Annotated in this window: 47 protein-coding genes (1 of these 47 running past the window's edge); 11 read left to right on the top strand and 36 right to left on the bottom strand. The window is 64.3% G+C overall.

The genetic code is table 11. From position 1 onward, the window contains the following. The 9 genes from XH80_RS08770 to motA form a co-directional block, all read right to left on the bottom strand. Window positions 1-186 carry the 5' portion of a flagellar hook-basal body complex protein FliE gene (locus XH80_RS08770; RefSeq protein WP_271598252.1) on the bottom strand. It extends 144 nt beyond the left edge of the window, so 186 of the gene's 330 nt are visible here — the first part of the coding sequence; its start codon is at window positions 184-186; its stop codon lies beyond the left edge, outside the window. Window positions 187-188: 2 nt separating this feature from the next. Beyond that, a complete protein-coding gene (gene flgC, locus XH80_RS08765; RefSeq protein WP_220004862.1) occupies window positions 189-605 on the bottom strand; it encodes a flagellar basal body rod protein FlgC in 417 nt (138 codons plus the stop codon). 11 nt (window positions 606-616) lie between these two features. Further along, window positions 617-1,018 (bottom strand): flagellar basal body rod protein FlgB, encoded by a 402-nt coding sequence (gene flgB / locus XH80_RS08760; protein ID WP_057742839.1) that lies wholly within the window; start codon window positions 1,016-1,018, stop codon window positions 617-619. A gap of 62 nt (window positions 1,019-1,080) precedes the next feature. Beyond that, complete coding sequence (flhB, locus tag XH80_RS08755) at window positions 1,081-2,163, bottom strand: flagellar biosynthesis protein FlhB (RefSeq protein WP_271598251.1); 1,083 nt, start codon at window positions 2,161-2,163, stop codon at window positions 1,081-1,083. A 13-nt stretch (window positions 2,164-2,176) separates the two neighbouring features. Continuing rightward, a complete protein-coding gene (locus XH80_RS08750; RefSeq protein ID WP_220004864.1) occupies window positions 2,177-3,211 on the bottom strand; it encodes a flagellar motor switch protein FliG in 1,035 nt (344 codons plus the stop codon). A gap of 2 nt (window positions 3,212-3,213) precedes the next feature. Continuing rightward, entirely contained in the window at window positions 3,214-3,588 is a 375-nt protein-coding gene (gene fliN, locus XH80_RS08745) for a flagellar motor switch protein FliN (RefSeq protein ID WP_220004865.1), read from the bottom strand. A gap of 173 nt (window positions 3,589-3,761) precedes the next feature. Beyond that, entirely contained in the window at window positions 3,762-4,055 is a 294-nt protein-coding gene (locus XH80_RS08740) for a hypothetical protein (protein WP_271598250.1), read from the bottom strand. Continuing rightward, window positions 4,036-4,977, bottom strand: coding sequence for a flagellar motor switch protein FliM (locus tag XH80_RS08735; RefSeq protein ID WP_057742825.1), 942 nt, complete (start codon window positions 4,975-4,977; stop codon window positions 4,036-4,038). The genes XH80_RS08740 and XH80_RS08735 overlap by 20 nt, the downstream gene beginning before the upstream one ends. Next, window positions 4,974-5,870 carry a flagellar motor stator protein MotA gene (motA, locus tag XH80_RS08730; RefSeq protein WP_220004868.1) on the bottom strand — a complete coding sequence of 299 codons (897 nt, stop codon included), beginning with the start codon at window positions 5,868-5,870 and terminating at the stop codon, window positions 4,974-4,976. The genes XH80_RS08735 and motA overlap by 4 nt, the downstream gene beginning before the upstream one ends. A 153-nt stretch (window positions 5,871-6,023) precedes the next feature. Here motA and XH80_RS08725 point away from each other — a divergent pair, with 153 nt between their 5' ends. The 4 genes from XH80_RS08725 to XH80_RS08710 all read left to right on the top strand — a co-directional run bounded on the left by XH80_RS08725 (window position 6,024) and on the right by XH80_RS08710 (window position 10,498). Further along, the gene (locus tag XH80_RS08725; RefSeq protein WP_057743178.1) at window positions 6,024-6,815 is read left to right on the top strand and encodes a DUF1217 domain-containing protein; all 792 of its coding nucleotides are present in this window, start codon (window positions 6,024-6,026) and stop codon (window positions 6,813-6,815) included. A 3-nt stretch (window positions 6,816-6,818) separates the two neighbouring features. Further along, complete coding sequence (gene flgF, locus XH80_RS08720) at window positions 6,819-7,547, top strand: flagellar basal-body rod protein FlgF (RefSeq protein ID WP_271598249.1); 729 nt, start codon at window positions 6,819-6,821, stop codon at window positions 7,545-7,547. A 48-nt stretch (window positions 7,548-7,595) separates the two neighbouring features. Continuing rightward, window positions 7,596-8,921, top strand: a complete 1,326-nt coding sequence (gene fliI / locus XH80_RS08715; RefSeq protein ID WP_271598248.1) for a flagellar protein export ATPase FliI — start codon at window positions 7,596-7,598, stop codon at window positions 8,919-8,921. Between the two features lie 941 nt (window positions 8,922-9,862). Continuing rightward, the gene (locus XH80_RS08710; RefSeq protein WP_271598247.1) at window positions 9,863-10,498 is read left to right on the top strand and encodes a MarR family winged helix-turn-helix transcriptional regulator; all 636 of its coding nucleotides are present in this window, start codon (window positions 9,863-9,865) and stop codon (window positions 10,496-10,498) included. Window positions 10,499-11,688: 1,190 nt separating this feature from the next. Here XH80_RS08710 and XH80_RS08705 read toward each other — a convergent pair. Next, window positions 11,689-12,753 carry a ketopantoate reductase family protein gene (locus XH80_RS08705; protein WP_271598246.1) on the bottom strand — a complete coding sequence of 355 codons (1,065 nt, stop codon included), beginning with the start codon at window positions 12,751-12,753 and terminating at the stop codon, window positions 11,689-11,691. A 358-nt stretch (window positions 12,754-13,111) separates the two neighbouring features. Between XH80_RS08705 and XH80_RS08700 the strand changes: the two genes are divergently transcribed. After that, a complete protein-coding gene (locus XH80_RS08700; RefSeq protein ID WP_271598245.1) occupies window positions 13,112-14,623 on the top strand; it encodes an ATP-binding protein in 1,512 nt (503 codons plus the stop codon). Window positions 14,624-14,628: 5 nt separating this feature from the next. Here the strand turns inward: XH80_RS08700 and XH80_RS08695 are convergent, their stop codons facing one another. From XH80_RS08695 to XH80_RS08650, 10 genes are all read right to left on the bottom strand, one after another. Further along, window positions 14,629-15,654: a HoxN/HupN/NixA family nickel/cobalt transporter gene (locus XH80_RS08695; protein ID WP_442869131.1), complete on the bottom strand. Its 1,026-nt coding sequence runs from the start codon at window positions 15,652-15,654 to the stop codon at window positions 14,629-14,631. Between the two features lie 123 nt (window positions 15,655-15,777). After that, on the bottom strand, window positions 15,778-16,518 hold the full coding sequence (locus XH80_RS08690) for an ABC transporter ATP-binding protein (RefSeq protein ID WP_271598244.1): 741 nt from the start codon (window positions 16,516-16,518) through the stop codon (window positions 15,778-15,780). Further along, window positions 16,515-17,363 (bottom strand): ABC transporter ATP-binding protein, encoded by an 849-nt coding sequence (locus XH80_RS08685; RefSeq protein WP_271598243.1) that lies wholly within the window; start codon window positions 17,361-17,363, stop codon window positions 16,515-16,517. The genes XH80_RS08690 and XH80_RS08685 overlap by 4 nt, the downstream gene beginning before the upstream one ends. Then, a complete protein-coding gene (locus XH80_RS08680) occupies window positions 17,363-19,186 on the bottom strand; it encodes an ABC transporter permease (protein ID WP_220004877.1) in 1,824 nt (607 codons plus the stop codon). Before XH80_RS08680 ends, XH80_RS08685 begins: the two co-directional genes overlap by 1 nt. A gap of 54 nt (window positions 19,187-19,240) precedes the next feature. Next, window positions 19,241-20,392: an ABC transporter substrate-binding protein gene (locus XH80_RS08675; RefSeq protein WP_271598242.1), complete on the bottom strand. Its 1,152-nt coding sequence runs from the start codon at window positions 20,390-20,392 to the stop codon at window positions 19,241-19,243. Window positions 20,393-20,462: 70 nt separating this feature from the next. After that, complete coding sequence (locus XH80_RS08670) at window positions 20,463-21,041, bottom strand: alkylhydroperoxidase domain protein (protein ID WP_271598241.1); 579 nt, start codon at window positions 21,039-21,041, stop codon at window positions 20,463-20,465. 15 nt (window positions 21,042-21,056) lie between these two features. Beyond that, complete coding sequence (locus XH80_RS08665; RefSeq protein ID WP_271598240.1) at window positions 21,057-21,656, bottom strand: CMD domain protein; 600 nt, start codon at window positions 21,654-21,656, stop codon at window positions 21,057-21,059. Between the two features lie 32 nt (window positions 21,657-21,688). After that, entirely contained in the window at window positions 21,689-22,723 is a 1,035-nt protein-coding gene (locus tag XH80_RS08660; RefSeq protein WP_271598239.1) for a putative FMN-dependent luciferase-like monooxygenase, read from the bottom strand. 127 nt (window positions 22,724-22,850) lie between these two features. Next, window positions 22,851-23,645 carry a MetQ/NlpA family ABC transporter substrate-binding protein gene (locus tag XH80_RS08655; protein ID WP_271598238.1) on the bottom strand — a complete coding sequence of 265 codons (795 nt, stop codon included), beginning with the start codon at window positions 23,643-23,645 and terminating at the stop codon, window positions 22,851-22,853. Between the two features lie 145 nt (window positions 23,646-23,790). Then, window positions 23,791-25,233: an MATE family efflux transporter gene (locus XH80_RS08650; RefSeq protein WP_271598237.1), complete on the bottom strand. Its 1,443-nt coding sequence runs from the start codon at window positions 25,231-25,233 to the stop codon at window positions 23,791-23,793. A gap of 146 nt (window positions 25,234-25,379) precedes the next feature. Between XH80_RS08650 and XH80_RS08645 the strand changes: the two genes are divergently transcribed. Beyond that, entirely contained in the window at window positions 25,380-25,955 is a 576-nt protein-coding gene (locus XH80_RS08645) for a TetR/AcrR family transcriptional regulator (protein ID WP_271598236.1), read from the top strand. 29 nt (window positions 25,956-25,984) lie between these two features. Here the strand turns inward: XH80_RS08645 and XH80_RS08640 are convergent, their stop codons facing one another. After that, entirely contained in the window at window positions 25,985-28,306 is a 2,322-nt protein-coding gene (locus XH80_RS08640) for a molybdopterin guanine dinucleotide-containing S/N-oxide reductase (RefSeq protein ID WP_271598235.1), read from the bottom strand. A gap of 454 nt (window positions 28,307-28,760) precedes the next feature. Here XH80_RS08640 and XH80_RS08635 point away from each other — a divergent pair, with 454 nt between their 5' ends. Then, complete coding sequence (locus XH80_RS08635) at window positions 28,761-30,560, top strand: peptide ABC transporter substrate-binding protein (RefSeq protein ID WP_271598234.1); 1,800 nt, start codon at window positions 28,761-28,763, stop codon at window positions 30,558-30,560. A gap of 518 nt (window positions 30,561-31,078) precedes the next feature. Further along, the gene (locus tag XH80_RS08630) at window positions 31,079-37,315 is read left to right on the top strand and encodes an AAA family ATPase (RefSeq protein WP_271598233.1); all 6,237 of its coding nucleotides are present in this window, start codon (window positions 31,079-31,081) and stop codon (window positions 37,313-37,315) included. 20 nt (window positions 37,316-37,335) lie between these two features. Here the strand turns inward: XH80_RS08630 and arfA are convergent, their stop codons facing one another. The 11 genes from arfA to XH80_RS08575 form a co-directional block, all read right to left on the bottom strand. Beyond that, a complete protein-coding gene (gene arfA / locus XH80_RS08625; RefSeq protein WP_271598232.1) occupies window positions 37,336-38,880 on the bottom strand; it encodes an arabinosylfuranosidase ArfA in 1,545 nt (514 codons plus the stop codon). A gap of 23 nt (window positions 38,881-38,903) precedes the next feature. Then, window positions 38,904-39,746, bottom strand: coding sequence for an ABC transporter ATP-binding protein (locus XH80_RS08620; protein ID WP_271598231.1), 843 nt, complete (start codon window positions 39,744-39,746; stop codon window positions 38,904-38,906). Further along, window positions 39,743-40,774, bottom strand: coding sequence for an ABC transporter ATP-binding protein (locus tag XH80_RS08615; RefSeq protein ID WP_271598278.1), 1,032 nt, complete (start codon window positions 40,772-40,774; stop codon window positions 39,743-39,745). Before XH80_RS08615 ends, XH80_RS08620 begins: the two co-directional genes overlap by 4 nt. Continuing rightward, window positions 40,774-41,637, bottom strand: coding sequence for an ABC transporter permease (locus tag XH80_RS08610; RefSeq protein WP_271598230.1), 864 nt, complete (start codon window positions 41,635-41,637; stop codon window positions 40,774-40,776). Before XH80_RS08610 ends, XH80_RS08615 begins: the two co-directional genes overlap by 1 nt. Further along, window positions 41,637-42,641: an ABC transporter permease gene (locus tag XH80_RS08605; RefSeq protein ID WP_271598229.1), complete on the bottom strand. Its 1,005-nt coding sequence runs from the start codon at window positions 42,639-42,641 to the stop codon at window positions 41,637-41,639. The genes XH80_RS08610 and XH80_RS08605 overlap by 1 nt, the downstream gene beginning before the upstream one ends. Window positions 42,642-42,706: 65 nt before the next feature. After that, a complete protein-coding gene (locus tag XH80_RS08600) occupies window positions 42,707-44,608 on the bottom strand; it encodes an ABC transporter substrate-binding protein (protein ID WP_271598228.1) in 1,902 nt (633 codons plus the stop codon). A 775-nt stretch (window positions 44,609-45,383) separates the two neighbouring features. Further along, window positions 45,384-46,451, bottom strand: a complete 1,068-nt coding sequence (locus tag XH80_RS08595; RefSeq protein WP_271598227.1) for a branched-chain amino acid ABC transporter permease — start codon at window positions 46,449-46,451, stop codon at window positions 45,384-45,386. A 5-nt stretch (window positions 46,452-46,456) separates the two neighbouring features. Then, entirely contained in the window at window positions 46,457-47,326 is an 870-nt protein-coding gene (locus tag XH80_RS08590) for a branched-chain amino acid ABC transporter permease (protein ID WP_271598226.1), read from the bottom strand. Window position 47,327: 1 nt separating this feature from the next. Further along, window positions 47,328-48,029, bottom strand: coding sequence for an ABC transporter ATP-binding protein (locus tag XH80_RS08585; protein ID WP_271598225.1), 702 nt, complete (start codon window positions 48,027-48,029; stop codon window positions 47,328-47,330). Between the two features lie 3 nt (window positions 48,030-48,032). Further along, on the bottom strand, window positions 48,033-48,749 hold the full coding sequence (locus XH80_RS08580) for an ABC transporter ATP-binding protein (protein ID WP_271598224.1): 717 nt from the start codon (window positions 48,747-48,749) through the stop codon (window positions 48,033-48,035). 22 nt (window positions 48,750-48,771) lie between these two features. Next, the gene (locus XH80_RS08575) at window positions 48,772-50,100 is read right to left on the bottom strand and encodes an ABC transporter substrate-binding protein (RefSeq protein ID WP_271598223.1); all 1,329 of its coding nucleotides are present in this window, start codon (window positions 50,098-50,100) and stop codon (window positions 48,772-48,774) included. Window positions 50,101-50,238: 138 nt separating this feature from the next. Here XH80_RS08575 and XH80_RS08570 point away from each other — a divergent pair, with 138 nt between their 5' ends. The 3 genes from XH80_RS08570 to XH80_RS08560 all read left to right on the top strand — a co-directional run bounded on the left by XH80_RS08570 (window position 50,239) and on the right by XH80_RS08560 (window position 53,282). After that, window positions 50,239-51,048 carry an IclR family transcriptional regulator domain-containing protein gene (locus tag XH80_RS08570; protein ID WP_271598222.1) on the top strand — a complete coding sequence of 270 codons (810 nt, stop codon included), beginning with the start codon at window positions 50,239-50,241 and terminating at the stop codon, window positions 51,046-51,048. Between the two features lie 104 nt (window positions 51,049-51,152). Next, complete coding sequence (locus XH80_RS08565; protein ID WP_271598221.1) at window positions 51,153-52,739, top strand: 4-hydroxyphenylacetate 3-hydroxylase N-terminal domain-containing protein; 1,587 nt, start codon at window positions 51,153-51,155, stop codon at window positions 52,737-52,739. A gap of 57 nt (window positions 52,740-52,796) precedes the next feature. Further along, complete coding sequence (locus XH80_RS08560) at window positions 52,797-53,282, top strand: flavin reductase family protein (protein WP_271598220.1); 486 nt, start codon at window positions 52,797-52,799, stop codon at window positions 53,280-53,282. Window positions 53,283-53,307: 25 nt separating this feature from the next. On the opposite strand, the gene XH80_RS08555 is transcribed toward XH80_RS08560, so the two are convergent. The 4 genes from XH80_RS08555 to XH80_RS08540 all read right to left on the bottom strand — a co-directional run bounded on the left by XH80_RS08555 (window position 53,308) and on the right by XH80_RS08540 (window position 57,421). Beyond that, window positions 53,308-53,463, bottom strand: a complete 156-nt coding sequence (locus tag XH80_RS08555; RefSeq protein WP_271598219.1) for a hypothetical protein — start codon at window positions 53,461-53,463, stop codon at window positions 53,308-53,310. A gap of 82 nt (window positions 53,464-53,545) precedes the next feature. Continuing rightward, the gene (locus tag XH80_RS08550; RefSeq protein ID WP_271598218.1) at window positions 53,546-55,333 is read right to left on the bottom strand and encodes an FAD-dependent oxidoreductase; all 1,788 of its coding nucleotides are present in this window, start codon (window positions 55,331-55,333) and stop codon (window positions 53,546-53,548) included. Between the two features lie 35 nt (window positions 55,334-55,368). After that, entirely contained in the window at window positions 55,369-56,271 is a 903-nt protein-coding gene (locus XH80_RS08545; protein WP_271598217.1) for an intradiol ring-cleavage dioxygenase, read from the bottom strand. 25 nt (window positions 56,272-56,296) lie between these two features. Further along, on the bottom strand, window positions 56,297-57,421 hold the full coding sequence (locus XH80_RS08540) for a maleylacetate reductase (RefSeq protein ID WP_271598216.1): 1,125 nt from the start codon (window positions 57,419-57,421) through the stop codon (window positions 56,297-56,299). Window positions 57,422-57,671: the final 250 nt, after the last annotated feature.

The following is a 57,671-nucleotide window of genomic DNA, read 5'->3' as shown; positions in this document are numbered from 1 at the left end:
CGCCGCTTCGCCCGTCTTCAACGTTCCGATCGCGTCCGTGGTCACCTGCTTCATCACGGAATCGAAGCCGACATCGTCGGCGGACTGGACCGGGGACGCCCCCGTAGGCGCAATGGCTTGTGTCTCGGTCGCGCGAGAGGCCGCCTGCCCTGCGGTGATCGCGGTCGATGAAATCGCTTCCAGCATTGTCAGCTCCTCAGCAGGTCGATGGTCATGCCGAGCATCGACCTCACCTGCTTCACGACCTGGAGATTGGCCTCATAGGAGCGGTTGACCTCCCGCATGTCCGCCATCTCGATCATCATGTTGACGTTGGGCATCTTGACGTAGCCGGCCTTGTCGGCGGCGGGATGTCCCGGGTCGTACTCGACGCGATAAGGCGTGGTGTCGACCCCGATTTCCTTGACCTTCGCCAGCTGCGTGCCGGAGGCCCGATCGAGCGCGGCATCGAAGGTGATGGTCTTGCGCTGATAGGGATCCGCCCCCGCGGTGTGCCCGGTCGACGTGGCGTTGGCGAGGTTTTCCGAGACGACGCGCATGCGCGTCGATTGCGCCTCGAGCCCGGAGCTCGCAACCGTCAATGAAGCCGATAGAGCGTCAAGCATATCAGTTCACCTCAAGTCTTCGCGCTGGTCATGACCATGCGGTTGAACGAGCGCACAATCGCCGAATTCATCGAATAGTCGCGATTGACGTCGCTGCCCTTGATCATCTCCTGCTCCAGGCTCACGGAGTTGCCGGAGTGGACGACGTCCCAGCTGTCCTTCTTGGCGGTAGCCCGCGTGTCGGTTTCCGCCGGCGACAATTGCATGTGGCCGGGCGAAGTGGTGGCCAGTCTCACCGGCACCGCGTCGAGCACCTTATTGAACGGCTCGACATCGCGCGCCTTGAATCCCGGCGTATTGGCATTGGCGACATTGGTGGCAATGGTCGACTGACGAAGCTCGAGCCAGCGTGCCTGCGACGATGCGAGTTCGAAGAGATAAAGCGGTCCCACGACGGCCCCATTATGGTTCATTGGAGAGAACCCTAGGGCGTTAAGCTTTCGTCAAGCTGTTGAGGAGCACCATCCCAGAGATTCTATTGAACCTTCGCGGGCCGCGCGGCCCGCTTTGACTGCAGGAAATAGATGATCTCGGCGACGGGACGGAAGAATTCGGCCGGGATCACCTGATCGACCTGCACCGCTTCGTAAAGCGCACGCGCGAGCGCCTTGTTCTCGATCACCGGAATCTTGCTCTGCTCGGCGACCTCGCGAATCTTCAGCGCGATCACGTCCATGCCCTTGGCCACCACGAGCGGTGCCGGGTTTTCGTCGCGATTGTAGCGCAACGCGATCGCGAAATGCGTCGGGTTCGCGATCACCAGCGTCGCGCGCGGCACGGAAGCGATCATGCGCTGGCGCGAGCGGTCGCGCGCGAGCGAACGCAGGCGCGCCTTGATCAGCGGATCGCCCTCCGCCTGCTTGTGCTCGTCCTTGATCTCCTGCCTGGTCATGCGCAGCTCGCGGCGCCAGTGGAAGCGCGCCCAGGCAAGATCGATCGCGACCAGCACGATCGTCGCGATGCAGATCGCCGACACGATCCGCATCGCGATGGTGAGGATCATCTCGGGCAGCGCGACCGGATCGGTGTACATCGCTTCGAACGCCCTCGCCTCCGACGAGCGCAATACGAAGCAGACGACTGCCGTCACCGAGACGAGCTTGAACATCGACTTGGCGAACTCGACGAGCCCTTGAGTTCCGAAGATGCGGTTCCAGCCGCTCGCGGGCGAGATACGCGAGAAGTCTGGCTGAATGCGCTCCAGCACCAGGCGCGGCGCGTTCTGCAGCAGCGACGCTGCGAGCCCGAACACCGCCAGGATCAAGACCAGCGGCACCAGGAACCGCAGGGCCTCGAGGCCGACCACGGTGAGCAGGTTCTGCGCGTCTGCACCGGTATGAAGCGGGAAGCCGTCGGGATCGTCGAGAAAGCCCTTCAAGGTCGGCGTCAGCTGCTGCACGCCCTGGCCGATCAGGAACGCCTGAATCACCATCAGCGCCGTCATGGACGCGAACATGGACGCCTCCCGAGAGACCGGAATCTTGCCCTGTTCGAGCGCATCGCGGACTTTCTTCTCGGTCGGCTCTTCTGTTTTGCTCTCCTGATCGGATTCTGCCATGCCCGTTCAGCGGTCAGCGGAAGACCAGCTCATCCTCCTGATCGGGGTTGAGCTCGATTTCACCCTTTTCAGCGAGGTCGAGTGCAAGATCAGTGATCACGCGGCGCGCCTCCAGCACGTCGCGCTGGTTCGACGGCTCGCCGATGGCGAGCTCGGCTTCGACGACGCGGCGAACGCGCGAGGCGACCGCGGACAGGATCAACTCGCGGAAATGCTTGTCGGTGCCCTTCAGCGCCACGACGATGCGGTCGGTCGGCACCTGATCGAAGATCATGGTGCGCGCCTTCGGCGCCAGGTTGATGACGTCGTCGAAGGTGAACAGCAGCTCCTTCAGCACTTCGGCCGATTTCGGCCGCTTTTCCGACAGGCTCTTCAGCATGTCCTCGATATGACCGCGCTCCATCTTGTTGATGATGTCGGCGACACGGGCGTAAGTGTCCGCACCGAGATTGCGAGCGAAATTGAGCGTCAGGTCTTCGTGCAGCGTCTTCTCGAGCACCTTCATCGCATCGTCGACGATCGGCTTGAGGCTGAGCACTCGCCGCATCAATTCGTTGCGCAGGCTCGACGGCAGCTGGCTCATCACCTTGGCGGCGCAAGACGGCTTGACCTTGGACAGGATCAGCGCCGCGGTCTGCGGATGTTCCTTGGAGAGGTAGGTGGCCAGCGAATTTTCCGACACCGACGAGACGCGATCCCACACCGACCGGCTGGAATTTCCGAGCAGGTCCGACATGATCGCCGTGACCTGGTCGGCGGGAAGCACGTCGCCCAGCACGGCTTCGAGGCCGCCGAGCGTGCCGAGGATGTTGGCGCCCATCGAGAATTGCTGGGCAAATTCCTCGACGATTGCCTCGAGTTCCTGCGCCGTGATCGGCCTCAGCTCGGCCGCGGCCTTGGTGACGACGCGAATGTCCTGCGGTTCGAACTGCGCGAGCACGCTGGCCGCGGCCTGGCGGCCCATGGCCAGCAGCAGCGCCGCGACCTTTTCCGTTCCGCCCAGCGTGGCAACGCCGCGCTGCTTGATGGGAGCGACCGGTGCCGCCATGGTCAGGAATCACCCTGCCCCAGCGGTCCGACAATCTCGGTCAGCGAGACACCGAAGCGGGAATTGTCCTCCTCGACGACGACAACTTCGCCGCGGGCAACGACGCGGCCGTTGACCACGACATCAACGGGCTCGCCGACGCGGTGATCCAGCGGAACGACGGCACCGCGGCCGAGCTTCATCAAATTCGCCACCGGGATGGTCGCCGATCCCAGCACCACCTGCATGGTGACGGGAATGCGCATAATGGCATCCACATTGGCGAACTTGCCGGTCTCCTCGGCGGTGCGGGCGGCGATCTCCGCCAGCCGGTCGAGCGGAGAGGTCTCGGCATCGTCGGATGCGGTTGCAGATTCGTAGTCGAAGGATTGCGCCATCTGGTATCGCCTCTTGGTAGTTCCGCTCCCGGAGCGTCGCGTTCCGATCTATCTCTTCGGCCGTTTCCGGCCCTAAAGCGCGATGAGATTGGGTTGAATCGTCATCGCGCTTTCGCTCTTTGTTTGAGCATGATCTTTTCGGAAAACCGCTTCACACTTTTCCGGATCATGCCCTAGTGCTTGTTGGCCTCGCCCTGCAGCCCGTTGCGTGCATCGAGTGCGGCGATCGCCTCATGGGCCTGATCGATCTTTGCGCTCAGCACATTGGCAAGCCGGCCCAGATTTGCCGTGGAATCATGCGCCGCGGTAATCACGGTGTCGAAGGCGCCGGCGGTCTCGTGGACAATGGTCGAGAACTCGCCCTGGTAGCTGCGCAGCTTCGCGAGCTCGCGGTGCATCCGGGTCACCCGCATGCTCGTGAAGGCCAGCGCGATCAGCAGCACCGCATCAACGAGATAGGATATCATCGACGAACTCCCGCTTCTGATCGACGGGATCCGCCACCTGCATGGCGTAGTAGCCATCGAGCTGGCCGATCTGACACCAGAACAGTACCTGGTTGTTGCTCTCGAGCCGCGCCAGCGTACGCGGCGTGGCCTCAAGCTCCAGGACCTGCCCCACCTTGAATTTGACGACGTCCTCGAGGGTGATCATCTTCTCGTCGAGCACCGCGCTCAGGGTCACCTCGGTGCGGTGAACCTCGCTCTCCATCTGTTCGCGCCAGCGCGGATCGGCCGCGCCGCCTTCGCTGACGACGACATGGGCAAGCTTCTGCCTGAGCGGGTTGAGCGCGGAGTGCGGAATGATCAGGAACATCTGACCGCCGCGATAAAGCGCCTGCACCATCATGTTCGCACAGATCGACATGTTGCTGGCGCGCCCGATCGCCAGCGACGCCATCGCCGTCTCGACCCGCTCGACGCGGAAGGTGACGTTGGAGGTGCCGGCGAAAGCCGCCTGCAGCGCCTTGGCGAACCGGTCGAACAGCGCCTGGACCAGGCGGATCTCGATGTTCGAGAAAGTGCGTTCGACATCGAGCGGCGGCTCGGCACCGTCGGAGCCGAACATCGCTTCGACCATCGTGAACACGAAGTCACGGTCGAGCATGATAATGACGCGGGAGTCCCACTGCTCGGCGTAGAGCACGGCGGCGACCGCATTGCCCTCGTAGTCCTTGATGATGTCGCCGACACGGTCATTGGTGATGCCGTTGACCGAGAAATAGCAGGGCGTGCCGGCCATCGGCTGCAGGCTGTCCGTGCACGATGCCGCCATGCGATCGAAGATCACATTGAGCATCGGCATGCGCTCGATCGAGATGCCGGCGGCGTCCAGCAGATAGTTCGGCAGCTGCTTGCGCTGATCGACCTCGACGTCTTCCATCGTCATGCGCGTGCGGCCTTGGGTTCAGCGTCGGTCACGACGGCCTTGGGACCTGCGATCGTCTCGTTCTCGACGACGTCGATCGACGGCCGTTCGGAGCTCGCGATCATCTTGCGGCCGTGCTCGACGGCGATTTGCGGCATGGCGCCGTTCATGAACGCCAGCAGGGTCTGCTTGACGATGATGTAGGGCCGGCACTTCTTCTCGCGCGTCATCTTGATCTTCAGTGCGAAGGGCGAAATGATGCCGTAGGACAGGAAGATGCCGGCGAAGGTACCGACCAGCGCCGCGCCGATGAAGCCGCCGAGCAGCTTCGGCGACTGGTCCAGCGCGCCCATGGCCTTGATGACGCCGAGCACCGCCGCGACGATGCCGAGCGCGGGCAGCGCCTCGGACACCACCACCAGCGCATGATAGGGCGTCAGCTTGCTCTTCACGATGGTGTGGATCTCCTCGTCCATCAGCGCCTCGATCTCATGGGTACGGGCATTGCCCATGATGATGAGGCGCACATAGTCGCAGATGAACTGGAGCAAAGACGGGTCGCCGAGCACGCTCGGGAACGCCTTGAAGATCTCGGAGGACGAGGGATCGTCGATATGCGCCTCGACCTCATTGCGGCCCTTGCCGCGCAACTCGCGCATCAAGGCATGAAGCGCGCCGAGCAGGTCAAGGTAATAGCGCTGGCCAGGCACCGCGCCGGTGACGGCCTGCATGCAGGCGACCCCGGTGTCGACGACCGTCTTCCAGGGATTGGCCACGATGAAGGTGCCGACCGCGGTGCCCATGATGATCACGAACTCCCACGGCTGCATCAGCACGGCCAGGTGCCCGCCCATGGCGGCAAATCCGCCAAGCAGTGCTGCCACCGTGATGACAATCCCCACGAAACTGCCCAACGCGCCGCTCCATCACCGATCCCATCGGGAACATCTAGTCGGCCACGCTTGCGCGAAGCTGGCTTGGGCGTCCTTTCGGCCGCGCCAGCCCCGCGCAAGCAATTCGCGGCAGCTTGCGACGAGGTCGCAGCGGCGACCAGAGGGGCGCATGCCATGCTATCCACCATCGCGGATTACACCAGGCTGACTACGGACATGAGCAAGTCGCTGACTCAGGTCGAGCAGCAGCCGGACGTGAGCCGCGACACCGCCTATTATCTTGCCAATATCGGCAAGGTGAAAAGCATCGACGATCTCCTGAACAACTATAGGCTCTACTCCTACGCGATGAAGGCCTACGGCCTCGACGACATGATCTACGCCAAGGCGTTCATGCGGAAGGTGCTGACCGAGGGCATCGCGACCTCCAACACCTTCGCCAACAAGCTGAGCGACAGCCGCTACCGGGAGTTCGCCGCCGCCTTCAACTTCGCAGCACTCGGCGCCGCCGCGACCCAGAGCACAGCGGCCACATCAGGCACGACCAGCCATTATGCCACCCAGACGCTGGAGCAGAACGCCGGCGACCAGAATGAGGGCCTCCGGCTCGCCCTGTATTTCACGCGCAAGGCCGCCTCGATCACGAGCCCCTACCAGATCCTCGCCGACAAGGCCCTGACCCAGGTGGTGCAGACCGCAGAGGGCTGGTCGTCGACGATCAGCTCGTCCGACATCGACATGCAGGCCAAGATGATCACGGACAAGATCAACCTCGCCGATTTCAAGGACCCGGCCAAGGTCACCAAATTCGTGCAGCGCTTCGCGGCGATGTGGGATGCGACCCAGGCCCAGAACGACAGCTCGACCAACCCCGCGCTGGTGCTGATCACCGGCGCCTCGACATCGTCGGCCAGTCTCGACACCGATATGCTCACGACGCTTCAGAATATCAAGTTCAACAGGTAAGCCATGCAATCGGCCCTCTATGTCGGATTGTCGGCGCAGGTCGCGCTCGAGAAGCGCCTCCAGACGATCGCCAACAACGTCGCCAACGTCAACACATCCGGCTTCCGCACCGATGTCGTGAAATTCGAGACGGTGCTCTCCAAGGCCGGCGCCAACCCGGTCGCGTTCTCCTCGCCCGGCGACAACATCATCTCGCGCGAGGCCGGCAACATCACCGAGACCGGCAACCCGCTCGACGTCGCCGTGGTCGGCCAGGGCTGGATCGCCTTCGCCGGCCCCAACGGCACGGTTTATACCCGCGACGGCCGCCTGCAGATCGCCGCCAATGGCGACCTCCAGACGGTGTCGGGTTTCCCCGTCATCGATTCCGGCGGTGCGCAGCTCACGCTCGACCCGAACGGCGGGCCGGTCTCGATCTCGCGCAGCGGTGCGATCACCCAGGACAACAACGAGATCGGCACCATCGGCCTGTTCAATATCCCTGCCGATGCCACTCTCGATCGCTACGGCAATTCCGGCGTCACGCCCGACCGGCCCGCGACTGCCATCGCCGATTTCAGCCGCGATGGCTTCAAGCAGGGCTATGTCGAGGGCTCCAGCGCCAATCCGATGATGGAATTGACCAAGCTGATGTCGGCCTCGCGCGCCTTCGACAGCACCAACTCGCTGATCGACGGCACCGAGAGCACGCTCCGCAACGCAATCCAGACGCTGGGCGATCCTGGCAAGTAGACTTGAGAGGCGGCTTGCGCGTCGCGCGTAATTGGGTGGACGGTTTCCTTGAACGCTCTTCGGCAACTTGAGTGGGCGCTGCTCGAGCTCGAGCAGAGCACGCCTCTGGCAAGCGTCAGCGGCGCGATCTCCGAGATCGCGCCGACGCATTTTCGTGTCTCCGGCCTGTCGCGTTCGGTCAAGCTCGGCGAGCTGATCGGCGTCAATACCGGGGCCAAGCCCCAGATCGGCGAGGTGGTGCGGATCGACAGCGACGGCATCGTGGCCAAGCCGTTCGACCGGCACTTCGCCGGCGGGCTCGGCTCGGTCGCCTATCGCATGCCGCCCCTGTCGTTCGCGCCGGATCCGAGCTGGAAGGGCCGCGTCATCAATGCGCTGGGCGTGCCACTGGACGGAATGGGGCCGCTCACGCCAGGGTCGAGGGCCGTTTCGGCCGAGGCGGAGGCGCCGCCGGCGATGAAGCGGGCGCGCGTCCACAAGCCGCTGCGCACCGGCGTGCGCGTGATCGACCTGTTTGCGCCGATCTGCGCCGGCCAGCGCGTCGGCATCTTTGCCGGCTCGGGCGTCGGCAAATCCACGCTGCTCGCCATGCTCGCCCGCAGCCAGGGCTTTGACAGCGTCGTGCTGGCGCTGGTTGGCGAGCGCGGCCGCGAGGTGCGCGAATTCATCGAGGACGTGCTCGGAAACGACCGCAACCGCGCCGTCACCATCGTCTCGACGGGCGATGAAAGCCCGATGATGCGACGGCTGGCGCCGAAGGCGGCGATGGCGGTGGCCGAATATTTCCGTGACCGCGGCGAATCGGTGCTTCTCATCGTCGATTCGATCACCCGCTTCGCCCATGCCGCCCGCGAGGTCGCGCTGGCGGCCGGCGAGCCGGCGGTGGCCCGTGGCTACGCACCGACCGTCTTCACCGACCTGCCGCGCCTCCTGGAGCGCGCCGGGCCCGGCGAGGACGGATCCGGCACCATCACCGGCATCTACTCCGTGCTGGTCGACGGCGATGATCACAACGAGCCTATCGCCGACACCATCCGCAGCACACTCGACGGGCACATCGTGCTCTCCAGGCACATCGCCGACCAGGCACGCTATCCGGCCGTGGACGTGCTGGCCTCGGTCTCGCGGCTGGCGCACAACGTGTGGGATCCCGAGGAGCGGGAATTGGTGAGCAAATTGCGCACCCTGATCGCCAAATACGAGGACACGCGCGATCTTCGCCTGATGGGCGGGTACCAAACCGGGCGCGATTCGGGGCTCGACCAGGCCGTCGACATGGTGCCGCGGATCTATCAGGCCATGCGCCAGGACGCCTCGGCGCCGCCGAGCGCCGATCCGTTCCGCGAGCTCAGGGACATGCTCAAGGGCGACTAAAGCCCGATGAGACTAGGATGAATCCTCATCGCGCTTTAGGCTATTGTTTGAGCATGATCTTTTCGGAAAACCGCTTCGCACTTTTCCGGATCATGCTTTAGCGGCACGGCGTGCTGCCCGCGTCGGGTCAGCGCCCCTCGCATCCTGACGAGGTGCTGCATGTCGCGGCACAAACTGCACAGGCGTTTGTGCGCTGGCGGCGTTAGCCGCCAATCTCAGCCGTCGGGATGAGACCATAGTCCTGAAAGACGACAAGCAGATGATGCTCCCCGCATAGTCCAGCAACAACCGTCACGTGCATTCCCTGCAAGTTCCCCTGACCCTGTCTTGGCAATTCCCGAAGCAGATCGCGGAAGTTGTGGATGACTCTCGTGTTGCATCTCACCCGTCCTGCACAAGCTTCGATCAAACTGCATCAACGACAGACAGCAATATGCGTGCAATCCGCCATGCGTAGAACTACGTGCATCTGCCTTGTTTGACTGTGTATTACGTTCACCTTCATGTGTCCCGACCATCGAGATTGACTTGAACAATACATTGGTCTGCAGCGACATCCGCTCTCGAGTAGTCTCACTACTTGATTTTGTTGAGAAGCTCATTCATCGTTTCGACGGAACAAAAGAAACGTCTGCGTGTGACTTGAACTCAGGGGCTTCGGTTGAACAATTCCGATCCATCGTCCAGAGGTGACGGCAACTCGGGCTTGCGTTCGACGACCTTGTGGTTGGAATGGCATCGGCGGCACCGTTTCTTGCGCAGCATCCTGCGACGCTCATTGGTCCTGGGCGAATGTCTCGCCATCCAAGCCTTTGTGTTGGGCATGAGGCATTCATCGGACACGGCTGAGCATCCGGCTTTGCGCGAGATATTCGTGCGCCAAGGTGGAAAGCGGCTTCGGGGCGCCGCACACGCGATCCCCGGGGTGAGGTAGGAATTTTATGCCGTTGGCACGCGAAGCAGTCGAACTGCTGGTTCAGGCGGCCAGAGCCTGGTACTTCGAAGGAAATCAACACGGATTGCGCGATCGGGAGTGGATGGCGCTGCGCTTTCTCGGCCGCGCCAATCGCTTTTCGCGTACGCCATCTGCGCTCGCCGGCTTCATTGGCGCGACCAGGGCGACCGCGTCGCAGATCGTGAAGACGCTGGAGAGCAAATCCTTCCTGGTCCGGAAGCCGTCGCAGGAGGACAAGCGCTCCGTCGTTCTGGACGTCACGGCGCAGGGTGAGAAATGCCTGAACCAGCATGATCCGATCAATCACGTGTTGAATGCGGTCAATGCGCTCGGCACCGAGGAATGCATCAGGCTGCGCGACTCGCTCCGTGAGGTTCTCAATCATCTCGATGCGGCGCATCAGCGGCTCGATGCCAGCATCTGCCGCGATTGCATGTTCCTGGCCGAGCGCGGCCCCGCCCCGGGCAAGGGCCGCGCCACCGCCGAGTTCATGTGCCGGCTGTACCGCGCCCCCGTCTCGCTCGAGGAGACCGAGCTGCTGTGCACCAGCTTCGAGCGCACCCGCGACCGCCCCAAGATCGAGGAGCATTTCGATCGCGCGCGCGTGGCAAGCCAGGGGTGACGGCGGGCGCGCGCTCTCCCCCGTCATTGCGAGACAGCGAAGCAATCCAGAGTCTTTCCGCAGAGGGATTCTGGACTGCTTCGCTGCGCTCGCAATGACGGAGTATGAGGCGGCAGCATCGCTTCTCCGAGTGACACTGTCATTCCCCGCGCAGGCGGGGACTCCAGTACGCCGCGGCTTCTCGGCTCAATCATTGCTGTCTCGGAGTACTGGATCGCCCGGTCCTAGCGCGCAATTGCGCACTGGCCGGGCGATGACAGCGAGTGTGTAGATGCAGTATGAGACCACGGCATCGCTCTTCCGTTCGCAGGTGTCGTAGGGTGGGCAAAGGCGCCAAGCGCCGTGCCTACCATGTGCTTGTGGTGGGCACGCTTCGCTTTGCCCACCCTACGATAGCGTCGCCTGTGGCAAGCAGCTCCAATCGCAGACACGCCTTCGCCTCCTCGCGGCTCATGTCGCCCGAGCTTTGCTTGATCACCCTCTCAATCAAGAGGGCGCAGGGAAGACCGGGTGCCGGCTTGGCACCCGCGGTCTGCTGCGCGAAAATGTAGCGCAAGAAGACCGCACAGCAGCATACAGGTGAAGCCCAACACACGGCCTTCCCTGCGCGATGGGTTGACGGCTTATGCCGCGCTCTCCCGGGAGCCGAATTCCTTCTGGCCTCCCTCGCCTCGCGAATTGACGATGTGGCCAGCCCGGTTGGACGCTCCACACCTCCGCAAAGGCTTGACCGTAGCGACGACGGCCGGGACCACACGGTTTTGCCGTACGCGCGGTTCGCTGGTTCACCGCATTATCTCCCAGCGTTGTCGACATTGCCGGAAGAATGCAGGCGAGACGAACCTCAACAGCGCCGCTCATCCACACGCGGTTTCGGGCTCACAGGGACTACCCGCCCTGCCCGCACCCTCTCGTGCCGACGCTGCCGCGTCCACCGCATCCCCGGCTCGCGAAGCGTGACGACGTACGATCGCCCCTCAAGGTGAGCCGGGATGGACGATACATACGCTATTTCCGTTTGCGCACGTGGATTGACAGAGGGCGACACGCCGGCCTCTCCGTGTCATTCCGGGGCGCGCCTCTCGGCGCGAGCCCGGAATCCATTTCACAGCGTGACCTGGGGCCCGATGGATTCCGGGCTCGATGCTGCGCGTCGCCCCGGAATGACGATGGGGAGAGTCCGTGGGCCGCTACTGCGCACCCGATCCGCCCTGCACGATCTTCTCATTCAGCTTCTGGTCGACGGTATCGACCGTGCGGTCGATCTCGGCATTGGGCGCGCCGAGCTGATGCGAGATCAGCTTCACCAGGAGGTCGACGCGCTCGATGAAGGGCGCTCCGCTCGCGACCGCGCGCGCGGCCGAGGAGGGCTTGAGCAGGCTCTCGGCGGCTTTGGCGTATTTCGCGAAAGGGACCTGATCCGCGGGATCGGCGCCGAGCCGGCGGGCGATGGCGTCGACATGGTCGTAGATCGTCTGCGAGCGCTTGAGATCGCCATGCACGGCGTCGCGGATCGACTGCGGTTCGTTCGGCGTGATGCAGCGGTAATTGCCGGTGAGCAGCATCGACCATTTCGCCAGCGGCACGAACAGGGACGAGAACACTTTCAGCTTCACCGGCACGTCCTTGCCGTCGAGCGTCACGGCATCGATGTCGGCCTCGAGCTCGCGCAGCACCTTGTTGTGCGTCTCGTCGGCGAAGACCGAGGCCTTGAAGTTGGTGGGCAGGCCGACATGCAGCACGTTCGCCGCTTCCTCCGGCGGACGGAAGGCCTGCGGATCGGGCGAGCACAGCGTCACCAGACCGGGCTCGAACCGCTCCCACACCTGCGCATTGGTGTAAGCCTCCTCCAGATCCATATCGGCGAGCGCCGGGATGCGCTTGAGATAAGGCAACGGCGGCATGTTCATGATCGACAGGCAGGGCAGCTTCGCCGCGGCGATCTTGACCATGAGCATGCGAACTGTGTGGTTGGTGTATTGCGGCTCCTGCATCGCCAGGCCAACAAGGTCATAGCGCGACACGTCCACATTCTGCGGCGTCACCGCATCCAGCTTGCCCGGCAGGTCGCGCGAGAAGATCGCGCGGTGCACCGCTTCGTCGCGCAGCTTGATGCGCACCTCGGTGCCGTCGCGGTTGATCAGCTCCGCAGTCTTGGCGCGGCAGACCAGGGTCACGTTGTGCCCGGCCATCAAGAGCTTGGTGCCCAGCAGGGAGCCGTAGGAAGCTCCCAAAATCAGTACGTTGCGCGCCATGATCGTCCCCTCGATGTCTTGTGTGATTTTTGGGCCCCGGCTGTGGTCCGCGGGTGCGTTGCAGCATCTAAGGCAAACCGATCGGGGCTGGCAACTGGGATAATGCATACAAGGAGGGAGCGAATATTCCGTCACACGGACCGGGCCGGCGGGTCAATTCTCGACCAATTACGGCTTAGCCGAAATCTGGATGCAGCACCGATCCCGCCCGTCGTTCCCGCCCGCAGGACTACGGCTTTCAAATCCCAGCAGAAATTCCGCCGTGGGCAACACGGCGTGTTCCCAGCTGTTTCGCTCGACGCATCCCGCTTCGGTTGATAAGCCCTTGCCGCGAATGACGGGGCTTTGAGTCGGGGACATGACGGTTGCGATCGAGATGGGGCTGACCACGGCGGGCGCCGGGGCGGCCATGGACCTCGAGGAACTCTTGGCGACCCGTCTCCTGGTGCAGGGCAATTCCGGCTCCGGCAAGTCGCATCTGCTCAGGCGCCTCCTGGAGCAGAGCGCGCCCTGGGTGCAGCAGGCCATCATCGACCCCGAAGGCGATTTCGTCACGCTGGCCGAGCGCTTCGGCCACCTCGTGATCGAGGCCGAGGATCACACCGAGCGCGGCCTGCAGGTTGCCGGCGAGCGCGCCCGGCTGCATCGCGTCTCCACCGTGCTCAATCTCGAGGGGCTGGACGCCGAGAACCAGATGCGGCGCGCGGCCGCCTTCCTCGGCGGCCTGTTCGACGTCGAGCGAGATCATTGGTACCCGATGCTGGTCGTGGTCGACGAGGCGCAGCTGTTTGCGCCTGCTGTCGCCGGCGAAGTTTCAGACGAGGCGCGAAAGCTCTCGCTGGGTGCCATGACCAATCTGATGTGCCGCGGCCGCAAGCGCGGCCTTGCCGGCATCATCGCGACGCAGCGTCTGGCCAAGCTCGCCAAGAACGTCGCGGCCGAGGCCTCGAACTTCCTGATGGGCCGGACCTTCCTCGACATCGACATGGCGCGCGCTGCCGATCTGCTCGGCATGGAGCGGCGGCAGGCGGAGGCCTTTCGCGATCTCGAACGCGGACAGTTCATGGCGCTGGGGCCTGCGCTGTCGCGCCGCCCGCTGCGGCTGAACATCGGCCCGACCGAAACATCCCCGCGCAATTCGACCCCGCGGCTGATGCCGCTGCCCGAAGCGACGCTGGAGGATGCGCGCGCCGTGATCCTGGCCGCGCCGCCGCCGGATGCGAACCGGCCGCAGCGCCGGCCGGCGCCCGACCTGCTGGAGCAGCTCCGCGCAGCCAAGGCGGCAGCGCCCGAGATCAGCACCGAAGAGGTCGAGGTGCCGGTCAGCGCCGAGGAACTCGCAGAACGGCGCGAGCGCGTCGATCGCACGCTGCGCGCCGTGCTAGCTGCGCCCGATGCCGGCTTCCGCGCCATCGGCGTGCTCTATCAGGAATTCGTGGTTCGCTGCCGCATCGAAGGCCTCGGCGCGGCCGTACCTGACCTCACCGAATTCCGTCGCATGCTGACGCATGCGCGCGCGGGCCTCGGCACCGACATCGCCGAGGACGATGCCTGGCAGGAGGTGAGCTTGCGCGCCTCGATCCTGCCCGACGACATGCAGGGCGTGTTCATGATGATCGCGCGCGCCGCCAAGGAAGGCTGGCCCTGCCCCGGCGATGCCGCGATCGCCCGCGCCTATGGTTCGCACTCGCTGCGCCGGGCGCAGCGTCTGCTCGGCTATATGGAGGAGCAGGGCCTGATCGTGGTCCAGCTCGACGGCGGCGGACGCAGGATCGTGACGCTGGTGGAATTGGCCTGGGCGACCGCGCCGGGTGATCCCCACGGCGACGACCAACCGGCCGAGCAGATGCCGAGCGCGGCGTCGGCTTGACGCCCTCAGGCCGTCGCGAAGATGCGGCGGTAGAGCAGGCTCGAAACCAGCCAGGCTATCACGAACAGCGCGATCACGGCGAAGCCGACATTGGCAAGCGACGCGTTGAGACCATCGACCAGCGCCCACACGCCGCCATTAAATCCGAGCCGGTCGCTGATCAGGCCGAGCGCCTCAATGCCGCCGATCAACAGCGCGACCGCGACGGATGCGCCTGTGATGGTGAGGTTGTACCAGAGCTTGCGCATGGGATCGACGAAGGCCCAGCGATAGGCGCTGACCATCAGCGCGGAATCGGCGGTATCGACCAGCGCCATGCCTGATGCGAACAACGCGGGGAAGACCAGGATGTCGGCGAGCGAAGCACCGCGAGCCGCTTCGGTGGCGGAGATGCTGAGCAGGCCGATCTCGGTCGCGGTATCGAAGCCGAGACCGAACAGCAATCCGAGCGGAAACATGTGCCAGGGCTTCGTCACCAGGCGGAACATCGGGCCGAGCAGGCGCGCGAGAAAGCCGCGATGGCCGAGCAGTGCCTCCGAACCTGCGGCGTCGTGGACGCCCTGCTCGCGCGCGGCGCGAAACGTCCGCCACAGGCGGGCGAAGATGGCGAGGTTGATCGCTGCGATCACCAGGAGGAACAGCGCCGACACCGAGGTGCCGATCAGGCTGCCGATATCCTTGAGCAGGCTGTCGCCACCAAGGCTGACCACGCCGAGCGCCAGCAGCATGGTTGCGACCACGACGATGGTGGAATGGCCGAGCGCGAAATAGAGACCGACACTGCGCGGCATATCGCCCGCCTGCATCTGCTTGCGCACGACATTGTCGATGGCGGCGATGTGGTCGGCATCGACGGCGTGGCGCAGGCCGAACACCCAGGCGAGCAGCGCCGTCGCCATCACCGCGGGCCGGTCACCGAACGCCGCGAAAGCCCAGATCCACGCGGCGATGTTGGCGGCGACGAGCCCGCCGAACAGCAGCACCATTCCGGACTCAATCGCCCGCATAGACCATCTCGTCACGACCCGCATTCCGCCCGCACGTCTCATTGCGCCAACGGTATGATCTTTTCATAAGATGGTCATACTGACCAGTGCAATCGCGCAAGAGCAGCGGTGCTTGCGGCCATCCTTCCCCGGCAGGCCGAGGCCAAGCTACGCGGCCTCGGAGCCGCCGAGATAGGCGTCGCGAACGCGAGGATCGTCCTTCAGCGTGCGCGCCGGGCCCGAGAGCACGATCTTGCCGGTCTGGAGCACATAGGCCTCGTGCGCGATCTCGAGGGCGAGGCTGGCGTTCTGCTCGACCATGAAGATCGAGACACCGTCCTGGTTGATGGTGCGGATCAATTCCAACACGCGGTCGACATAGAGCGGCGACAGGCCCATGGTCGGCTCATCCATCACGATCAGGCGCGGCCGGCTCATCAGCGCGCGCGCCATCGCCACCATCTGCTGCTCGCCGCCGGACAAGGAGCCGGCGCGCTGCGACAGCCGCTGGCCGAGCTTCGGAAACAGCGTCAGCATCTTGTCGAGATCCTGCGCCACGGCGTCGCGGTCGTTGCGCACGAAGGCGCCCATCAGGATGTTTTCGCGCACGCTCATATCGGCGAACAGCCGCCGCGCCTCGGGCACCGAGGCGATACCGCGGCGGACAATCTGCGGCGTGGTGAGGCCGATCAGCGAGGCGCCGTCGAACGTCACCTCGCCGGAGCGCGGCTTCACCAGACCCAGGATGATCTTCATGGTCGTCGACTTGCCGCTGGCATTGCCGCCGAGCAGGCAGACGATGTGGCCGCGGCCGACTGATATCGACAAGTCGAAATGGACCTGGGCCTGGCCATAGAACGTGTTGACGTCAGTCAGTGCCAGCAGCGGTTCGGCTGCGCCCGTGGTCATGCCGCGCTCTCCTGCTCCGCCGCCCCTGCTAGCCCGTGGCCGAGATAGGCCTCGATCACCTTGGGATCGCTGCGCACCACCTCGCCCGGCCCTTCCGCGATCTTCTTGCCTTCGTCCATGACGATGACGCGATCCGAGAGCTGCATCACCATCTCAAGCTTGTGCTCGATCAGCAGGATGGTCAGCCCCTCTGCTTTCAGCTCGGCGACGAGGGCCTGCATTTCCGCGGTCTCGCTCGGGTTCATGCCGGCGGTCGGCTCGTCCAGCAGCAACAGGCGCGGCTTGAGCGCGAGCGCACGCGCGATCTCGACGCGGCGGCGGTTGGCGTAAGACAGGCTATAGGCCGGCTGGTCAATGCGCGGCAACAGGCGCTCGCCGAAGCGGGCGAGGATGGCTTTGACCTCTTCGCGCAGCCGCTCTTCCTCCTGCCTGACACTCGAAGGGCGCAGCAGCGCCAGGCCCAATTCCAGCAACGGGCCGATCACAGGCACGGCCGGCTTCACGGCACGCAGGCGCGTATGGGCGCCGATCAGGACGTTGTCCATCACGCTGAGATTGCCAAAGACACGGCCGAGCTGGAAGGTGCGCGCGATGCCTTGCGCGGCGAGCCGCTCCGGCGAGAGTCCGGTGATGTCCTGTCCCTCGAAGCGAACCTGGCCCGCATCCGGCCGGTCGAGCCCGGTGACGAGATTGAACAGCGTGGTCTTGCCGGCGCCGTTCGGGCCGATGATGCCGACGAGTCCGCCCTTGGCGAGATCGAGATCGATGCCGTCAACGGCGGTGAGGCCACCAAAGCGACGCGTCAGCCCGCGCAGGGACAACAGCGGCGCGTGCGCTTCCGCCATCAGATCGTCCCCAACAGGCCCTGCGGCCTGAATCGCACGAGCAGCAGCAGCACGATGCCGTAGATCAGGATGCGGTACTCCGCCGCGATCCGGAACATTTCGGGGATGCCGACCAGCGCCACCGCGCCGACGATGGCACCGACGACATTGCCGAGGCCGCCGAGGATCACGACCGTCAGCGCCAGGATGGATTGCTGCGTGTTGAAGGTTTCATGGTTGATATAGGAGTAAAGATGCGCGGCGATGCCGCCGCTGAGGCCGGCGGCGAAGCCGCCGAAGATGAAGGCGAGCGATTTGTAGCGGTTCAGGCTCAGCCCATAGGCACGCGCCGCGATGTCGTCATCGCGAATGGCGCGAAAGCTGCGGCCGAGATGCGAGCCGAGCAGGCGCGCCTGCAGCAACGCGAGCACGACCATGACGGCGAATGCGAACCAGTAGACCGAGGCCGGGCTGATCAGATCGTAGCCGAACAGCGACAGCGGCGGGATGCCGGAAATGCCGATCGGCCCTCGCGTGACGCTTTCCCAGTTCAGGATCACCAGCGACACGATCTCGCCGATGGCGAGCGTCGCGATCGAGACGTAGTGGCCGCGCAAGCGGAATGACGGCGAGATCAGGATCGTGCCGAGCGCGGCGCTCATCAGGCCGCCGGCGATGATGGCAAGGCCGACCGGGACGTTGAGCGTCAGCGACAGCAGCGCGGAGGTATAGGCGCCAATCGCGAGCAGCGCGGCGTGTCCGAGCGAGACCTGGCCGATCGTGCCGGCGACCAGCGTCAGGCTCAGCGCGAGCATGCCGAGCAGCCAGGCGTTGATCAGGGTCTGGAGCACGTAGAACGACACCGGCAGCAGCGGCAGGATCGCGAACGCGGCGACCGCGACGGCCAAGGCCCAGCGCGGAATGCGCAACGGTCGGCTCGGCGCAATGAACGTGCCGGTGAGCGGCTCGGGCGGCGCCTGCCGGGCGCTGGCAAACAGGCCGTTCGGCCGCAGCACCAGCACGACGACCAGCAGCAGGAAGGCGAACAGATTGCGATAGCTGGTGCCGAACACGGCGACGCCGTAGCTCTCGACCAGGCCCAGCAGCATGCTGCCGACCACCGCGCCCGGCACGTTGCCGGCACCGCCGACGACCTCAGCGACGACGCCCTTCAGTGTCGCCTGCAGGCTCATCGCGGTGTCGATCTGGTTGTAGTACATGCCGACCAGGAGGCCGGAGACGCCGCCGAGCGCGGCCGCGATGCCGAACACGGTCTGATTGACGCGGTTGACGTCGACGCCCATCTGCATCGCGGCGTCGCGGTCCTGCGAGGCGGCGCGCACCGCCCAGCCGAGCTTGGTGTAGCGCAGGAACACGAACAGCAAGAGCGCGCTGGAGATGCCGACGCCGGCAATCAGGAGATCGAGCGGCCCGATGGTGCCGCCGCCGACCTGGAAGCGGACATCAGGCAATTGGCTCGGCAGCGCGCGCGGATTGGGCGAGAAGGTCAGCATGACCAATTGGTCGAGCACGAAGCTGATGCCGATGGTCGCCAGCAGCGGCGCGATCCGCACCGAGTTCTGCAGCGGCCGCAGGCCGAAGCGCTCGATGATCAACCCGACCAAAGCGGCCACCACCGCGACGAAGATGATGGTGAGCGGCAGCGGCGTGTGCAGCTGCACCACCGCGACCCAGCCGATATAGGCGCCGACGAGATAGATCGAGCCCTGCGCAAAGTTGATCAGCCGGCTGACGCCGAAGATCAGCGCGAGCCCGACTGCAACGAGGGCGTAGACGTTACCGACGATCAGCCCGTTGATGGTGTAGTCGAGCCAGGAAGACACGCAGGGTTCCTAATGAAGGGGAGAAAGGCCGGAGCGAGAGCTCCGGCCGTCAGGTCAGGTGGGCTTGCCGTCCCAAAGCGCGAACTTGCCGTTGCGCACGACCAGCTCGGCGTTCATGGCGCCCTTGATGCGACGGGTGGCAACGTCAAAGGTCGCGGTGCCGAAGATCACGCTCGGGACGTCCTTGACCTTGGCGAAGGCATCGCGGATCGCCTTGCGGTCGGTGCCGCCGATCCTGATCACCGCGGCCGCCATGTTCATCGCATCATAGGCGTAGGCGTTGAACGCGTCGGGCTCCTGCCCGTTGTACTTTTTCTTGAAGCCGGCAATGAAGTTCTGCACCTCGGGCCGCTTGTCCTCCGGGAAATAGCGTGTGCCGACATGGACGTCCTCGACGGCGTCGCCGCCGAGCTCCAGGAATTTCGGCGAATAGACGGAGCTGGCGGCGCAGATCACCTGCTTCAGCCCGACCTGACGCGCCTGGCGCGCGATCAGCGCACCATCGGAATAATAGGAGATCAGCACCAAGCCGTCCGGATTGGCATCGCGCACCCGCACCAGCGTGGAGCGGAAATCGCGCTCCTCGGCGATATAGCCTTCGGTGACGACGATCTCCGCGCCATATTCCTTGGCGGCGTTGTTGAAATAGTCGCGGCTGGTGCGGCCCCAATCGGTGTTGAGATGCAGCACCGCAAGCTTCTTCAGGCCGAGACTCTTCACCGCATAGCGCGCCAGCAGCGGCTGCTCGTCGGCCTGGCTGACCGACGTGCTCCACATGAAGTCGCCGCCCTTGGTGAAGTCGGGGTGCGAATTGGTGAAGCCGAACTGCACGAGGCCGCCGCGCTGATAGATCGGCGAGGCCGCCATCGAGGCGGGGCTGGAGAAATCGCCGAGCTCAAGCACGATGCGGGGATCGGACACGAACTTCTGCGCGATCGCCACCGACTGGCGCGGATCGCTCTGGCTATCCTCGAAGGTATAGGCAAGCTTGCGGCCGTTGATGCCGCCGGCGGCCGTGATCTCGTCCAGCGCGAGATCAAAGCCCTGCTTCCATTGCGTGCCATATTGTGCATTCGGCCCCGTCAGCGGGCCGCTGACGCCGAGCAGGATCGGATCGGCGTCCGCGAGGGCTGCGCGCGAGAAGGCGGCGCCCGCCATCATGGCGAGCGAGCCTTTGACCAGGGTTCGGCGATTGATGTTGCTCATGTGCGGCTCCATCCAGTCAGGTGTTGAAAGCTCTAGTCTTACAAACAAGCAGCAAGTCTTGTGCCGGTGACTATTTCGAGGGCTCGCCCAGCGACAGCATCAGCCGGTTGGCCCAGTTGAAGAACGAGGCGCCGTTGATGACGTCGACGATCTCGGCATCGTCGAGACCCGCACTGCGCAGCTCCCTAATATTGTCGGGGCCGAACGCGATCGGCGTCGACGCCAGCGCCACCGAGGCCTTGACCACGGCGTTCCAGCGTTCGCCGAGATCGGCCTTGACGCCCTCGTCGAGCAGCTTCTGCACGTCGTCACGGCGCTTGGAATAGGTGCTGGCGAAGCGCGCATGCACCGAGGCGCAATAGATGCAGCCATTGTAGCGCGAGGTGGCAGCCGCCGCGAGCTCGCGCTCGTCGCGCGGCAGGCCGTCGGCGACGTTGTAGAAGATGTCCTTGTCGGTCTTGGTGCGGGCTTCCAGCACTTCGGGGTCGCGCACCAGGAGACGAAAATATTCCGACTTGGCGCGGGCGCGGTCGACGAGGCCGGCATAGTGCCGCTCGGTCAGCTCGGCCTCGGGCAGCGGCTCGATCCAGGAGACCCAGCCGAGCTCATCCTGGGTGAAGACATCAGGCGGATTGACGGTGGCGTTCATGATAGCGGCCTCCTCTTATGCGTTCACTGCTGCAAGCGTGCGCAAGCCGCTGACGACGCGCACCTGGAACGACAGGAACGCGACGAGTTGGGAGAAGGTGACGATGCCGGTGGTCGACCAGCCGGCCGCCTGCAGCGCCTTCATGTCGGCGGCCGCCGCATCGCGCGGCCGGAACACCAAAAGATGCGCGTGCTCGAGCGCCGCGACGAGCCGGGGACCGAGCGCGGACTTACTCGCCGCGTCAACGCGATAAATCAAGCCTGCCGTATTCTCGACCGACAGCGGGCCCGCCGGAAACGAGCCATATGGACCCGAGGTCTTGCCCCGCGCGATCTCGGCGTCGATGGTCTTGACCAGAGCCGCGCCGCCGGCGGTCGCCGCAAGCTTGTCGCGATAGAAGCTGGCAACCGGGGACTCGCCATGGAGCCCGGTCACGAAGGCCGCGATCGCGGCGCGCTCGAGCAGCGAGAATTCGCCGGCGTCGATCGGTTCGAACAGGGAGAGATAGCTCTTCTGCGCGTTCTCGCGCGCTTGCAGGCGCTTGGCGCGGATGGCGTCCAGCGCCGATCCCGGCTTGATGCCTGCAAGCGTGTCGATGATATCAGGCGTGCTCATCTTGGTGCCTCGTGAAATCCATCAAAGCCCGACTAGCCGGCAAGGGCTACTTCGGGCGCGGTCCTGGTCCAGCCCAGCGCAGGCGCGACCTTGTCGGCCACGAGCTCGATCGAGCGCAGCACGTAGGGGTGCGGCGCATCGACGGAATGGACCTGGAAGACGAGATCGGTGATCCGCTCCAGCGTCGCATCGGTACGTAGCGAGGCGATCACCTCGTCGGCGCCGCCGACATGGGTGTCGAACGCCGCGATCATTTCCTCCAGCGTCTCGCCCGGGGGAAGATGCCCGCTTTTCATGAATTGCGGCAGCGCGCGGCGCAGCCCGATATCGGCAAGACGCATCGCCTCGCGATGATCATCGGCGACGAACACGCTGCGCGAGGCCATGATGCGCGGTTCAGTGCCCGGCGGCAGCGCGGCGAGATAGGCGTCGATGATCGGGTTCTGGATCTCGGCGAGCGTCGCGTTTGGCGCGTCCTTGGCCCGCGGCTGGGTGCGCGACAGCAAGAGGCCGTCGCCGGCCTTGCCGGCGCGGGCCCCGCCCGCGACCGAGAACGTCGCTTGCCAGATGCGCTTGTCCAGTTGCGGCCGCTGCGGGTAGAGCGTGTCGCCGCCCTCGAGCGGCTTGCCGGCCAGCGCCTTGCGGACCACCTCGAGATTGCGCGCAAAGATCTCGTTGCGCTGGGCGCCGTCGAGGCCGAAGGCGGCAAAGGCCGACGGGTTCCCGCCGGTGCCGACCCCGAGCTCGAAGCGGCCGTTGCAGAGCAGATCGAGCACTGCGGCGTCCTCCGCCACCCGCACCGCGCTCTCCAGCGGCAGGGTGACGATGCCGGTGCCGAGGCGGATGCGCGAGGTCTGGGCGGCGACATAGCCGAGGAAGGTGAAGGGCGACGGCAGTCCGCCCTCGCGCTCGTGAAAATGGTGCTGCGCGATCCACGCGGAATCGAGGCCGGCCTTCTCGGCGCGTACGAGCTGCTCGGCGGCGAAGCGATAGCGCTCGGCCGGCGGGGCCTCATCGAGCAGTCGCGTGAAGAATCCCAGGCGTTTCAGATTTGCAAGACGTTTCATACGACCCCTGTCGGGCGAGGATGGATCCCGATGATGTCGGTTGCCGGCGCTGGAGACAAGCGGGCAAAGCGCAAGGCTGCCCGCCGGGATCGCACCCCAGCGCTAGACCTTTGGCTAAGCAGGCTGCCTACCAGCTCGGCAGCACCGCGCCCTTGAACTTGGTGAGGACGAACTCCTTCACCTCGGGCGTGTGATAGCTGTCGACCAGGATCTTGACCCAGGGCTTGTCCTTGTCGGCGCTGCGCACTGCGATCAGGTTGACGTAGGGACCCTTGGGGTCCTCGCGCAGAATCGGATCCTTGACCGGATCCAGGCCCGCCTGGGTTGCATAATTGGTGTTGATCGCGGCGGCGTCGACATCATCGAGCGCGCGCGGCGCCTGCGCCGCGTCGACCTCGATGAATTTCAGCTTCTTCGGATTCTCGGTGATATCGAGCACGGTCGGCTTGAAGCCGACACCGTCCTTCAGCTTGATCACGCCCTTGTCGCGCAACAGCAGCAGGACGCGGCCGCCATTGGTCGGATCGTTGGGGATCGAGACCTTGCCGCCGTCGGGAATGTCAGCGAAGGCCTTGTGCTTCTTGGAATAGACGCCGATCGGGAAGTTCACGGTGAGGCCAACCGCCTCGATCTTGTAGCCGCGATCGGCCTTCTGGTTGTCCAGGTAAGGCTGGTTCTGGAACGAATTGGCCTGGATCTCGCCGGCATCGAGCGCGGCGTTCGGCACCACGTAATCAGAGAACTCGATGAGCTGGATGTCGAGGCCCTGCTTGGCGGCGATCGGCTTTACCGCCTCCAGAATCTGCGCATGAGGACCCGGCGTCACGCCGATCTTGATGGTCTCGGCTGAGCTTGCCGCCGTCCACGCGGCGAGCAGGGTAGCGAGGATCAGGGTGGGGCGAAGCGACATCTTGGTCTCCATGACTTATCGATGGGAACCGTATTCGCTTCTCCGCCGGACGAAATCAATGAAATGAATATCCATATTGACCGCCGACGACGGGCAACACTTCTCCGTTCGCCGGCAAATGGGAAATGAACGCAAATTGGGGCTGGTGCAAGCCTTCCTAGGCGCGCGGCTCGGCACGCCAGGTCGACGGCGACAGCATGATCCACACGCAGATCGCAGCGTAGGCGACAAGCGATACCGTGACCATGATGGCAAGCCCTGCCATTCCCACCCCGAAGCTTGCCACCGCGATCCAGCCGCCGCCGGCCGCAATCAGGATGCGCACGACGGAGCCGGCGAGTGGACCGAGCGCGCGACCGGTGCCCTGCACCGCGAACGACACGACAAAGCCGAATCCCAGCGCCGCATAGGCCGGCGCGACGATGCGCAGGTAAATCATGCCTTCGTCCACGACGCCGGCGTCATGGCTGAACAGATGCAACCAGGCTGTCGGAACAATCGCGACCATCAGGCCGATCGAGCCGGTCATGATCATGCCCGCGGCGCCGCTGACCCAGCCGATCCGCTGCGCTCGCGCAATCTGGCCCGCGCCCATGTTGACGCCGACCATGGTCAACGTCGCGGTGCTGAGGCCGAACAGCAGCGGGATCATGATGTAGTCGAGCCGCGAGGCGATGCCGTAGCCGGCAAGCGCCGAGGTGCCGAACAGGCCGACCGCGCCGGTGACGAGGATGACGGTGAGGTTGGTCAGCACGGCATTGAACGCGGTGGGGATGCCGACCTTGAGCATGTCGCCAAAGATCTTCGCGCGCAGCGGCACGACGTGCAGCCGCAGCCCGGAGGAGCCCGAGGACATGTAGCGCAGCAGGAACAGCATCGCCGCGCCGTAATAGAGACCGAAGGCAATGCCTGCGCCGCCGATGCCGAGGCTCGGCACCGGGCCGAAGCCGAAGATCAGCAGCGGCGAGACCGGAATGGTCACGATCGCGCCGATCAACGTCACCAGCGCAGGCACCTTGACGTTGCCGGATCCGCGCAACGCGGCGGCCTGGAGGTTGACGATCCACACAGGAATCGCGCCGGCGAACAGATAGCTGGAATAGGTGACGGCCGCATCGAGCGCACCGTCGCGGCCGCCGAGCGTTCGGAACAGCGCCGGGCCGCCGAAGTGCACGCCAAGCGTGAACACCCCTCCCGCGATGATCGCAAGCACGACGGCGTGGAACAGCGCCGCATCGGCGTCGTCGCGACGGCCCGCGCCGACCGCGCGCGCCACCGACGAGGCGACGCCCGAGCCGAACCCGCCATTCGACATCATGGTCATCAGCATGAAGATCGGGAACACCAATGCGGCACCCGCCAGCGCATCGGTGCCGAGATAGCCGACATAGTAGGCCTCGGCGATATTCACCGCGGTCTGCGCCACCAGCACGGTCACGGTCGGCGCGGCGAGCTTGAGCAGCGTCGGCAGGATCGGCGCGGCAAGAAGCGCGGCACGGCGCTGGTCGGCGGTCGGCGCCACGGTGCGAGGCGCTGCCGCGCTGCGCACAGGGGCCTCCAGGGCGGATATAGGCTGCGCCGCGACGTCCTCGACTGACATTGCTGAGGTCCTGTTCTTTTCCGGAGCTGCCGCAGCAGCCATTGCATTATGCTCATAATGTATTATTATGATCGTAATGCAATAGAGAACAGCTCACGATCCCGTGGCCGTGTCTTTGGGCGGAGGTCGGGAGGGAGCTGAGGACCATGCGCTACGATAAGGGACACAAGGACGAGACACGCCGGCACATCCTCGAGGTCGCCTCGGCGCAGTTCCGCGAGAGCGGGATCGCCGCGGTTGGGCTCGCCGGCATCATGTCGGAGGCCGGCCTGACCAACGGCGCCTTCTACACCCACTTCGCCTCCAAGGAGGAGCTGGTGCGGGAGGTGCTGACCGATGCCCTCACCCGCCGCGAGGAGCGGCACAAGGCCAATCTCGAGAATGGCGTCGCGGTCGAAACCGTGATCCGCGATTATCTCTCGACACGTCACCGCGACCACCCTGGCACGGGCTGCCCGACCGCCGCGCTCGTTGCCGAGATCGCGCGGCACCCCAAGGCAACGCGCGATGCCTTTACCGGCAAGGTCTCCGACCTCGTCGGGCTGATGGCAAAGCAGATCAGGCAAGGCACAGCAGAAGAGCGGCGGCGCAAGGCGATCACGATCTATTCGACCATGGTCGGCGCGCTGCAATTGTCGCGCGCCGTCAACGACAGGCAGTTGTCGGACGAGATCCTGGAGAATGCGGTGGACGCCGCGCTGGCAATCGCCAACGCGCGCTGACGCGGTCGCACGTCCACCGCCCTGTGTGGCTACACCGGGTCGAACGCCCGGATCGGCGGCAGGTTGCCGGTGAACTTCTCCACCTCAACCGTGGTGAGCTGGCCGGTGCAGCCTTGCGCAAAGGACGAGGTGCCGACGTCGCGGGTGAGCACGTTCGGATTGCCGTGCACACAGAGCGGCGCGTCGTCCTCAGGGTCCATCGGGTCGTACCAGGCGCCGGTCGGCAATTGCACGACGCCGGGCGCGATGCCATCGGTGACATGCACCGCGGCGAGGCACGCGCCGCGCGCGTTGAACAGGCGGATGATGTTGCCGTCCTTGATGCCCCGCGCATCTGCATCCCGCGGATTCATCCGCGCGACCTCGCGGCCGCGATGCTTTGCGCCCAGCGAATGCCCGCCGAAATCGAGCTGGCTGTGCAGCCGCGTCACCGGCTGGTTGGCGACGAGGAAGCACGGCGCACCGGGCTTGGGCATATCGCTCTTATCGAGCCAGACCGGATGGCCGGGACAATCCGCATCGCCATGGCCGGCGATCTTCGCCGAGTAAATCTCGATGCGTCCGCTCGGCGTCGGCAGCGGATGCGCGACCGGATCTTCGCGGAAACTGCGCAAGCGGCCGCCATCGTCGGGCTGCTGCGGCACGACCAGGCTGCCGCGCTTCCAGAATTCCTCGAAACTCGGGGCCTCCAGCCCGCGCTTGGCGAGCGAGGCGCGGGTCGGCTCGTAGAGATGCGCCAGCCATTGCCGCGAGCTGCGCCCTTCTGTGAAAGGCTCGCGGGCACCGAGGCGATCGGCGAGATCGGCAAAGATCTCGTAGTCGTCGCGTGCCAGCCCGAACGGCTCGGCGATCTGGTGCATCGCGACCATCAAGGGATCGTTGCTGGAATAGCCGATGTCCTCGCGCTCGAGCGTCATGGTCGAGGGCAGCACGATGTCGGCATGGCGCGCGGTCGCAGTCCAGGCGAGCTCGTGCACGACGAGCGTGTCGACTTTCGCAAAAGCCTTGCGCAGGCGGTTGATGTCCTGGTGGTGATGGAACGGATTGCCGCCGGCCCAATAGACCAGGCGAATGTCTGGATAGGTGCGCGTCTCGCCATTGTAGCGGTAAGTGCTGCCGGGTTTGAGCAGCATGTCGGCGATGCGCGCCACCGGAATGAAATCCCTGACGCCGTTACGCCCCTGCCCGAGCGTCGGCCCCGGCACGTCGTTGACGCGGCGGCCGTAATAGCCGATTGCGCCCAGCGAATAGGCGTAGCCGCCGCCGGGAAGGCCGATCTGGCCGAGCGCTGCCGCCAGCACCATGCCCATCCAGACCGGCTGCTCGCCATGCTCGGCGCGCTGCAGCGAATGCGAGACCGTAATGAGTGCGCGCTTGCCGGCAAGGCGCCGCGCCAGGGTCCGGATCGCGCTCGCGTCGACGCCGCAGATCGCGGCAGCCCATTCGGCATGCTTGGGCTGTCCATCGCTCTCGCCCGTGAGATAGCGCAGGAACACCGGCCAGCCTTCCGTGTAGCGATCGAGGAAAGCCTGGTCATGCAAGCCTTCGCTGACCAGCGTGTGAACCATGCCGAGCATCAGTGCGGTGTCGGTGCCGGGCGTGCATGTCATCCACTCGGCACCGGCCTCGGCCGGCAAATCCTCGCGCAGCGGGCTCATCAGGATGAACTCGCAGCCGCGCTTGCGCGCTGCTTGCATCGCACCGCGCTCGACATGCTTGCTGATCGAGCCGCCGGCCACCATCGAGTTCTTCAGCGCCATGCCGCCGAATGCGAGCACAATCTCGGTCTTTTCGGCGACCTGTTCCCAGGTGACGTTGCGCTTGGTGATGTCCTCATAGCCCGCCAGGATCTGCGGCAGCAGCACGGAGGACGCGCCGGACGAATAGGAATTCACCGAGCGGACATAGCCGCCCATGGCGATGTTGAGGAAGCGATGCACCTGGCTCTGCGCGTGATGGAAGCGGCCCGCGCTCGACCAGCCATAGGAGCCGCCGAACACGGCGCCGGGGCCGCGCGTGTCGCGGATGCGCGCGAGCTCGTCGCCGAGCAGGTCCAGCGCCTTCTCCCAGCTGACGGAGACGAATTCGTCGCGGCCGCGCCTGTCATCGGGCCCGGGCCCACGCTCGAGCCAGCCCTTGCGGATGGCGGGCTGCGCAATACGGGCCTGATGGCGCAGAGCGCCGGGGAAATTGTCGATGATGCCGCTCGGATCGGGGTCGCCGCCATAGGCTCTCACCTCCAGCCCGGCCGCGCCATTGCGTGCGGAAAACGCGCCCCAATGCGAGGTGTGCGGCTTGAAGCCATCCGACAAATCGAGGCCGGGGTCGGGGAAGCCAATCGTATCGTCCATCGCGTGGCCCTCAATCGCTGGAAGCGCCGCGCAGGCCGCTCCGGTTGCATCGTTCGCCAATATAGTGAGGCCCGCGCGTACAGGGCAACGGAATACCGATGCGCGGAACCGCGCGCATGGCCGCCTCCCGCGGACCGCAGCCCTTCTGAAGCACGCTGCTTCCAACCGCGTCATTGCGAGCGCAGCGAAGCAATCCAGACTGTCGCCGCGGAGGGATTCTGGATTGCTTCGCTGCGCTCGCAATGACGGAGCAAGGGGCACCGGCATCGATCTTCCGGCTGCGTTCGAACTTGGAGATGCGTCTTCTCGTTCTCTGGATGGACACTACCCGCGGTCCTGGCTCGGCATTTCGTCGCACCGCTTTCCACCATTGTCGGCATTGCTGCCCACACAACGATGCAACATGATGGCTCCGCCGGTGACGACTGTTGTTGTGGCAGGTGGAGGTCATCCGATGGACGAAAACGACATCCGCGGGCTCATCGCGGAGGTGAAGCAGGGCACGCTGTCGCGGCGCTCCTTCATGCGGACGTTGGCCGCAGCGGGGGTCACGGCGCCAATTGCGAGCCAGATCCTGCTCTGGAACGACGTGGCGATGGCTAATGCCACACTGGCCTACAAGCCGACGAAAGCCGGCGGCGGCGGTCCGCTCAGGATGCTGGTCTGGCAGGCGCCCACCTTGCTCAATCCGCATTTCGCGCTGGGCACCAAGGACCAGGTCGCCTCACGCATCTTCTTCGAGCCGCTCGCCGGCTGGGACAAGGAGGGCAATCTCTTCCCCTGTCTTGCCGCCGAGATCCCGACCAAGGCGAATGGCGGGCTGTCGGGTGACGGCACCAGCGTGATCTGGAAGCTGAAGCAGGGCGTGAGATGGCATGACGGCAAGCCCTTCACCGCCGACGACGTCGTCTTCACCTGGACCTATGCCGCCGACCTGGCGACGGCCGCCTACACCACGGGATCCTACAAGGACATCATTGTCGAGAGGATCGACGACCACACCGTCAAGGTGATCTTCAAGGCGCCAACCCCGTTCTGGGCCGATCCCTTCGTCGGCTCGGTGGGCCAGATCCTGCCGAAGCATCATTTCGGCGACTATGCCGGTGCGAAATCGCGCGACGCGCCGGGCAATCTGAAGCCGGTCGGCACCGGTCCCTACAAATTCGTCGAGTTCAAGCCGGGCGATCTGCTCCGGGCCGAACGCAATCCTGATTATCACGTCAAGAACCAGCCTTTTTTCGACACGTTCGAGATCAAGGGCGGCGGAGATGCAGTCTCTGCCGCGCGCGCCGTGCTACAGACCGGCGAATACGATTATGCGTGGAATCTGCTGGTCGAGGACGAGATCCTCAAGCGCATGGAGGCCGGTGGCAAAGGCAAGGTCGAGTACACGACCGCCGGCGGCATCGAGTTCGTCATCCTCAACACCACGGACCCCTGGACCGAGGTTGACGGCGAACGATCCAACGCCAGGACGAAGCACCCGACGCTGTCCGATCCGGCCGTGCGGCGGGCACTCAACCTGCTGATTGACCGCGAAGGAATCCAGAAGTTCATCTACGGCCGCGCCGCCGTCGCAACGGCGAGCTTCGTCAACCAGCCGCCGCAGTTCAAATCGGGCAAGCTGAAATACGAATTCAACATCGAGAAGGCGAACAAGATTCTCGACGAGGCCGGCTGGAAGGCTGGTGCCGACGGCATTCGTACGAGGGACGGCAAGCAACTGAAATACGTGTTCCAGACCTCGATCAACGCGCCACGCCAGAAGGCACAGGCCATCATCAAGCAGGCCTGCCAGAAGGCCGGGATCGAGATCGAACTCAAATCGGTCACGGCGTCGGTGTTCTTCTCCTCGGATGTCGGCAATCCCGACACCTACTCGAAATTCTACTGCGACATGGAAATGTACAATGCGACGCAGCCCCAGCCCGATCCGGAGCGGTTCCTGAACCAGTGCGTCTCCTGGGAAATCGCGAGCAAGGACAACAAATGGCTCGGCCGCAACGTCTCGCGCTGGTCCGACCCGGAGGCCGACAAGGCCTACAAGGCCGCGCAGAACGAGCTCGATCCCGTCAAGCGCGCCGCGCTGCTGATCAAGGTCGATGAGATCTTCTGCGAGGCCAACATCTTCCTGCCGCTGCTCTCACGCTACATCGTCGGCGGCGCCGTCGATGGCCTGATGACTGACATCTCGGGGTGGGACGTCACGACGTGGAATATTGCGAGCTGGTATCGGAACACGAAGGTTTTGTAGGAGCGTAACGAAACCCATCGAAACACGATGGGTTTCGCAAGTGCTCTGCCCTCGTGATCCGGACCTGCGTTTTCAGCTGGTCCGAGAGCTCGGCCGGCACGAACATCTAACCAATTGAAAGAACTGAATTGTCGCTTCAGCCCAGCACCGACGCTCGTTCTCTCCTCTAGGTTGCGATGTCACCCGCAGGAGACCTCTGTTACATGCCGACGTGCTCGAATGGACTTTGCGAAGTCTCGTCGGCCGTCCGTTGACGAGATTGAGGCAAATGATACGATTTAACGGTGCCCGGCCTCGCCGATCGGACCGGGTACCGGAATGACGGCGTGAGGGGCCAGCCTTATCGTGCCAAGCGTTGCACGTGCGTCCTGCCCTTCATGCGTCCCGCACGCGGAAACTAAAGCAACGATAACGGCGCGCGTTGCCGCATCGGAGCGGTCTTGCGGAGGATGAGGTGGGGGACCGGGCGAGCCTGTTACGGTTCGGACCTGAACCCGGCGACGGCACGGTCTACGGATATGAATCTCTCATCGTTTATGGGCACCGGCTGGGCCCACGGTCCGCAGGTTCTCTGCGACGAAGACGGGATTCTGCTGTGCCGCACCTCCCGCGAACGCATGGACGGTGACCGGCAGGTCGTGCTGGCCGTCGTTCCGGCCGCGGAACATCCAAGCCCGCAAAGCCTCGACCGGCTGGCTCACGAATTTGCGCTGAGGGACGAACTGGATGGTGCCTGGGCGGCGAAGCCGCTCGAGCTGCTGCAGGATCACGGCCGCACCATTCTCATCCTCGAGGATCGCGGCGGCGAACCGCTGACTTGGCTGACGGACGCACCCATGGAGACGGGCAGCTTCCTGCGTCTCGCGATCCAGATCGCCGCCGCGCTGGGCAAGGTCCATCAACAGGGCCTGGTGCACAAGGATATCAAACCGGCAAATATCCTGGTGAGCCGCAACAATGGCGGCGTGCATCTCACCGGCTTCGGATTCGCAACACGCCGCCCCCGCGAACGGCTGTCCGCGGCAGCGCACGAGCAGATCGCCGGTACGCTCGCTTACATCTCTCCCGAGCAGACGGGACGCATGAACCGCTCGATCGACTCGCGGAGTGATCTCTACTCGCTCGGCGTCACGCTCTACCAGATGGTCACCGGCTCGCTGCCATTCGCCGCTGATGATCCGATGGAATGGGTGCATTGTCACGTCGCAAGGGAGCCCGATGCGCCGGCCAAGCGATGCAGCAACGTGCCCGGCACGGTGTCCAGGCTGATCATGAAGCTGCTCTCCAAGATGGCGGAAGAGCGCTACCAGACCGCCGGCGGCGCCGAGCGGGATCTGCAACGCTGCCTCGCAGAATGGGAGCTTCGGCGTTCCATCGACGACTTCCCGCTGGGCCAGCACGACACGCCGGACCGACTTCTCGTACCCGAGAAGCTGTACGGAAGGACATCCGAGTGCGAGACGTTGTTCGCCTCGTTCGAACGCATTGCCAAGAGCGGCGCGCCGGAGCTTGCGCTGATCGCCGGATATTCCGGCATCGGCAAGTCATCTGTCGTCAACGAGCTGCACAAGGTGCTGGTGCCGTCGCACGGCCTGTTTGCGTCAGGCAAATTCGACCAGCACAAACGCGACATCCCCTACGCCACGCTCGCCAAGGCATTCCAGGGCCTCGTCCGTCCTCTTCTCGGCAAACGCGACGCCGAGCTGAGCGAGTGGCGCCAGGCCCTGCTCGGCGCGCTTGGTCCAAACGGACAGCTCGTCGTGGACCTGGTTCCGGAGCTGAAGGCCGTCATCGGCGAGCAGCCGCCTGTCACCGAGCTGCCGCTCCAGCACGCGCAAAGCCGCTTTCACCGCGTGATCGAACAGTTCATCGGCGTGTTTGCGCGGGCCGAACATCCCCTGGTGCTGTTCCTCGATGATTTGCAATGGCTTGATATGGCGACGTTCGAGCTGCTCGAGGACATCCTGACGCGGTCAGAGCTGAAGCACCTGATGCTGATCGGTGCTTACCGGGACAACGAGGTGGATTCCGCTCATCCCGTCATGCGCATGCGAGAGGCCATCAAGGCGCGCGGGCGAGGGGTGGTGGAGATCAAGCTCGCGCCGCTCGGTCGCAGGCACCTCGGCCAGTTGCTGGCGGACACGCTCCGCTGCGAGCCGAGTCACGCTGCGCCGCTGATCCAGCTCGTGCACGAGAAGACCGCAGGCAATCCGTTCTTCGCCATCCAGTTCATGTTCTCGCTGGTCGACGAAGGCCTGCTTGCGTTCGACCATGATGCCGTGCGCTGGGCCTGGGACCTCGAGCGGATTCACGCCAAGCGATACACCGACAACGTCATCGACCTCATGCTGGGGAAGCTCACCCGGCTGCCCCTGGCGACACGCACGGCTCTGCAGCAGATGGCCTGCCTCGGAAATGTCGCCGAGGTGGCAGTGCTTTCGATCGTGCTCGACGCCTCCGATGATCAGGTCAACGCCGATCTGTGGCCTGCCGTTCGCCAGGAATTCGTCGAGCCGCAAGCTGGCGCCTATCGCTTCGTCCACGACCGGTTTCAGGAGGCGGCCTATGCACTGATTCCGGAGCAAGGACGGGCCGCGGCGCATCTGCGCATCGGCCGCTTGTTCGCAGCGAGAGCCGCGCCTGAAACGATCGAAGAACACGTCTTCGAGATCGTCAGCCAACTCAACCGCGGCGCAGCCTTGATCACGGCACCGGAGGAGCGCGTCAGGCTGGCGGAGCTCAATCTGCTCGCCGGTCGCCGCGCCAAGGCCGCAACGGCCTTCGCCATGGCGCACGCTCACTTCGCGGCCGGCGAAGCCATGCTGCCCGGGGATCGCTGGGAGCAACATTACACGCTCAGCTTCGCGCTGGCGCTGCAGCGCGCCGAATGCGAATTCCTCGCAGGCGAACACGCGACGGCGAACACGCGCCTCGCCGAATTGGCGGAACGAGCGGCCACCCTGCCCGATCTCGCGGCGGTCACCCGGCTGCGGATGGAGCCAAGCGATCGCAACGTCGAGACCGCGCTCGACTATCTGCGGCGCGTCGGCATCGACTGGTCCGCGCATCCAACGCCGGATGAAGTCCAGCGAGAATATCAGCGGATGTGGCAGGCGATCGGCGACCGTCCGATCGAGGCCCTGCTCGATCTGCCGCAGATGACTGATCCGGTCGCGCGCGGAACGATGGATGTCCTTACGGTGCTGGTTTCGCCGGCCTGGTACATCGATGAGGGCTTGCGACGCCTGATCATCGGACGCATGGCCAATCTCAGCTTGCAATACGGCAACTCCGATGCCTCGTGTCTCGCCTACATCGTGCTCGCCACCGTGCTCGGTCCCGACTTTGGCGACTACGCTGCCGGCTATCGCTTTGCCCAGCTCGGCCTCGATCTGGTCGAGACGCACGGACTGGACCGGTTCAAGGCCCGCGTCTATCTCGGCTTCGGCAGCTGGACGCGAGATGTGAGGACAGGACGCCCGTGGCTGAAGCGCGCCTTCGACGCTGCGCAGCAAGTCGGCGACGTGAACTATGCGAGCTTCACCCGCCATCATCACCTGACGCACCTTCTCGCTTGCGGCGATCCGCTTGCCGAAGTGCAGCTGGAGGCCGAAGCGGGGTTCGATTACGCACGCCGGGCGCACGTCGATCTTGCGGCGGATCGAATTATTGGGCAGTTGCAGCTCATCCGGTCGCTGCGCGGCCTCACCGCGAAATTCGGTAGCTTCGATGACGCCGGCTTCAACGAGGCGCAGTTTGAACGTCGTCTCGAGACCGAGCCATACCTGGAGCAGGCCGGATTCTGGTACTGGACCCGCAAGCTGCAGGCACGCGTGCTTGCCAACGATCCCACCGCCATCGCTGCCGCAGCAAAGGCCGACAAGCTCTTGTGGACCTCGAAAGCCCTGTTCGATCGGGTTGACTTTCACTTCTATGCGGCCTTGGCCGAGGCCGCGTGTTGCGAGGTCGCCATCCCAGCCGAACGAGCCCGGCATCACGACGCTCTGACCCGCCACCACCGCGAGCTTCAGCAATTGGACGAGATCAGCCCGGAAGACTTCGCCGACCGGGCCGCTCTCATCTCGGCTGAAATCGCCCGCGTCGAAGGTCGCGAGGTCGATGCGATGCGATACTACGACCGGGCGATCGCCGAGGCGCATGCAAACGGCTTTCCTCACAATGAAGCCATCGCAAACGAGCTCGCCGGACGATTCTACACGACGCGCGGCTTCGACAAGATCGCCAATGCCTATCTACGCGATGCCCACTACGGATTTATCCGCTGGGGAGCCGAGCCAAAGGTCAGGCAGCTCGAACACCTCTATCCGCGCCTCCACGTCGCCGAAGATACCAGCTCCGGCAGCCGGCCGACCATCCAGCAGATGGACGTTACCACCGTGGTGAAGGCGTCTCAGGCCGTCTCAAGTGAAATCGAGCTGCCGAAGCTGATCGAGACACTGATGAAGATCGTTCTGCAGAACGCTGGTGCCGACCGCGGCCTGCTGATCCTGTCGCGGCACGACGACTTCCTTATCGAGGCGGAGGGTCAATCCAGGGGCGACGTGTTCACGGTCGCGATGCGTCAAACCTCGCTCTCGACACCGGATTGTCCGGAGGCCCTGCTGCGCTACGTCATTCGCGCGCAAAAGCCTCTCATCGTCGACGACGCAACGCGGCCCGATCCGCTCTACGGTGACGACTATGTGCGTCGCCGACACCCGAGATCCATGCTCTGCCTGCCATTGCTGAAACAAGCCAAGCTGATCGGCTTGCTGTATCTGGAGAACACGTTGACGACGCACGCCTTCACGCCGGATCGGGTGGCGGTGCTGGACCTGTTGGCGGCACAGGCCGCGATCTCTCTGGAGAACACGCTGCTCTATCGCGATCTTCAGGAGCGCGAGGCGCGCATCCGCCGGCTCGTCGATTCCAATATTATCGGCATCCTGTTCTGGGAGGGCAGCGGCGACATCAGCTACGCCAACGACGCCTTCCTGAACATGACCGGATATTCCAGGCAGGACCTGGTCTCGAAGGCCATCCGCTGGAACGATATGACCCCGGCGGAATATCGCGACGAAGACACGCAGCGGGTCGAACAGCTCAGGACATCGGGGCAGACCGCCTCGCGGGAGAAGGAGTTCATCAGGAAAGACGGCAGCCGCGTTCCTGTCCTGATCGGGTCCGCCTCGCTGGCCGGGTCGTCCGATCAGTGCGTCTCGTTCGTGCTCGACCTCACCGCGCGAAAGCAGGCCGAGGAAAAATACCGCCTGCTCATGGAGCAGGCGCATGACGCAATCCTGGTGCTTGACCAAAGCGGCCTTGTGATCGAGGCAAACCGCACTGCCGGTGTGATGCTGGGACGGCCGCGGGAGCAGATCATCGGCCTGCCGTTCCGATCCATGCTCGTTGCTGCCGACCCAACCGAGGTCGCCAGATTGCTGGCGCCGGATTCGACGAGTCTGCTGCAGCTTCGCCTGGGCGGCGCCGACGACAAGGGCCTCGATGTCGAAATGTCTGCCGCTCACGTCTCGACGGGCGGCCAGGAGCTGATCATCGTGATCGGACGCGACATCAGCCAGCGGCTGCGCCTCGAGCAGCAGTTGCGCCAGGCGCAGAAGATGGACGCCGTCGGCCAGCTCACCGGGGGCGTCGCCCATGACTTCAACAACATCCTGACGGTGATCACCGGAACCATCCAGATCCTGATCGACGATCTTGCGGATCGGCCTGACCTCGTCGCCATTGCACATATGATCGACGACGCCGCCACGCGCGGCGCCGATCTGACGATGCAGCTCCTCGCCTTCGCGCGCAGGCAGCCGCTGCAACCCCGCAACGTCGACGTCAACAATCTCATTGTCGATACCGCAAAGCTGCTGCGGCCAACGCTGGGCGAGCACATCGAGGTCGGCTCCACGCTGCAGACCGATTGCTGGCATGCGCTGATCGACCCGGGCCAGCTCTCGACTGCCCTGATCAACCTCGCCGTCAATGCCCGCGACGCGATGGCGGGCGGAGGCAAGATCTCGTTCGGCACCGCGAATGTGAGCTTTGGCCCCGACAATCCAGGACCGGACAATGCGCTCGGCGACTTCGTCCTGGTGACGGTGAGCGACACCGGCTCGGGGATTCCGCTGACAATCCGGGACAAGATCTTCGAACCGTTCTTCACGACCAAGGAGCTTGGCAAAGGAACAGGCCTCGGCTTGAGCATGGTGTATGGCTTCATCAAGCAGTCCGGCGGACATATTCGAATCGACAGCGAAGAAGGATCAGGGACGACCTTCAGCCTGTACCTGCCGCGCTCGACCCAGGCCGCAGCCTCCACACGCGTAGTGACGAAGGGCGAGCTGCAACGCGGCAGGGAAACCATCCTCCTGGTCGAGGACGACGAACTGGTCCGCAACTATGTCGAAGCGCAGCTGAAGAGCTTCGGCTATCGCACGATCGCGGCCCCCAATGGTCCGGAGGCCCTCGCTCTCGTCGACCTGGGCACGGCGTTCGATCTGCTCTTTACCGATGTCGTCATGCCCGGCGGCATGAGCGGCCGCCAACTTGCCGATGCCGTGCTCCAGCGGCGTCCCGGCGTGCCCGTGCTCTATATGTCGGGCTATCCGGAAGCCGCCATGATGCATGACGGTCGGCTCGACCCTGATATCACCCTGCTGAGCAAGCCGTACCGGCCGGCGGATCTGGCACGTGCCATTCGCCAGGTCCTGGAGTCGCGCGGAGGTCCGGGCGTCGCGCAATAGGCAGTGTCCGCTCGCCAACCTCAGCCCGCCGACAGATGAACCACGTTCCATGACGCCGGCGCGAGCACCGCACGCAACTGCGCGCCAACGATGCTCACGCCCTGCAACGGCTGAGGCTTCACACGCGCCGGCGCGTCCCTGGTGTTCGTCGCCTGAAGATCGTCGTGACGCAATTGAAAGGCATCAGCCACGGCGAGCCGGCCGAAATTCCGTGCATCGATGCTAACCTCGATCTCCTGGTTGAGGTCGCGGTTGAGCATGAACAGCGAAACAGTCCCGGCCTCTCCCGCGACGGCAGCCATCTTGAGGTACGGCACATTGGCGATCGGAAAGGTCAGCTCCAGAGGTCCCCGGGGATCGTAGTAGGTGGTGTCGTAGGCGTCCGACTCGACCTGGATGCGTAGCACCTTGCCGCGACCGAAGCGGCTCATGTGCGCGAACGGGAAGAAGATGGTCTGGCGCCACGCGGCTCCGCCGGTCTCGGTCATGATCGGCGCGATGGCATTGACGAGCTGCGCCAGGCAGGCCGCTTTCACCCGATCGGCATGGTTGAGCAGCGAGATGCAGGCGCCGCCGAAAACCAGCGCGTCCTCCATCGTATAGATCTCCTCGAGAATCGGCGGCGCCACGGGCCAGCCTTCCTTGACCCGATCGGCCCGGTTGCGGCGGGTTCGATACCAGACGTTCCATTCGTCGAAATTCAACATCAGGCGCTTGTCGGATCGACGTCGCGCCGCCGCGGCATCCGCCAATGCGACGACCTCGTCGATGAAGCGGTCCATCAGGTCGGGGCTGGCGAGAAAGGCTGCGCTGTCTCGCCGATAGTTGTTGAGATACGTATGCAGCGAAACGTAGTCGACATGATCGAAGGTTTGATCGAGCACCGTGTCTTCCCAGGTGCCGAACGTCGGCATGCTGCGCCCGCAAGAGCCGCAGACCGCGAGTTCGATCTTCGGGTCCACCCACCGCATCATCTTGGCAGCTTCGAGCGCCACCGGCCCGTAGGCGGCCGCGCTCTTGTGTCCAATCTGCCAAGGGCCGTCCATCTCGTTGCCGAGGCACCAGAACCTGACACCGTGCGGCTTCTCCCAGCCGTGAGAGCGGCGCAGATCCGACCAGGCCGATCCGCCCGGGTGATTGCAGTATTCCACAAGGTTGGCCGCGGCCTCGCCGCCCCTCGTGCCGAGATTGACCGCCAGCATCGGCTCGACATCGGCAGCCTTGCACCAATCCATGAATTCATTCGTGCCGAAGCTGTTGGGCTCGGTGCTGAACCATGCGAGGTCGAGCCGCACCGGCCGCTTCTCCGCTGGGCCGACCCCGTCTTCCCAATTGTAGCCGGAGACGAAATTGCCGCCGGGATATCGGATGATCGTCGGGCCAAGCTCCTTCACCAGAGCGAGCACGTCGCCGCGAAATCCCCTGTCGTCTGCTGTCGGATGGCCCGGCTCGTAGATGCCGCCATAGACGCACCGTCCGAGATGTTCGACGAAGGCCCCGAACAAGCGAGGATCGGTGTGAGCGATGGCAAAATCCCGATCCATCATAACTCTAGCTTTTCTCATACCCTGCCTTCGAATGTCCTGGATCAAATGACTTGGGTCGTACCGGAGGCATTTGCGCCGCCGCCGGCAATTTGAGGCAACAGAGCGGCTTCGCGCAACTGGCGAGTACAGGGATGCCGCGGCGCCCTCAGCACCGCTCGCGCATCACCGCTTTCGACGACGCTGCCCTTCTGCATGATCAGGATACGATCGCTGATGTAGTAGGCGGTCGCCAGATCGTGCGTGACATAGATGATCGATATCCCCAGTTCGTCCCGCAACGTCTTGAACAGATTGACGATCGACATGCGCAAGGACGCATCGATCATGGAGACCGGCTCGTCCGCCACGATCAATTTCGGCTCGGCCAGCAGCGCACGGGCAATCGCGACCCGTTGCAGCTGTCCTCCCGACAACTCATGCGGGTACCTGCCGCCCACCTCCTTGAGCGACAAGCCCACCTTGTGCAGCGCCGCATCGACGGCCGTCGTAGCCGTACTCTCTCCTGCCGCGGCCGCAAAACGACGTCGCGTCATAAGCAGATACCGCTCAACCCGCTTCAAGGGATTGAAGGATTCAAACGGATTCTGGAAGATCGGCTGCACCTTGTGCATGAATGCCAAGCGGCCGGCACTGCCGCTAATGGCCGCAAGGTCGATGCCGTCGAGCAGCAATCTGCCGCTGGTCGGCGTCACCATGTTCAGGATCATCCGGGCAAGCGTCGTCTTGCCGCTGCCGGATTCGCCGATGATCGCCAGGATCTCCGGCTGCTGGGCGGCGAGCTGGAGGCTCACCTTGTTCACCGCGACAATCTTCTCCCGCGATAGCAGCCTTCCGCGGACGAAGGTCTTGCTGACCTCCCTGACATCGAGCAGCAGATCGTTCATGCCCTATCATCCCCGTTGACGGCGAAGCATGCCACGCGATGCCCGGGGGTCGCTTCGCGCATGAGCGGAACCTCACGGCTGCAAATCTCGCCTGCGAGCGGGCATCGCGGATGGAAGCGACAACCCGAAGGGGGATCGGCCAGATTTGGCGGCGCGCCGCCAAGCCCCGCGCGCGGCGCGTCCTCGCCGATGCGCGGAAGGCTCGCGATGAGGTTCTGGGTATAGGGATGTAGCGGGTTGCGAAAGATTTCCGCCGTCGCGGCCTCCTCGACCAGGCGCCCGGCATACATGATGGCGAGCCGGTCGGTGATATGCGCATGCACGCCCATGTCATGCGTGACGAACAGCACCGACGAGCCGGTTTCGCGCTGAATGCCGCGGATCATGCCCAGCACCTCCTTCTGCACCACCACGTCGAGCGCGGTGGTCGGCTCGTCGGCAATGATGAATCCGGGACGGCAGATCGTCGCCAGCGCAAGCGCGGCGCGTTGCCGCATCCCGCCCGAGAGCTCGTGTGGAAAGGCCGAAAGCACCGACGGATCGAGTTTGACGCGAGCCAGATGGGCGACCACCTGCTGCTCGAACTGCTTTCGGCTGCCGCCAATATGCGGATAGGCGAAATCGACGAACGAGGATCCGATGCGACGCACCGGGTTCAGCACATTCATCGAACCCTGCATGATGTAGGAGAGATGCCGCCAGCGAATCCGCTCCACTTGCGCCGGCGGCGCGCGGTGCAATCCGCCATAGCCAGGCAGGAAGGCAAACTCCATGCTGCCGCCGACGATCTCGAGCGGAGGCTTGATCGCGCCGGCAATGCTCTTGATCAGCGTGGTCTTTCCGGAGCTCGATTCCCCGGCGAGACCGTAGATCTCGCCGCGGCGCACGGCGAAGCTGACACCGTCAACCGCACGGATGGCGCGCCTGACGCCGGCATGGCTGGTCCGGTAATAGGCCTGCAGGTCGCGAACGACGAGAAGCGGCTGGACATGCTGCTCCCCGTGCGGCTGCTCGACGCTCGCGTGCATCACGAAGCCCCTCCCACGTTCCAGAGCCGGCTTCTCGGATCGATATGGGCGTTGACCGAGACCGCGAGCAGGAACAGCCCGATGAACGCCATGATCACCGCGATGGTCGGAAAGGCGATCCACCACCAGATGCCCGCAACCATCGCCGTGTGCTGGTTGGCCCAATAGATCATGCCGCCGATCGTCGGGATGTTGATGTCGGTGAAGCCGAGCACGGCAAGCGTCACCTCGAGCCCGATCGACCATACCATGTTGTTCATGGTCGTGGAGAACAGGATCGGCAGGACATAGGGCAGATGCTCCTCGGTCAGGATCTGCCGCGTGCTCATTCCGGAGAACAGGCTGGTCTGGGTGAACTCGCGTTGCCGCAAGCTCATCACCATCGAGCGGATCAGCCGCGCATCATAGGCCCAGCCGAAACAGGCCATGATCAGCGCCAGCATCAGCCAGGAGATGCGGTCGCGCATCACGAAATAGAACAGCACCAGGACCGGCAGCAGCGGGATGACGATGAAGGTGTCGTTCACGGCCATCAGCGCGCGATCGATCCAGCCGCCCTTGTAGCCACTGACGAGCCCGACCACGAGCGCGATCAGGCGGCTGACCAGGGCCACGGTGCCGCCAAACAGCAGCGTGTTCCTGATGGCGAAGCTCAACTGCCAGAACACGTCCTGGCCGCGCGACGTGGTGCCGAACCAATACGTCAAAGACGGTGGCAGGTCGGGCGGCACCACATAGACGCTGTCGGGCGGATAGGGTGAAAAGCTCGCCAGCACCGACAGCAGCAGGACGACAGCAACCAGCACCAGCCCGATGCGGAATTCGGCCCTGTAGCGCAGCAGGTCGCGGAGAAAGACGACCATCAGCTGACCTTCACCCGGGGATCGAGCAGCGGGTACAAGAGATCGATCGCGAGCACGCCAACCGATACGCCGAGGATCGAGATGGTAGTGACGCCGAGGACCAGGCCGTAATCACCGGCATAGACGGCGTCCACCAGCAGCGAACCGAGCCCGGGATAGCCAAACACCTTTTCGGTGATCACGGCGCCGTTGAAGATGCTGCCGAGCGACATCGCAAGGCCCGTGACCTGCGGCACCAGCGCGTTGCGCATCACATAGGATGTCAGGATGCGCCAGGACTTCACGCCGGCAAGCTCGGCATAAACGACGTAGTCTTCGGCGAGGACATTGGCGACCAGCGCACGCATGCCGAGGAACCAGCTGCCCACGCCGATCAGGATCAGCGACAGCGCCGGCAGGATCGCGTGCAGCAGCACGCTCCAGACGAATTCGGGTGTCAGGGTCTGCGCCAGATTCATCGTCGCCCCGCCGCTGATCGGAAGCACCGGCCAGATGAAACCGAACAGGATCAGCAGCAGCATGGCCAGGATGTAATAGGGGATCGGATGAAGGCCCATGGCAATCACCCCCATCAGCTTCAGCCCGCGGCTCTGCCGGTAATAGCCGGCGAGTCCTCCGAGCAGATTTCCAAGCACCCAGGCGATCAGGGTTGAAACCGTGAGCAGGCCCGCCGTCCAGGGCAGCGCGCGTCCGATCAGGGTGCCGACGGGGGTCGGAAATGCCGACAGCGACGGACCGAAATCGGCGCTCAGGATCCGCTTCCAGAACGTCAGATATTGCTGAACGGGCGTGCCGCCGAGACCATAGAGCTCACGCAAGGAACGGCGCATCTGTTCGATCGCATCGGGCGCGGTGTTGCCGAAGGAGGTCACCGCCGAGATCGATTGCTCGACGGGATCGATCGGCGAGGCATGCGTGATGACATAGGCGATGTTGATGCCGATGAAGACGACGAGCAGGAACTGCGCGAGCCGGCGGCCGACATAGCCGGCGTACCCGCTCATGGCAGCACCCGGGACGCTCGGCAAGGTCGCTCTGGCAGATGCGGTCGCCTAGATGTCATCGCGTCCTAACTTGCCGGCTTCAGCCGCACGAACATGTAACGCGAATTGCCCCAGTTCGGCACGGGATTGGTGTAGGGATTTTCCGATGTCGGAAAGCCGGTCCAGTAGGTCTGGTCCATCGCGGTGAACACGTTGTAGGCCATCAGCGGAATGGTCGGCATCTTCTTCACCGCGAGCTTGACGTAGTCCTTGCCGAGCTCGATCGACCTCTGATCGTCAAAGCCGACGGTGCGGATCTCCTCGATGATCTTGTCGAGCGCGGGATTGGACCAGCGCTGCCAGTTGCGCAGCGGCTGCGGCTTGCCCGGCTCGGCGACGAATTGCGAATGCCAGCTGTCGAGGAAATAGGACAGGTCCTGGTGGCCGCCCCAGGTCTCGACGCTCCAGCCAATGAAGGTGTCGAAATCACCGGCGGCACGCCGCGTCGGCAGCGTGCCTTGCGCGACGTCGATCTTGGCGTCGATGCCCGCCTGCTTCCACAGCTGCACGATCATCGTTCCGGCCCGCGTCATCACCGGACGCAGATCGCCTTCGACCATGACACGGACGCTGAAGGGTTTTCCGTCGGGCGTGACCCAGGCGCCGCCGCGCTTAGTAAAGCCTGCCTTCTCCAGCAGCTCCTGCGCCGCGACCGGATCGGTCTTCCACCAGCCCCGCCCGAACGCCTTGGCGATCTCTGCCGGATCGGCCGGGATCTGCTCGCCCATGGACGGCCGCAGCATGTCGGCGATCTGCTTGCCGATGGTCGGGTCATACGGCTTGATCTTGCGCTTGCCGGTGTCGATCTCGAAGCTCTCGAGCCAGGCCTCCATCGGCGCGTGATAGGTGGCCGGATGGGTTCCGGTCGGCGGCACGCCGATCGCCGAGATGGTGGCAGCGCCGCGATAGGCCGCCATCGCCACGGCCTTGATGTCGATCAACAGCGCCAGCGCCCAGCGCACGTCCGGATTCTTGAAGTTCTCGTTCTGGGTGTTGAAGATGACGGCGGGAAGCGTCGGATCGGGATGGCCGTAAGGGAATCCCTTGAACCAGGCCCGCGTCGTCTTGCTCTGCTTGGCGAGGGCGAACATGCCTTCCGGCGCGATGTCGTGGACGACGTCGAGCTCATGATTGAGCTGCGCGATCACCCGTTTGTCGGGCGGCCCGGGATCGACATAAGCGAGATATTTCGGACCCGGCTTGCCGAAGCGCGCCAGGGTGGTGCGTTGCCAGTCATCGCGAAGCTGCCAGATGTACCATTTGCCGTCGGGATCGTAGCTGTGCAGCACATAGGCGCCGAGCGAGACCGGCTTGTTGAAGTCGAATTTGACGGGATCCTCGACCTTGTCGAAGACGTGCTTGGGCAGGATCCACACCGCGCCCCAGCGCACCGTGAAGTTGGCGTGGAAGCGTGAATTGGGCTTTTTGAGCTTGAACACGACGGTGTGGGCATCCGGCGCCTCGACGGAGGCGACGTTGCTCGTCAGCACCGCGCTGAAGCGCATCGCCGGGTTTTTGATCTGGGTGGTCACGGTTGCGACGACGTCGTCGGCGGTGAATTCGACGCCGTCGCTCCAGAAGATGCCGCTGCGCAGCTTGACCGTCATTTCGGTGAAGTCGGCGTTGTATTGCGGCTTGTCGGCGGCCAGCGAATTGTCCCAGACGCCGTCGAGACCGCTCTCGGGATCGATGTACCAGAGCGTATCAAGCGCGGCCTGCTGCAGCCCGTTGGACTGCGAGTTGGCGTTGATCACCCAGATGTTGAACCAGCCGGCGTTCTTGACGGTGCCTTCCGGGTTTTCCAGGATCAGCAGATCCTTCCTCGGAATGTTTTGCGGAATTCCCTGCGCGTGACCGGGTTCCACTGATGCGAACAGCAGGGATCCCAGCACATAACCGGCCAGCAGCAACGGACTGATGCAGCGCATGATGTCCTCGCGGCGAATTTCGTCCCGATGCCCGTTTTGAGGCGATGCTAGAGGCGTCGGAGTCCGGGGACAACAGGAATCTTGGACGGCAGCGCAACTGCGGACGCGCGCTCGCGTTCTCGCGGCGCATTTCGCCCGAGCCTTGCTCATCGTTCCGCCCTCGTAAATCCACAAGGGCGCAGGGAAGACCGGGTGCCGACCTCGCACCCGCGGTCCGCTGCGCGAAAATGTAGCGCAAAAAGACCGCACAGCATGATACAGGTGGTGCCGAACACTCGGCCTTCCCTGCGCAGTGGTTTGACGGCTTATGCCGTGCTCTCCCGGGAGCCGAATTCCTTCTGGCCTCCCTCGCCCGCAGATTGACGATGTGGCCAGCCCGGTTGGGCGCTCCACACCTCCGCAAAGGCTTGACCGTAGCGACGACGGCCAGGACCACACGGTTTTGCCGTACGCTGGGGTTCGCGAGTTCGCCGCATGATCGTCCGGCCTTGTCGACGTTGCCGGAAGCATGCCGGCGAGACGAACCTGACAGCGCCGTTCGTCCGCGCGAAGGTTTCGGGCTCACAGGGACTACCGCCCTGCCCGCTCCTCTCGCACCCAACGCTGCCCGCGTCCACCGCAAGCCCGGCTCGCAATCAAGACGACTCGAGATCGCCCCTCGAGGATGAGCCAGGATGCGGCGATATATACGCTGTTTCCGAATTTCGGTAAAGTGGAATATTTTTGTGGAGAGGCGTTGACGGGGTGAAGGGTGTTTTGCCCGACGGGTAGCCGATCATCGGCGCGAGGTGGTTAGCCGTCGCCGAATTGGAAAGATCGTTACATCGCGCCAATTTAAGATTAGGCCCCAGAGGCCGCGCGGCGCGAACAACATGATCAGGATTCCGAGCGTGCCCAGCAAGATCAGATACCAGGCGCCGAAATCGGCGAGATAGCGCTGCATCAAATAGAAGACGACGGCGCCGATGACCGGGCCTTCCATCGTGCCGATGCCGCCGATCACGACGATGAAGATGACGTAGGCGGTCCAATCCAGCACCGAGAAGGCGGCATCCGGCGAGATCCGCGCCTTCTGGAGATAGATCAACGCACCGATCATGCCGGTCATGGCCGCGGTCGCGACATAGACGGCGAGCTTGATGCGGTAGATGTCGACGCCGAGACCCGCGGCGGCGGCCTCCTGGTCGCGGATTGCGCCGAGTGCGAGGCCACGGCGCGAGCGCAAGATGAAGTAGACGGCGGCGAGCGTGGCGACCACGAGCGTCAGCGCCACCCAATAGGAAACGATGTCGCGCGCCGCCGGCGTGCGCACGTCGAGCAATGCCCTCACCTGTTCGATGCCGGGCACGGATGAGGTAACCGATGACGTGAGCGAGGTGCCGGTGCCGCCGCCGAGCGGCTTGATCTGCGCGAAGACGAGACGATAGACCTCGGCCACCACCCAGGTCCCGATCGCAAAATAGGCACCGCGCAGGCGGAACACGATCAGCGCCGTCGGCAGCGCGCACAATGCGGAGATGACGCCTGCGAGCGGGATCGCAAGCAGCGGATTGAGTCCACCGATCAGCGTCAGCGCAAACAGGAGATAGCCGCCGAGGCCGACAAAGGCCTGCTGGCCTACCGAGATCAGGCCGGCATAGCCTGCGAGCAGGTTCCAGCATTGCGCCAGCGCCAGCATGTAGAACAGGAAGATGAAATCCTGAACCAGGGTGCGGCTGGCAACCATCGGCAGCAGCACCAGCACCAGGACGATGAGGACGGCGATGGACGCGGCGATGCGCGGAGCGCCGCCCGCGGTTTCGATGCGGAAGGTCTGTGCGGGCTTCGCTGCGGAATCATCCATCGCGGTCAATCCTGCGCGCGCGGAAACAGGCCGCGCGGCCGCACCACGAGCACCGCGAGGAAGGCGAAATGGCCGGCCAGGATCTGCCACTCCGGGTCGATGCGCGCGCCGATGGTCTGGGCGAGCCCGAGCACGATGCCCCCTGCGAGCGTTCCCCAAAAGCTACCCAGGCCGCCGATGATCACGGCCTCGAAAGCGTAAAGCAGCCGCGCCGGGCCGATGGTCGGATCGAAGTTCGCCCGCAATCCGAGATACAGCGCCGCGATCCCGATCACGACGAAGGCAAGCCCCATCGCGACGGCGAAGATCCGCCTGTGATCGACACCCATGAGCTGGGCAACTTCGAGATCATCCGACGTGGCGCGAAACGCGCGTCCAACAGGCGTGCGGTAGAAAATGAAATTGAGCAGCACGATCACGGCAATGGCTGATAGCAGCGTCAGCAGCGGCACGACGCCGACCGCAATGCCGCCACCAAGCGGGATCGAGGCGGTCTCGATGGGGCCTGAACGCAGCCGCTGGCTGTCCGCGGAGAAAGTCTGCAGCAGGCCGTTCTGGATGATGATCGAGAGCCCAAAAGTGACGAGCAGCGGCGGCAGCAGATCGCGCCCGAGCGTGCGATTAAGCAATACGTGCTGGAGCGCAAAGCCGAGGACGAACAGGATCGGCATCGCCACCAGCACGGCAACGAAGGGATCGAGGCCGAGTTTCGTCGCGACGACGAGGATCGCAAACGCGGCGAGCACGATGAGGTCGCCATGGGCGAGGTTGACGAGCCGCATGACACCGAACATGAGCGACAGCCCGGCGGCGAACAGCGCATAGAGACCACCGAGCAGAACGCCTTGTATCACTGCGTCGATCCAGCCGGTCATCTCACGTCCCGAAATAGGCGCGGTGAATTTGGTCGCGCGTGAGATCGCGCGGGCGGCCGGTGAGCGACAGCCGTCCCTCCTGGAAGCAGTAGACGCGGTCGGCGACCTTCATCGCCTGCACGACGTCCTGCTCGACCAGCACGACGCTGGTGCCCTCCGCCTTTATTCTCGGCAGCGCGGCATAGATGTCGGCGATGACGATCGGCGCCAGCCCCAGGCTGATCTCGTCGCAGAGGAGAATGCGCGGATTGGACATCAGGGCACGCCCGATCGCGACCATCTGCTGCTGGCCGCCCGACAGGGTCGGCGTCGCCGAGGATCGCCGCTCCTTCAGGATGGGAAACAGGGCTCGGACGCGATCGAGTGTCCACGGTCCCGACGTCTTGCGGCCATAGCCGCCGATCAAGAGGTTCTCCTCGACGGTGAGCGAGGGAAACAGCCGGCGTCCCTCCGGCACGAGCGCAATGCCAAGCTTGACGATCTCGGCCGCGGGGCGAGCTCCGATCGGGTTGCCATCGAGCAGTACGCTGTCGGCCGAGCCGTGAATGAGTCCTGCGATGGACTTGAGGAAGGTCGACTTGCCCGCACCGTTGGCACCGATGATGGCAATGGTCTCACCCTTCTCCAGCGTGGTGTCGATGCCGTAGAGCGCCTGGAAGTCCCCGTAGAAGGCTGTGAGATTGTGCGTCTCCAGGAGGGCCATGGCTCAAGCCTCGATGCCGATATAGATCTGATGCACGTCGGGCCGCTGCATCACCGCTTTCGGCTCACCCTCCGCGATCTTGCGGCCGAAATTGAGCACAACCAGGCGGTCGATCACCGCGAGCAGCGCGTGCACGACATGCTCGATCCAGAGGATCGCGACGCCGGTCTTGCGGATCTCGCGGATGGTGGCGACGAGCTCGCCGCATTCACCCTCGGTCAGCCCGCCGGCGATCTCATCGAGGAGCAGGAGTTTTGGGGCGGTCGCGAGCGCGCGCGCCATCTCAAGCCGCTTGCGCTCCAGCAGCGTCAGCGAGCCCGCCAGCGCGTTGGCACGCCTCAGCAGGCCGAGGCGCTCAAGTATCTCGCCGCAGCCCTGCGCGACCTCCCGCTCGGACTTTTGGCGACCATAGACCGCACCGACCAGCAGGTTCTCGAACACGGTGAGTTTTTCAAACGGCTTCGGGATCTGATGGGTGCGGCCGATGCCGGCACGGCAGCGCGCAGGCGGCGCCACACCGAGAAGATCACGGCCATCGAAGCGGATGTGGCCGGCGGTCGGCGTCAGGCCGCCGGCGATCAGGTTGAACAGCGTGGTCTTGCCGGCGCCGTTCGGGCCGATGATGCCGACAGCTTCACCGGGCGCGACGACGAGATCGAGAGCGTCGGCGACGACGATCGAGCCAAAACTTTTTCTTAAGCCCGTGACTTCCAGCAGCATGAGATATCAACGCGCCGCGCGATCAGGCGATGGCCTCCATCTGGCCGCCGACGGGAATCGCGGGTACCGTCTTGTTGTCGGTGATGACAATATCGTACTTGCCGTCCTTGAGCCGCCACTGGCCGCCGACCAGCGGAGTCTTGGCGACGTTCTTGGCGGCGAAGGGCGGCAGATTCGCACCGCCCCACTGCACCTTGCCGACGACGGTGTCGAGATTGGTCGCGGCGATCGTCGCGGCGATCGCCTTGCCGTCGCGATCCGGCGTGCGCTTGAGCACGTCGACCGCGACCTCGAACAGCGCATGCGCAAATCCGATCGGCTGGGTCCATTGCTTCTTGGTCGCAGCCTCATAGGCGCCGGCAAGATCCTTGGCGCTCGCGCCGGTCAGCGACGACTTGAAGGGATGGCTCGGCGACCACCACACCTCCGACGACAGATTGTGCCCGTCCTTGCCGAGCGCCTCGACCCCGACGGGGAACAGGATGGCTTTGCCGATCGAGGCGACCTTCGGCTTAAAACCTTGCTGAAGCGATTGCTTCCAGAAGGTCGTGAAATCGGGCGGCAGCACCACGCCGGTGATGATCTCGCAATTGGCGCCCTTGAATGCGCCGATCTGCGCCGAAAAATTGTCGGTGAGGTTCTGGTAGCGGCCGGGATCGGTGAGCTTGTAGCCGCCCTTGTCGAGCACCGGCGGAAAGCCGACGGCCTTGTCGCCCCAGGCGTTGCCGTCGCCGTCGTTGGGAAAGAGACCGCCGACGGATTTGTTGGTCGCAACCTGGCCCCACATGTTGGTGAAGACGGCGATGACGTCCTCGAGCCCCCAGAAGAAGTGATAGGTGTAGTTGAAACCCTTCCACGCCGGCGGGCCACCGCCTGGATTGGCCTGGCGGCCGATGAACCAGGGCTGCCACGGCGCCACGGTGGAGATGCACGGCACCTCCTCGATCTCGCACTGGGTCGAGACGGGGTTGGTCGTTTCCGGCGTCGAGGCCACCAGCATCAGGTCGATCTTGTCCTGGACGATGAGATCCTTGGCGACCTCGGCGGCGCGGTTCGGATTGGACTGGCTGTCCTTGACGATGACCTCGACAGGCACGGTGGCGTTGCCGATCTTGAGGCCGGCCTTCGCCGCTTCCTTGAACCCGGCAATGATGAAGTTGTCGGCCTCAGCGAACGCCGCCAGCGGGCCGGTCTGAGGCGAGACGTAGCCGAGCTTGATCGCGCGCATCTGCGCGATCGCGGGCGCCTTCAGTCCCGTCGCGAGCACAGCGCCGGTTGCGGCCGAGTATTTCAGGAGCGTGCGGCGGTCGATGGAATGACGATGAGTCGAACTGATCGTGCGCCAGGTCATCTGCGCGTCCTCCCCTCTGGATGCGCCGGATTCTCATCGTGGATCGATTGACACACGGGCCGGCGTTCGATATTCGAACATACGTTCGTATGTCGACCAGTGTCCGACAGAGCTCAGATGGAGTCAACAGGCCAGCGAATGATGCAAGCTGCAACACCTGACAAAGGCGAGCCGAGCCATCGCAAGGGCGAGCCCGACGACAAGGAATTCATGACGACGCTGGCCAAGGGCCTCGCGGTGCTGGGCGCGTTCGGCCGGCACCGGCCCAGCATGACGCTGTCGGAGGCCGCCCAGGTCGCTGATCTCTCGCGCGCCACCGCACGGCGCGTGCTGCGGACGCTGACCCAGCTCGGCTATGTCGAACAGGACGGCCGTTCATTCTCGCTGGCGCCGCAGATCCTCGATCTCGGATTTGCGTATCTGTCGACGCAAAGCTGGATCGATCGCGCAACACCGCTCATGCGCGAGCTGAGCGAGCGGCTCGGTGAATCCTGCTCGGCGGCCATCCTGCAAGGCAACGACATCGTCTATGTCGCGCGCATGCCGGCCCGCAGAATCATGTCCGCGACGCTGTCGGTCGGCAGCCGCCTGCCAGCGCTGCACACCGCGCTCGGGCGCATCATGTTCGGCTATCTTGATGAAGCCGAGATCTGGCGGCGGCTGAAATCGCAGCGCATCGAGGCCTATACGCCACAGACCATCACCGATCTGCAGGCACTATTCGACCGCATCCGCGCCGACCGCGCGCAGCGTTTTTCGATCGTCGACGAGGAGCTCGAGCGCGGCCTGCGCGCGCTGGCCGTCCCCGTGCTCGACCGCAGCGGCCAGGCGGTCGGCGCAATCAATCTGTCGACCCATTCGACGCGGACGACGCGCAACGAAATGCGCGAGCACTTTCTCCCCGAGCTCAACCGCATCGCCGAGCAGGTCTCCGCGATGACGGTGTGATCGATACCTTCCCCTTGCCAATCGCGAGGGCCGGCCGTATCGTTTCGCCAAGTTCGGAATACGGACACTAGTTCGATAATCGAACACAATGGGGAGATGATGCGATGGCAGGCAAAGCAGCGGCAATGGCGGTTCCGCCGGAGCACACGGGCAACGTCAAAGTGACCAAGCCGCAGACCGGCGCGGAATATCTGGATTCGCTGCGCGACGGTCGCGCCGTCTACATCTATGGCGAGCGGGTCAAGGACGTCACCACGCACCCGGCCTTCCGCAACACCGCGCGCATGACCGCCCGCCTCTACGACGCGCTGCACGACGACAAGCACAAGGACAAGCTGCTGCTGCCGACCGACACCGGCAATGGCAGCACGACGCACGCCTTCTTCAAGGCGCCGAAGTCGATGCAGGATCTGATCGCGGGCCGCAACGCAATCGCCGAATGGGCCAAGATCACCTATGGCTGGATGGGCCGCGCACCGGATTACAAGGCTGCGTTCCTGGCGACCCTCGGCGCCAATTCCGACTTCTACGATCCGTACCAGGACAACGCCAAGCGCTGGTACAAATTCTCCCAGGAGCGAGTGCCCTTCATCAACCACGCGATCATCCATCCACCCGTCGATCGCGACCGGCCGCCGAACGAGGTCGCCGACGTCTGCTGCCATATCGAGAAAGAGACCGACGCCGGCCTGATCGTGTCGGGCGCAAAGGTGGTCGCGACGGGATCTGTGCTGACGAACTACACCTTCGTCGCCCATCACGGCCTGATTCCCCTCCAGGACAAGAAGTTCGCGGTCGTGTTCATGGTGCCGACCAACGCACCCGGCGTAAAGTTCATCTGCCGCACGTCCTATGAGATGAGCGCGAGCGTGATGGGCAGCCCGTTCGATTATCCGATCTCGAGCCGGCTCGATGAGAACGACGCCGTGTTCATCCTCGACAAAGTGCTGGTGCCCTGGGAGAACGTCTTCGTCTATGGCGACATCGAGAAGGCGAACAATTTCTTCCCGCGCACCGGCTTTTTGCCGCGCTTTGTCGTGCATGGCTGCACGCGGCTTGCGGTGAAGCTCGACTTCATCAGCGGGCTTTTGCTGAAAGCGACGGAGGCCGCCGGCACCAAGGATTATCGCGGCGTGCAGGCCAATGTCGGCGAGGTCATCGCCTGGCGAAACCTGTTCTGGAGCCTGTCGGATGCGATGGTCAGAGATCCAAAGCCGTGGATCGGCGACTATGTGCTGCCAAACATGGATCCCGGTAACGCCTATCAGATCATCGCCACCATGGCCTACACCAAGGTTAAGTATCTGATCGAGCAGACCGTGGCATCGGGCCTGATCTATCTCAACAGCCATTCCAGCGATTTCAAGAACGCCGAGATCCGCCCCTATCTCGATCGTTACTTGCGCGGCTCCAACGGTTACAAGGCCGAGGAGCGCGTCAAGCTGCTCAAGCTGCTGTGGGATTGCATCGGCAGCGAGTTCGGGGGGCGACACGAGCTCTACGAGATCAACTATGGCGGCTCGACCGAGGAGATCCGCCGCTACTGCCTGTTCGGCGCACAGGCGAGCGGCAATGCCGACCGCTTCAAGGGCTTTGCCGAGGACTGCATGGCCGAATACGACCTCGACGGCTGGAAGGTGCCCGATCTCACCGACCCCGGCGAGCTCAGCTATCACATGATGAAAAAGTGACTCTTGCAGACGGAGCGGCAACGCCGCTCCGTCGCTTGCTCAAGGGACTGTAGTGACATGAACATGCAGACCATCGATCCCAAGCTGTTTCGTTCCGTGATGGGCGCCTTCCCGACCGGCGTCGCCATCGTCGCGACGGAATGGCAGGGCGAGTTGTTCGGCGCGACCATCAACTCGCTGACATCGGTGTCGCTGCAGCCCTGCATGCTGCTATTCTGCACCAATGAGGGCAGCGCGACGGGTGCAGCGATCCGGCAACGCGGACTATTTTCCGTGAACATCCTCGGCCACCATCAGTCCGACCTGTCGGCGCGTTTCACCGGGAAGCTCAAGAACCGCTTCGACGATCTCGCCATTGCCTTCAGCACTGACGGCTTGCCGCTACTGCAAGGGGCCGCCGCTCAACTCTGCTGCCGGATTGCCGCCGTGCACAAGGCGGGCGATCACGATATCATTCTGGGAGAGGTGCTCTCGGGCGAGGAAGCGACCTGCAATCCGCTGGTCTTTCACAAAGGCGCCTATGGGAGGTTTCAATGCAATTGAGCGCTCGACCGAGCCGTCGAGTTGCTTAGCCTTTCACGACTTCCGCGCGCATGGCCTGCACACGCCTGTTCAGCGCCGGCGCGAACAAAGTCGTCGAGCCTGCGGCTGTGAGCCCACCGGCGATGCCCTGCAGTACACGGCGGCGATCGAAAGACTTGATGTTCAATAGGTCTTTGGTCATTTTTTCCCTCCCTTGAGGCAAGCCGGTCTTCAAGCCGGCTGCCGTTCATTCCGTTCTGAAAAACTATCCGGGCAGCGTCGCATCACGCGGCGACGGACTTCGCCTGCGCCTTCGCACTACGGCCGAGGATCTGGCCGAACACGTCGAGCAGCACGTCGGGGGCATTCACTGCCGCCTCTCTGGCACGCCAGGCGACATACATGTCGGGACGCACCAGCACGCAGCCGTCCTCGTCGACTTCGCTCTGGCGATACCAGTCGGCATAGATGTCGAGCGCATCGCAGCCTTGCGGGCCGATGGTGACGACATCGACCGGCAGGCCGTAGGCCTTCTCGACTGCGGCAGCCGCCGCCTTCCAGCCGTCGCCCCCGAGCCCGGTGAGCAGCGTGAAACGGCCCTTGCCAACAAGATCGAGCGTCGATTTGCGCTGGCCGCGATGCTCGACCCAGACATGCGGCAAGTGCGCGCCGGGCCAGGTGGTGGCCTGATAATAAAGTTCGTGATCGCGGCTGAATGCCGGCATCGGCGTGCCGTCGGACACCACGGCGGTCGAGCCATAGCGCTGGTTCATCTCGACGCCGTGGCAGTTGAACTCGTAGCTCTTGATGGAGATGGCCTCATAGAGCTTCTTGCGGCGCGCCTTGCCCTCGGCGGTCGGCGCCTTGCGCGCGGCGATCGCCTTGCGCGCCTCAATCGGATCGGTCGAGGCGACAAGTCCCACCGCCTCGAAGATCGGCGGGAACTCGCCGATGCTCTTGTTGGCGCGGGTCACGATCTGCTTGCCGACCGGTTGGCGCTCGGCCGAATAAGTCTCGAGCAGCGACGGAGCCGCATGGCCCTCTAGCACCAGCTTCAGCTTCCAGCACAAATTATAGGAGTCCTGGATCGAGGTGTTGGAGCCGAGGCCGTTGCTCGGCGGATGGCGGTGCACGGCATCGCCGGCGCAGAACACGCGGCCGGACGCGTAGTGGCCCGCATACATCTCGTTCACGGTCCAGGTCGAGGTCGAGCGGACCTTGACCTCCAGCGTCTCGTCGCCGACGAGATTGCGCACGATCGAGATCGCCTCGTCATTGCTGAGCTTGCGCTCGCCCTGCTCGATGTCGTAGCCCCAGATGATCAGCCATTCGTTCCAGGGCCGCACCATGCGGATCAGGCCGGCGCCGATGCCGCCGATCTCAGCGCCCGGCTGCAGCACCCAATAGAGTACACTCGGCCTGTGCGCGACGTATTTGCTCAAGTCCGCCTGCACGATGATGTTCATGCTGCCGGCGCGGCCCATCTGACCCTCCATCGGCAGCCCGATCACCTCGGCAACCCGGCTGCGGCCGCCATCGGCGCCGATCAGATATTTCGCGCGGATCTGGTAGGTCTCGCCGGATAGCCGATCCTTCACCGTTGCCGTGACGCCGTCGGCATCCTGCACCAGGTCGACGAACTCGGTGTTGAAGCAGAGCGAAGTGCCGCGCTGGCCGGCGGCCTCGATCAGGATCGGCTCGAGCAAATTCTGCGGCAGGTCGCAGATCCGGGTCGGGCTGGCGAGATCGTAATCCGCCTTGCGCGAGGGATGATTGCCCCAGGAATAGAGCCGGCCGAACTCCTCGCCGGCGAGGCTTTCGCAGAACACGTTGTTCGCCATCAGATGCTGCGGCACCGCCTGCGCCACCGCCTTGTCCTCGAGGCCGAGATCGCGCAGCACCTCCATCGCACGCTGGTTGGTGATGTGGGCGCGCGGCGTGTCAGCCAGCCAGCCATATTTCGTCACCAGGATGTGCTTGACGCCGTACATGCCAAGCAGCGCCGCCGCCGTCGCGCCGGCCGGGCCGCTGCCGACGACAAGCACGTCGGTCTCGATCGGTTTGCTGGTCATCATCCTCTCCTTCGTCGTCTTGTTGGTTGCGATCGTCATTGCCCGGCCATCATCGGCCGGGGCACCAGCCCTGCGCCGGGCTTCATCTGGAAGTCGTAGGTCATCAGGTGCCACGGGCGGGAGACCCGCTCGCCGTTCGGCAGCGCGGCTTCGTTGCGCGGCTCGACGGGCGCGATAAGCTCGTCCTTGACGCCGAACACCACGTCGCTGCGCAGATATTGGTCGCCGTCCAGGAAGACGTGGGTGATCAGCGGCTCGTAGCCTTCGGCCTTGACCAGGAAGTGCACATGCGCGGGGCGCATCGGATGACGCTGCGTAGCGGTGATGAGATCGCCGACCGGGCCGTCGGTCGGGATCGGATAGCTGCACGGCAAGATCGTGCGGAACGAGAAGCGGCCGTCGGCATCGGTGACGAAGCGCGCGCGCAGCGACGGACCGTGGGTCGCGTAATCGGCCTTCTGCGAATCGTAGAAGCCGTCGTCGTCGGCATGCCAGACGTCGATCTCGGCACCGGCGAGCGGCTTGCCGGCGAGGTCGGTGACGCGGCTCTGCACGAACATCACTTCACCGTCGATGCCTTCGGAGATATTGGCACCGTGCGGCATAACGCGGTGCTCGCCGACATAGAACGGGCCGAGCACCGTGGTCTCGGTCGCGCCCTCGCGCTCGCGGTGATTGACGGCGTCGACCAGCATCGAGACGCCGAGCACGTCGGAGAGCAGGATGAACTCCTGGCGCAGCGGCGTGCAGGTCTGGCCGGCGCGGGTCAGGAACTCGATCGCCTGATTCCATTCCTCGAAGGTGAGTTCGGTGCGGCGCACCAGATCGTGCAGCGATTTCACGGTCTCCTCGATGAGGAACTTGAGCCGCTGGTTCGGCGTGTTGGCGAAGCTGCTGATCACCTCGTCAGTGAGGTTATGCTCGTTGAAATTGGCCATGGTGTTGTCCTTGGATCCCTGAGATTCACTCCTGCGCAGGCGCATCGCCGCGCCAGGCTGCCGCGATCAATTGCTCGATCGGTGCGCGATCAATCGGTCTTGGATTGGCATAGGGGTTGCGCACCGCCATCTCCGCGGCGCGTGCGATGCCGTCCTCGGGCATTCCGATGTCGGCGAGCGCGCGCGGCAGCGCGAGCCGCCGGGCAAGGTCAAATAGGCCCTGCGGAGCATTGGCGCTGTGCAGCGCCCGCGCGACGCGAGCCATGGCCTCAGGCGCGGCGGCGGCGTTGTAGGCGGCGGCGTGCGGCAGCACGATCGCGTGAGTTTCCGCATGCGGCAGGTTGAACATACCGCCCAGCACGTGGCAGAGCTTGTGGTGCAGCGACATGCCGACCGCGCCGAGGCAGATGCCGCACAGCCAGGCGCCATAGAGCGCATCGCGACGGGCGCCGGGATCGGCGGGCGCCACCATGATGCGCGGCAGCCCGCGGGCGAGCGCGGCGATGCCATCCTCCGCCATCAGCGAGGTCAGAGGATTGGCGTCGGGCGCATAAAGCGCCTCGACGGCGTGGGCGATCGCGTTCAGGCCGCTGGCGGCGGAAATGTGCGGCGGCAGGCTGATGGTGAGATCGACGTCGTAGATGACGGTATCAGGCACCAGATCCTGGGATTGCTGCGTGGTCTTGATGCCGTTGCTGGTCTCGCCAAGAATCGGCGTCATCTCGGAGCCGGCATAGGTGGTCGGCATCGCGATATGCGGCAACCCAGTGCGCAGCGAGAGCGCCTTGCCGAGTCCGACCGTCGAGCCGCCCCCGATCGCGACCAGGCCGTCGATGTCGCGGGACTCCACAATCCCAAGCGCTTCGTTGGTGACTTCAACCGGCGTATGCATGCGTGCGCCGGCAAACAGCCCGGCGAGCCTGTCACCGAGGCCCGTGCCGAGCCGCCGCCCGAGGTCGTGCTGCTCGCTTGTGGTCAGCACCAGCGCCCGCTTGATGCCGAGGCGCTCTGCCTCCTCGCCGAGTCGCGCCGAGGTGCCGGCACCGAACAGGACGCGATATTGCTGCGAACAGTAGGCAAACACGCCCTTGCCGGCATCACCGGCCCTTGCAACGGACGCGCCTCCGGCGTCGGCCAGCGCGATGCTCATGGCAATCCTCCCAAGCCGGCGAACCGGCGATCTCGTGTCGTTGGGAGGAAGCTAGGGGCGGGCTGGCGCGGCGGGCCTGCACGAAACCGAAGAAAATCTGCACAAAACCGGAAAAATAACACAGGGCCGAATCGGGCCTTCGACAGCCGTGGCCGCGATCAGCGGAACCTAGCACTACTTTGGCAGAATTTTTCACGTTATCGGGGTGGATGGGATTCACAAATCAGATTTTCTGTGACTCATGGGTGGT

The sequence above is a fragment of the Bradyrhizobium sp. CCBAU 45384 genome, from assembly GCF_028128665.1.
In the GTDB taxonomy this organism is placed as follows: domain Bacteria; phylum Pseudomonadota; class Alphaproteobacteria; order Rhizobiales; family Xanthobacteraceae; genus Bradyrhizobium; species Bradyrhizobium manausense.
This window is presented reverse-complemented; position numbering and strand designations above follow the sequence as displayed.

Excerpts from the sequence above, each read along its gene's own strand:
- flgC (WP_220004862.1), bottom strand. The coding sequence starts at position 605 with ATGCTTGACGCTCTATCGGCTTCATTGACGGTTGCGAGCTCCGGGCTC.
- flgB (WP_057742839.1), bottom strand. The coding sequence starts at position 1,018 with ATGAACCATAATGGGGCCGTCGTGGGACCGCTTTATCTCTTCGAACTC.
- flhB (WP_271598251.1), bottom strand. The coding sequence starts at position 2,163 with ATGGCAGAATCCGATCAGGAGAGCAAAACAGAAGAGCCGACCGAGAAG.
- XH80_RS08750 (WP_220004864.1), bottom strand. The coding sequence starts at position 3,211 with ATGGCGGCACCGGTCGCTCCCATCAAGCAGCGCGGCGTTGCCACGCTG.
- fliN (WP_220004865.1), bottom strand. The coding sequence starts at position 3,588 with ATGGCGCAATCCTTCGACTACGAATCTGCAACCGCATCCGACGATGCC.
- XH80_RS08740 (WP_271598250.1), bottom strand. The coding sequence starts at position 4,055 with ATGATATCCTATCTCGTTGATGCGGTGCTGCTGATCGCGCTGGCCTTC.
- XH80_RS08735 (WP_057742825.1), bottom strand. The coding sequence starts at position 4,977 with ATGACGATGGAAGACGTCGAGGTCGATCAGCGCAAGCAGCTGCCGAAC.
- XH80_RS08725 (WP_057743178.1), top strand. The coding sequence starts at position 6,024 with ATGCTATCCACCATCGCGGATTACACCAGGCTGACTACGGACATGAGC.
- flgF (WP_271598249.1), top strand. The coding sequence starts at position 6,819 with ATGCAATCGGCCCTCTATGTCGGATTGTCGGCGCAGGTCGCGCTCGAG.
- XH80_RS08710 (WP_271598247.1), top strand. The coding sequence starts at position 9,863 with ATGCCGTTGGCACGCGAAGCAGTCGAACTGCTGGTTCAGGCGGCCAGA.
- XH80_RS08705 (WP_271598246.1), bottom strand. The coding sequence starts at position 12,753 with ATGGCGCGCAACGTACTGATTTTGGGAGCTTCCTACGGCTCCCTGCTG.
- XH80_RS08700 (WP_271598245.1), top strand. The coding sequence starts at position 13,112 with ATGACGGTTGCGATCGAGATGGGGCTGACCACGGCGGGCGCCGGGGCG.
- XH80_RS08695 (WP_442869131.1), bottom strand. The coding sequence starts at position 15,654 with ATGCGGGTCGTGACGAGATGGTCTATGCGGGCGATTGAGTCCGGAATG.
- XH80_RS08690 (WP_271598244.1), bottom strand. The coding sequence starts at position 16,518 with ATGACCACGGGCGCAGCCGAACCGCTGCTGGCACTGACTGACGTCAAC.
- XH80_RS08685 (WP_271598243.1), bottom strand. The coding sequence starts at position 17,363 with ATGGCGGAAGCGCACGCGCCGCTGTTGTCCCTGCGCGGGCTGACGCGT.
- XH80_RS08675 (WP_271598242.1), bottom strand. The coding sequence starts at position 20,392 with ATGAGCAACATCAATCGCCGAACCCTGGTCAAAGGCTCGCTCGCCATG.
- XH80_RS08670 (WP_271598241.1), bottom strand. The coding sequence starts at position 21,041 with ATGAACGCCACCGTCAATCCGCCTGATGTCTTCACCCAGGATGAGCTC.
- XH80_RS08665 (WP_271598240.1), bottom strand. The coding sequence starts at position 21,656 with ATGAGCACGCCTGATATCATCGACACGCTTGCAGGCATCAAGCCGGGA.
- XH80_RS08660 (WP_271598239.1), bottom strand. The coding sequence starts at position 22,723 with ATGAAACGTCTTGCAAATCTGAAACGCCTGGGATTCTTCACGCGACTG.
- XH80_RS08655 (WP_271598238.1), bottom strand. The coding sequence starts at position 23,645 with ATGGAGACCAAGATGTCGCTTCGCCCCACCCTGATCCTCGCTACCCTG.
- XH80_RS08650 (WP_271598237.1), bottom strand. The coding sequence starts at position 25,233 with ATGTCAGTCGAGGACGTCGCGGCGCAGCCTATATCCGCCCTGGAGGCC.
- XH80_RS08645 (WP_271598236.1), top strand. The coding sequence starts at position 25,380 with ATGCGCTACGATAAGGGACACAAGGACGAGACACGCCGGCACATCCTC.
- XH80_RS08640 (WP_271598235.1), bottom strand. The coding sequence starts at position 28,306 with ATGGACGATACGATTGGCTTCCCCGACCCCGGCCTCGATTTGTCGGAT.
- XH80_RS08635 (WP_271598234.1), top strand. The coding sequence starts at position 28,761 with ATGGACGAAAACGACATCCGCGGGCTCATCGCGGAGGTGAAGCAGGGC.
- XH80_RS08630 (WP_271598233.1), top strand. The coding sequence starts at position 31,079 with ATGAATCTCTCATCGTTTATGGGCACCGGCTGGGCCCACGGTCCGCAG.
- arfA (WP_271598232.1), bottom strand. The coding sequence starts at position 38,880 with ATGAGAAAAGCTAGAGTTATGATGGATCGGGATTTTGCCATCGCTCAC.
- XH80_RS08620 (WP_271598231.1), bottom strand. The coding sequence starts at position 39,746 with ATGAACGATCTGCTGCTCGATGTCAGGGAGGTCAGCAAGACCTTCGTC.
- XH80_RS08615 (WP_271598278.1), bottom strand. The coding sequence starts at position 40,774 with ATGCACGCGAGCGTCGAGCAGCCGCACGGGGAGCAGCATGTCCAGCCG.
- XH80_RS08610 (WP_271598230.1), bottom strand. The coding sequence starts at position 41,637 with ATGGTCGTCTTTCTCCGCGACCTGCTGCGCTACAGGGCCGAATTCCGC.
- XH80_RS08605 (WP_271598229.1), bottom strand. The coding sequence starts at position 42,641 with ATGAGCGGGTACGCCGGCTATGTCGGCCGCCGGCTCGCGCAGTTCCTG.
- XH80_RS08600 (WP_271598228.1), bottom strand. The coding sequence starts at position 44,608 with ATGCGCTGCATCAGTCCGTTGCTGCTGGCCGGTTATGTGCTGGGATCC.
- XH80_RS08595 (WP_271598227.1), bottom strand. The coding sequence starts at position 46,451 with ATGGATGATTCCGCAGCGAAGCCCGCACAGACCTTCCGCATCGAAACC.
- XH80_RS08590 (WP_271598226.1), bottom strand. The coding sequence starts at position 47,326 with ATGACCGGCTGGATCGACGCAGTGATACAAGGCGTTCTGCTCGGTGGT.
- XH80_RS08585 (WP_271598225.1), bottom strand. The coding sequence starts at position 48,029 with ATGGCCCTCCTGGAGACGCACAATCTCACAGCCTTCTACGGGGACTTC.
- XH80_RS08580 (WP_271598224.1), bottom strand. The coding sequence starts at position 48,749 with ATGCTGCTGGAAGTCACGGGCTTAAGAAAAAGTTTTGGCTCGATCGTC.
- XH80_RS08575 (WP_271598223.1), bottom strand. The coding sequence starts at position 50,100 with ATGACCTGGCGCACGATCAGTTCGACTCATCGTCATTCCATCGACCGC.
- XH80_RS08570 (WP_271598222.1), top strand. The coding sequence starts at position 50,239 with ATGATGCAAGCTGCAACACCTGACAAAGGCGAGCCGAGCCATCGCAAG.
- XH80_RS08565 (WP_271598221.1), top strand. The coding sequence starts at position 51,153 with ATGGCAGGCAAAGCAGCGGCAATGGCGGTTCCGCCGGAGCACACGGGC.
- XH80_RS08560 (WP_271598220.1), top strand. The coding sequence starts at position 52,797 with ATGAACATGCAGACCATCGATCCCAAGCTGTTTCGTTCCGTGATGGGC.
- XH80_RS08555 (WP_271598219.1), bottom strand. The coding sequence starts at position 53,463 with ATGACCAAAGACCTATTGAACATCAAGTCTTTCGATCGCCGCCGTGTA.
- XH80_RS08550 (WP_271598218.1), bottom strand. The coding sequence starts at position 55,333 with ATGACCAGCAAACCGATCGAGACCGACGTGCTTGTCGTCGGCAGCGGC.
- XH80_RS08545 (WP_271598217.1), bottom strand. The coding sequence starts at position 56,271 with ATGGCCAATTTCAACGAGCATAACCTCACTGACGAGGTGATCAGCAGC.
- XH80_RS08540 (WP_271598216.1), bottom strand. The coding sequence starts at position 57,421 with ATGAGCATCGCGCTGGCCGACGCCGGAGGCGCGTCCGTTGCAAGGGCC.